General features: G+C 66.8%; 46 protein-coding genes. 29 read left to right on the top strand and 17 right to left on the bottom strand.

Features of this window, described 5'->3' with window-relative positions; all coding sequences use genetic code 11:
• Positions 1-154 precede the first annotated feature (154 nt).
• On the bottom strand, positions 155-985 hold the full coding sequence (locus DBV14_RS11855; protein WP_124459385.1) for a TorF family putative porin: 831 nt from the start codon (positions 983-985) through the stop codon (positions 155-157).
• A gap of 180 nt (positions 986-1,165) precedes the next feature.
• On the opposite strand from DBV14_RS11855, the gene DBV14_RS11850 reads away from it, so the two are divergent.
• From DBV14_RS11850 to DBV14_RS11840, 3 genes are all read left to right on the top strand, one after another.
• Complete coding sequence (locus DBV14_RS11850) at positions 1,166-2,113, top strand: LysR family transcriptional regulator (protein WP_124459384.1); 948 nt, start codon at positions 1,166-1,168, stop codon at positions 2,111-2,113.
• A gap of 95 nt (positions 2,114-2,208) precedes the next feature.
• Positions 2,209-3,273: an adenosine deaminase gene (gene add / locus DBV14_RS11845; RefSeq protein WP_124459383.1), complete on the top strand. Its 1,065-nt coding sequence runs from the start codon at positions 2,209-2,211 to the stop codon at positions 3,271-3,273.
• 46 nt (positions 3,274-3,319) lie between these two features.
• A complete protein-coding gene (locus DBV14_RS11840) occupies positions 3,320-4,327 on the top strand; it encodes a tripartite tricarboxylate transporter substrate binding protein (protein WP_124459382.1) in 1,008 nt (335 codons plus the stop codon).
• A 24-nt stretch (positions 4,328-4,351) separates the two neighbouring features.
• Here the strand turns inward: DBV14_RS11840 and DBV14_RS11835 are convergent, their stop codons facing one another.
• Positions 4,352-5,281: a DMT family transporter gene (locus DBV14_RS11835; protein ID WP_185546001.1), complete on the bottom strand. Its 930-nt coding sequence runs from the start codon at positions 5,279-5,281 to the stop codon at positions 4,352-4,354.
• A gap of 64 nt (positions 5,282-5,345) precedes the next feature.
• Positions 5,346-6,158: a GntR family transcriptional regulator gene (locus DBV14_RS11830; protein ID WP_124459381.1), complete on the bottom strand. Its 813-nt coding sequence runs from the start codon at positions 6,156-6,158 to the stop codon at positions 5,346-5,348.
• A gap of 230 nt (positions 6,159-6,388) precedes the next feature.
• On the opposite strand from DBV14_RS11830, the gene DBV14_RS11825 reads away from it, so the two are divergent.
• The 6 genes from DBV14_RS11825 to DBV14_RS11800 all read left to right on the top strand — a co-directional run bounded on the left by DBV14_RS11825 (position 6,389) and on the right by DBV14_RS11800 (position 11,557).
• Entirely contained in the window at positions 6,389-6,622 is a 234-nt protein-coding gene (locus DBV14_RS11825; protein ID WP_124459380.1) for a DUF3311 domain-containing protein, read from the top strand.
• Positions 6,619-8,094 carry a sodium:solute symporter gene (locus DBV14_RS11820; protein WP_124459379.1) on the top strand — a complete coding sequence of 492 codons (1,476 nt, stop codon included), beginning with the start codon at positions 6,619-6,621 and terminating at the stop codon, positions 8,092-8,094. The genes DBV14_RS11825 and DBV14_RS11820 overlap by 4 nt, the downstream gene beginning before the upstream one ends.
• Positions 8,095-8,128: 34 nt before the next feature.
• Complete coding sequence (locus DBV14_RS11815) at positions 8,129-9,331, top strand: amidohydrolase family protein (protein WP_124459378.1); 1,203 nt, start codon at positions 8,129-8,131, stop codon at positions 9,329-9,331.
• Between the two features lie 41 nt (positions 9,332-9,372).
• The gene (locus tag DBV14_RS11810; protein ID WP_260396997.1) at positions 9,373-10,635 is read left to right on the top strand and encodes a cyanate transporter; all 1,263 of its coding nucleotides are present in this window, start codon (positions 9,373-9,375) and stop codon (positions 10,633-10,635) included.
• Between the two features lie 4 nt (positions 10,636-10,639).
• Positions 10,640-11,140, top strand: a complete 501-nt coding sequence (locus DBV14_RS11805; RefSeq protein ID WP_124459376.1) for a nucleoside deaminase — start codon at positions 10,640-10,642, stop codon at positions 11,138-11,140.
• Positions 11,141-11,293: 153 nt separating this feature from the next.
• Positions 11,294-11,557 carry a hypothetical protein gene (locus DBV14_RS11800; RefSeq protein ID WP_124459375.1) on the top strand — a complete coding sequence of 88 codons (264 nt, stop codon included), beginning with the start codon at positions 11,294-11,296 and terminating at the stop codon, positions 11,555-11,557.
• Positions 11,558-11,564: 7 nt separating this feature from the next.
• On the opposite strand, the gene DBV14_RS11795 is transcribed toward DBV14_RS11800, so the two are convergent.
• From DBV14_RS11795 to DBV14_RS11785, 3 genes are read right to left on the bottom strand one after another with little or no spacing between them, the layout of a single operon-like run.
• Complete coding sequence (locus DBV14_RS11795; protein WP_185546000.1) at positions 11,565-12,068, bottom strand: GNAT family N-acetyltransferase; 504 nt, start codon at positions 12,066-12,068, stop codon at positions 11,565-11,567.
• Positions 12,068-12,631 (bottom strand): hypothetical protein, encoded by a 564-nt coding sequence (locus DBV14_RS11790; protein WP_124459374.1) that lies wholly within the window; start codon positions 12,629-12,631, stop codon positions 12,068-12,070. The genes DBV14_RS11795 and DBV14_RS11790 overlap by 1 nt, the downstream gene beginning before the upstream one ends.
• Before the next feature lie 36 nt (positions 12,632-12,667).
• On the bottom strand, positions 12,668-13,108 hold the full coding sequence (locus DBV14_RS11785) for a PaaI family thioesterase (protein WP_124459373.1): 441 nt from the start codon (positions 13,106-13,108) through the stop codon (positions 12,668-12,670).
• 120 nt (positions 13,109-13,228) lie between these two features.
• Here DBV14_RS11785 and DBV14_RS11780 point away from each other — a divergent pair, with 120 nt between their 5' ends.
• A complete protein-coding gene (locus tag DBV14_RS11780; protein WP_260396998.1) occupies positions 13,229-14,080 on the top strand; it encodes an amidohydrolase family protein in 852 nt (283 codons plus the stop codon).
• A gap of 7 nt (positions 14,081-14,087) precedes the next feature.
• Here the strand turns inward: DBV14_RS11780 and DBV14_RS11775 are convergent, their stop codons facing one another.
• The 3 genes from DBV14_RS11775 to DBV14_RS11765 all read right to left on the bottom strand — a co-directional run bounded on the left by DBV14_RS11775 (position 14,088) and on the right by DBV14_RS11765 (position 16,203).
• Entirely contained in the window at positions 14,088-14,315 is a 228-nt protein-coding gene (locus DBV14_RS11775) for a 4-oxalocrotonate tautomerase family protein (RefSeq protein WP_124459371.1), read from the bottom strand.
• 23 nt (positions 14,316-14,338) lie between these two features.
• Entirely contained in the window at positions 14,339-15,088 is a 750-nt protein-coding gene (locus tag DBV14_RS11770) for an SDR family NAD(P)-dependent oxidoreductase (protein WP_124459370.1), read from the bottom strand.
• A 125-nt stretch (positions 15,089-15,213) separates the two neighbouring features.
• Positions 15,214-16,203 carry a LysR family transcriptional regulator gene (locus DBV14_RS11765; RefSeq protein ID WP_124459369.1) on the bottom strand — a complete coding sequence of 330 codons (990 nt, stop codon included), beginning with the start codon at positions 16,201-16,203 and terminating at the stop codon, positions 15,214-15,216.
• A gap of 100 nt (positions 16,204-16,303) precedes the next feature.
• On the opposite strand from DBV14_RS11765, the gene DBV14_RS11760 reads away from it, so the two are divergent.
• Both DBV14_RS11760 and DBV14_RS11755 read left to right on the top strand, forming a co-directional pair.
• A complete protein-coding gene (locus tag DBV14_RS11760; RefSeq protein WP_124459368.1) occupies positions 16,304-17,524 on the top strand; it encodes a YbfB/YjiJ family MFS transporter in 1,221 nt (406 codons plus the stop codon).
• 28 nt (positions 17,525-17,552) lie between these two features.
• A complete protein-coding gene (locus DBV14_RS11755; RefSeq protein WP_260396996.1) occupies positions 17,553-17,963 on the top strand; it encodes a hypothetical protein in 411 nt (136 codons plus the stop codon).
• A 40-nt stretch (positions 17,964-18,003) separates the two neighbouring features.
• Here the strand turns inward: DBV14_RS11755 and DBV14_RS11750 are convergent, their stop codons facing one another.
• Genes DBV14_RS11750 through DBV14_RS11740 form a run of 3 tightly spaced genes read right to left on the bottom strand, consistent with a single transcriptional unit; the run spans position 18,004 to position 20,483 of the window.
• Positions 18,004-18,354, bottom strand: coding sequence for an adenylate cyclase (locus DBV14_RS11750; RefSeq protein ID WP_124459367.1), 351 nt, complete (start codon positions 18,352-18,354; stop codon positions 18,004-18,006).
• A 27-nt stretch (positions 18,355-18,381) separates the two neighbouring features.
• On the bottom strand, positions 18,382-19,221 hold the full coding sequence (gene dkgB / locus DBV14_RS11745) for a 2,5-didehydrogluconate reductase DkgB (RefSeq protein ID WP_124459366.1): 840 nt from the start codon (positions 19,219-19,221) through the stop codon (positions 18,382-18,384).
• Positions 19,222-19,280: 59 nt separating this feature from the next.
• Positions 19,281-20,483: an MFS transporter gene (locus tag DBV14_RS11740; protein WP_124459365.1), complete on the bottom strand. Its 1,203-nt coding sequence runs from the start codon at positions 20,481-20,483 to the stop codon at positions 19,281-19,283.
• Between the two features lie 390 nt (positions 20,484-20,873).
• Here DBV14_RS11740 and DBV14_RS11735 point away from each other — a divergent pair, with 390 nt between their 5' ends.
• Both DBV14_RS11735 and DBV14_RS11730 read left to right on the top strand, forming a co-directional pair.
• On the top strand, positions 20,874-22,100 hold the full coding sequence (locus DBV14_RS11735; RefSeq protein ID WP_124459364.1) for a hypothetical protein: 1,227 nt from the start codon (positions 20,874-20,876) through the stop codon (positions 22,098-22,100).
• A gap of 327 nt (positions 22,101-22,427) precedes the next feature.
• Positions 22,428-22,844: a hypothetical protein gene (locus tag DBV14_RS11730; protein WP_124459363.1), complete on the top strand. Its 417-nt coding sequence runs from the start codon at positions 22,428-22,430 to the stop codon at positions 22,842-22,844.
• 77 nt (positions 22,845-22,921) lie between these two features.
• On the opposite strand, the gene DBV14_RS11725 is transcribed toward DBV14_RS11730, so the two are convergent.
• Together DBV14_RS11725 and DBV14_RS11720 are read right to left on the bottom strand one after the other, a co-directional pair.
• Positions 22,922-23,371 (bottom strand): hypothetical protein, encoded by a 450-nt coding sequence (locus DBV14_RS11725; RefSeq protein ID WP_124459362.1) that lies wholly within the window; start codon positions 23,369-23,371, stop codon positions 22,922-22,924.
• The gene (locus tag DBV14_RS11720; protein ID WP_124459361.1) at positions 23,368-23,880 is read right to left on the bottom strand and encodes a hypothetical protein; all 513 of its coding nucleotides are present in this window, start codon (positions 23,878-23,880) and stop codon (positions 23,368-23,370) included. The genes DBV14_RS11725 and DBV14_RS11720 overlap by 4 nt, the downstream gene beginning before the upstream one ends.
• A gap of 244 nt (positions 23,881-24,124) precedes the next feature.
• On the opposite strand from DBV14_RS11720, the gene DBV14_RS11715 reads away from it, so the two are divergent.
• Genes DBV14_RS11715 through DBV14_RS11705 form a run of 3 tightly spaced genes read left to right on the top strand, consistent with a single transcriptional unit; the run spans position 24,125 to position 26,126 of the window.
• Positions 24,125-24,724 carry a DUF3455 domain-containing protein gene (locus DBV14_RS11715; RefSeq protein ID WP_124459360.1) on the top strand — a complete coding sequence of 200 codons (600 nt, stop codon included), beginning with the start codon at positions 24,125-24,127 and terminating at the stop codon, positions 24,722-24,724.
• A gap of 50 nt (positions 24,725-24,774) precedes the next feature.
• Positions 24,775-25,365 carry a sigma-70 family RNA polymerase sigma factor gene (locus tag DBV14_RS11710; protein ID WP_260396995.1) on the top strand — a complete coding sequence of 197 codons (591 nt, stop codon included), beginning with the start codon at positions 24,775-24,777 and terminating at the stop codon, positions 25,363-25,365.
• Positions 25,362-26,126 carry an anti-sigma factor gene (locus DBV14_RS11705; protein WP_124459359.1) on the top strand — a complete coding sequence of 255 codons (765 nt, stop codon included), beginning with the start codon at positions 25,362-25,364 and terminating at the stop codon, positions 26,124-26,126. Before DBV14_RS11710 ends, DBV14_RS11705 begins: the two co-directional genes overlap by 4 nt.
• Here the strand turns inward: DBV14_RS11705 and DBV14_RS11700 are convergent.
• Entirely contained in the window at positions 26,113-27,297 is a 1,185-nt protein-coding gene (locus DBV14_RS11700; RefSeq protein WP_124459358.1) for an MFS transporter, read from the bottom strand. The two genes, DBV14_RS11705 and DBV14_RS11700, sit on opposite strands and share 14 nt — an antisense overlap.
• 88 nt (positions 27,298-27,385) lie before the next feature.
• Between DBV14_RS11700 and DBV14_RS11695 the strand changes: the two genes are divergently transcribed.
• Positions 27,386-28,015: a 2-hydroxychromene-2-carboxylate isomerase gene (locus DBV14_RS11695; RefSeq protein WP_124459357.1), complete on the top strand. Its 630-nt coding sequence runs from the start codon at positions 27,386-27,388 to the stop codon at positions 28,013-28,015.
• Positions 28,016-28,030: 15 nt separating this feature from the next.
• Here the strand turns inward: DBV14_RS11695 and DBV14_RS11690 are convergent, their stop codons facing one another.
• Both DBV14_RS11690 and DBV14_RS11685 read right to left on the bottom strand, forming a co-directional pair.
• The gene (locus DBV14_RS11690) at positions 28,031-29,407 is read right to left on the bottom strand and encodes a DUF4303 domain-containing protein (protein ID WP_124459356.1); all 1,377 of its coding nucleotides are present in this window, start codon (positions 29,405-29,407) and stop codon (positions 28,031-28,033) included.
• Positions 29,408-29,456: 49 nt separating this feature from the next.
• Positions 29,457-30,365 carry a LysR family transcriptional regulator gene (locus tag DBV14_RS11685; protein ID WP_124459355.1) on the bottom strand — a complete coding sequence of 303 codons (909 nt, stop codon included), beginning with the start codon at positions 30,363-30,365 and terminating at the stop codon, positions 29,457-29,459.
• Between the two features lie 174 nt (positions 30,366-30,539).
• Between DBV14_RS11685 and DBV14_RS11680 the strand changes: the two genes are divergently transcribed.
• The 11 genes from DBV14_RS11680 (at position 30,540) to DBV14_RS11630 (ending at position 41,105) form a co-directional block, all read left to right on the top strand.
• On the top strand, positions 30,540-31,193 hold the full coding sequence (locus tag DBV14_RS11680) for a hydrolase (protein ID WP_124459354.1): 654 nt from the start codon (positions 30,540-30,542) through the stop codon (positions 31,191-31,193).
• Between the two features lie 32 nt (positions 31,194-31,225).
• Positions 31,226-31,528 carry a DUF1427 family protein gene (locus DBV14_RS11675; protein ID WP_124459353.1) on the top strand — a complete coding sequence of 101 codons (303 nt, stop codon included), beginning with the start codon at positions 31,226-31,228 and terminating at the stop codon, positions 31,526-31,528.
• Positions 31,521-33,422 (top strand): amidohydrolase, encoded by a 1,902-nt coding sequence (locus tag DBV14_RS11670; protein ID WP_124459352.1) that lies wholly within the window; start codon positions 31,521-31,523, stop codon positions 33,420-33,422. The genes DBV14_RS11675 and DBV14_RS11670 overlap by 8 nt, the downstream gene beginning before the upstream one ends.
• A gap of 17 nt (positions 33,423-33,439) precedes the next feature.
• Complete coding sequence (locus DBV14_RS11665) at positions 33,440-33,838, top strand: DoxX family protein (RefSeq protein WP_124459387.1); 399 nt, start codon at positions 33,440-33,442, stop codon at positions 33,836-33,838.
• Entirely contained in the window at positions 33,831-35,414 is a 1,584-nt protein-coding gene (locus DBV14_RS11660) for an MFS transporter (protein ID WP_124459351.1), read from the top strand. The genes DBV14_RS11665 and DBV14_RS11660 overlap by 8 nt, the downstream gene beginning before the upstream one ends.
• A gap of 56 nt (positions 35,415-35,470) precedes the next feature.
• The gene (gene dapF, locus DBV14_RS11655) at positions 35,471-36,355 is read left to right on the top strand and encodes a diaminopimelate epimerase (RefSeq protein ID WP_124459350.1); all 885 of its coding nucleotides are present in this window, start codon (positions 35,471-35,473) and stop codon (positions 36,353-36,355) included.
• On the top strand, positions 36,352-37,059 hold the full coding sequence (locus DBV14_RS11650; protein ID WP_124459349.1) for a DUF484 family protein: 708 nt from the start codon (positions 36,352-36,354) through the stop codon (positions 37,057-37,059). Before dapF ends, DBV14_RS11650 begins: the two co-directional genes overlap by 4 nt.
• A complete protein-coding gene (locus DBV14_RS11645; protein WP_260396994.1) occupies positions 37,056-37,706 on the top strand; it encodes a YdcF family protein in 651 nt (216 codons plus the stop codon). The genes DBV14_RS11650 and DBV14_RS11645 overlap by 4 nt, the downstream gene beginning before the upstream one ends.
• The gene (locus DBV14_RS11640; protein WP_124459348.1) at positions 37,690-38,682 is read left to right on the top strand and encodes a tyrosine recombinase XerC; all 993 of its coding nucleotides are present in this window, start codon (positions 37,690-37,692) and stop codon (positions 38,680-38,682) included. Before DBV14_RS11645 ends, DBV14_RS11640 begins: the two co-directional genes overlap by 17 nt.
• A 16-nt stretch (positions 38,683-38,698) precedes the next feature.
• Positions 38,699-39,919 (top strand): class I SAM-dependent rRNA methyltransferase, encoded by a 1,221-nt coding sequence (locus tag DBV14_RS11635; RefSeq protein ID WP_124459347.1) that lies wholly within the window; start codon positions 38,699-38,701, stop codon positions 39,917-39,919.
• 130 nt (positions 39,920-40,049) lie between these two features.
• Entirely contained in the window at positions 40,050-41,105 is a 1,056-nt protein-coding gene (locus tag DBV14_RS11630) for a GTP-binding protein (RefSeq protein WP_124459346.1), read from the top strand.
• The last annotated feature ends 166 nt before the right edge of the window (positions 41,106-41,271 follow it).

Raw genomic sequence — 41,271 nt, 5'->3', positions numbered from 1 at the left:
TGGTGTACCGCTGATCAACGACCACTCTGATGACGCTCACGCGGATGGTGTGCTCTGCGCAGCGAAATAAAGGAGGAGCGAAGCGGGGGACATTCGCGGAGCAGAGCACACCGTCGGCGTGGGCGTCGCCCTGAATGACCCGAACAGCAGCGCGTTACAGCGTCTTCGTCAACGTGACGATGAACCGGGCCTTGTTGGGCGAGTAGGTCTGCTTGCCAAACGTACCGAAGCCCAGGTCATACCCCGGGTTGCTCACCGACAGGTACGAACTCTGCTTGTTCGCCCCCTGCACCGAGCCCGCCAACGACAGGCCGTTGCCGAAGTCGTACGACGCGCCTACGTTGTAGTCCACATAGCTCTTGTAGCCCAGGCTGCGGATGTCGCTCGACATGTTCGTGTAGCCCACCGCTGCCTTCAGCGTCAGCTTCGGAACGATCTCCTTGCTGTAGGCCAGGTTCAGGTAGCCCGTGTTCGTGCCCTTCAGGCCCGAGCCGTTCTTGTTGCCTGCGTAGCCGAAATAGTCCTTCGACACCGTGTGCGAATACTTCAGCGTGAACGTGCCGATGGTCTCGTCGGTGTAGCCCGCGCTGCCGTACAGCTCCGTCGTGTTGCCCAGCGAATTGCCCGGGTAGATGTACGTCAGCGCACCCACGTCCATGTCGAGCGGACCGGCCTTGAACTTGTAGCCGCCGTAGATGTCGCTCTCGATGCTGTTGCCCTTGAGCCAGTTCACGCTGGAGTTCCAGTTGCCCACGTAGAAGCCGCTCTCGCCAAAGGCGTAGTCGAAGCCGCCCTGGATGGCGGGCTTGAAGCCCTTGGTCTTGGCGTAGTCGTTCTTGCCCAGCATGTCCTGGTCTTGCCCGCGGAACTTGTAGTTGCTGGTCAGTGCCACGTTGCCCGTGAGCTGCGCGCTCGCGAGCATCGGCACCGCGGCGAGGGTGGGAAGAACGAGCATCGGCAGGGCGATGCGAAGAAGGTGTTTCATCGAAAGAAATCGCTAACGAATGGAGGAGCCGGCAGCGTAGAAGGACGGGTCTAAAAGCCGCGTAAAAAATGAAGGCTGCGGCGCAAAAGTTTTGACTCGCCGCGCACCACGGCTTGAAGGCAGAATCGAACGCGCCCGCGCCATCGCACCGCGGATCACCCCTCTTTTCGCAAGAACACCGTGTCCCTCGAAATTGGTGAACATGACCGTCGGCTGGATGAATCGCTGCTGCGCTCGCTGCATGCGCTGTTGGCCGAGGCCAGCGTCTCGCAGGCGGCAGCGAAGCTGGGCGTGGCGCAGTCGGCGCTGAGCCGCCACCTCAAGGTGCTGCGCCAGTTGACTGGCGACGAGCTGCTCATCCGCATCGGCAATCGGATGGTGCTCACCGAAAGGGCGCAGGCCCTGGTTGCGCCCACCCGCCGGATCCTGGCCGACATGTCGCTGCTTACCTCGGAAGCCAAGCCCGTCGAGCCCGCCGAGCTTCGGCAGAGTTTTCGCATCGCGACTTACGACTTCCTGCCGCGGCGCTTCTTCGCGGACGTCGTCGAACGGGTGGCGCGGCAGGCGCCCGAGTGCGACGTGGTCGTGCGTGGCCTGGGCTCGCGCTTCGAACACTACCGCCAGCTCGCGGATGGCGAGGTCGACATGGTCATCACCATCTGGCCCGAACTGCCGGGCCACCTGCGCGCGGCCAGCCTGCTGACCGAGCCGATGGTGTGCCTGATGCGGCACGACCACCCGCTGGCGCGCGGACCGATGACGCTCGACGACTACCGGCGCGCGCGGCACCTGTCTTCGCTGGAGCACGTTCCCGGACAGGGCACGATCCTCGACGCGCAGCTCGCGGAGCTGGGCGTGTCGGTGCACACGACGATGCGTACCCAGTTCCTGGGCATGGCGCCCGCCATCCTGGCGCGCTCCGACCTCATCTTCTCCACCGGCCGGCTGCTGGCCGAAGACTTCGCCGAACAGTACCCGCTCGCGATCGTGCCGTTCCCCGCCAGGATCAAGCCGCACCGCTTCCGGCTGGTGTGGCACGAGCGCACGCACAAGAACCAGGCCATGAGCTGGATGCGTGGCGAGCTGATCGCCGCCGCGCGCGAACTGGCGCACCGTCCCAGGTCATGACAGCGGCGTCATAACCTGCTGCACATCGCAGCGCTGGGCGCCGGTGGCGGGCGTGGATAAGGTGGCGGCACACATTCCATCCGCCACTGTTGCCCATGTCCTACGCTGTTGCATCCGCCCCTGTCCCGCCGGACCTGCTGGCCCGCCTTCCCAAGGTCGACCTGCATTTCCACATGGCCGGCACCCTACGCCCGGCCACGCTCGCGCGGCTTGCGCGCAAGTACGACCTGCCCCTGCCCCGGCCCGTCGAGACGCTGTACACCTACCGCGACTTCTACGACTTCATCGACGTGCTGCGCATCGCCGCGCAGGCCGTGCGCACCAGCGCCGACTTCGAATGCGTGGCCTACGAAGCCGTGGAGGACGCGGCGCGCAGCAGCAACGCGCGCCATGTCGAGATGTCCTTCAACCCGCAGTACTTCATGCCCACCGCCGTTCCCTACCGGGTGCAGGTCGAGGGACTGACCGCAGGGCTGCGTGCCGCTCAACGCGACTTCGGCTGCTCCGGCCTGCTGATCGCTTCCTTCGACCGCGGCCTGCCGCTCGACAGTGCGGAGCGCGCCATGGACGACATCGTCGGCCTGCGCTCGGACCTCGTGGTCGGCGTGGGCCTGGACGGGCCCGAGCGCGAGGGCCCTCCCGCCAGTTTCGCGGCGCTCTTCCAGCGCGCCGGGCGCGCCGGCTTGCGCCGCACGGCCCATGTGTGCGAGGACAACCAGACGCTGGAAGAGGCACCGCCTTCCAATGTCGACGCGTGCATCGAGCACCTGGGCTGCGACCGGCTGGACCACGGCTACAACCTGCTCGCCAGCGAAGACGGGTTGCGCCGCGCGCGCGATCGCGGCGTGTACTTCTGCGTGTGCGGGGTCACGAGCGTGGTGAGGCGCCAGCGCCAGCGCATCGAAGGCGTGAAGCGCATGGTCGAAGCGGGCCTGCCCGTCACCCTCAACACCGACGACCCCGCGATGTTCCACACCGACCTCTCGCACTCCTACGCCACCGTGCTCGAAGGCTGCGGCTGGGGGTGGGCGCAGGCGCGTGCCTTCAGCCTGGCGGGCGTGGACGCGTGCTGGCTCGACGATTCGGCCAAGAAGGCCTTGCGCGCCCGGTTCGAGAGCGAGATTGCCCAGCTCGAAAGCACGCAGCCCGCGGCGCAATGACCTTCGCCTGAACCCCCACACCACCACCCGAAAGCAAGGAGCCGCAATGCAACCCGCAACTGCCGTACGAACCCACCGCCGCCAATGGCTCGCGGCACTCGCATTCGCCGCCCTCGCGGGAGTGGCGCCACCCGGCATGGCCGAAGGCGCATGGCCCGCCCGTGCCATCACGCTGATCGTGCCTTACGGCGCCGGTGGCAACGTGGACGTGATGGCGCGGTGGATCGGCCCCGAGCTGTCCACGCGGCTCGGGCAGCCGGTGGTCATCGAGAACGTCTCCGGCGCCGGCGGCGTCATCGGCACGGAGAAAGCGGTGCGCGCCAAGCCTGACGGCTACACGCTGCTGCTGTCGGTGGAAAGCACCATCGTCATCGCGAAGATGGTCACGCCGTCCACCGTTCGCTACGACGGGCTGGCCGACCTGATGCCCGTGACCTTGCTGGGTTCGCAGCCCCTGGCGCTGGTGGGCAAGCCGGCCATGCAGGCGAAGACCAGCGAGGCGCTCTATGCCGAGCTGAAGTCGGCGCCCGGCAAGTTCAGCTATGCGAGTTCCGGCGTGGGAACCTCGCTGCACCTGGGTGGCGAACTGCTCAAGCAGCAAGGCGGCATCGACATGGCCCACGTGCCCTATCGCACCGGCATGCAGATCGTGAACGATCTCAGCGGCAACCAGCTGGACCTGGCCGTGCTGCCCTTGTCCATGGTCATGCAACAGGCACGTGCCGGAAAGATGCGCGTGTACGGCGTGATGTCGGACAAGCCGTCCCCGGCCATGCCCGAGGCGCCACCGCTGGCCGGCGTGCCGGCCTGGCGCGGTGCGAACGTGTCGGTGTGGCAGGGCATCTTCGTGCCCAAGGGCACGCCGCCGCAGATCGTCGAGCAGCTCAATACCGCGCTGGGCCAGGTGCTGGCGAACCCCGGCGTGCGGAAGAACTTCGAGGACGGCGGCGTCACGCCGATCGGTGCCGGGCCGAAGGAGTTCGCGGCGTTCCTCAAGAACGAAGAAAGCAAGTTCGGCGCGATCGTCGCCAAGGGGAATATCAAGGCCGAATAGAGCCCGGAGTACGGCCCGAGCGGTTCAGCGTGGCGGACGCGCCGGCATCGTCATCGCGACCACCCCCGCCACCACGCACGCCAACCCCATCCACGCGGTCGGCGCCAGTGTCTCTCCCAGGAACACCACGCCGATCGTCACGCCGATGGGCACGCGCAGGTAGGCCTGCGCGGCGGTCGACATCGGCCCCAGCGTCTTGATGAGGCGAAAGTAGATGGTGAAGGCGAGGGCGGTCGACAGCACCGCCAGCGCCAACACCGCACCCATCGAAGCGGCCGAGGGCGCCAGCGTCCACGGCCTGTCGACCACGAGGCTCGCGGGCAGCAGCATCGCCGCGCCGCTCAGCAGCGAGCCGGCGGCCGGCACCATCGGGTCGAGCCCCTTGAACACGCGGCCGAACATCGCGGCGCAGCCGTAGCAGACGGCCGCTGCCACCAGCCCCAGTTGCGCGAGCAGCGAATGCCCGAGCCCGTTCAGCGCCTCGAAGCCGACGATCAGGCAGATGCCGGCCAGGCCCGCGCCCACGCCGAACAGGCGGCGCAGCGTGGGCTTCTCGGCACCGCCGAGCCCAAGCCCCAGGCCCAGCAGGAAGATGAAGATCGGCGAGGTCGAGTTGAGGATGGTCGCCAGCCCCGCGTCGACGCTGCGCTCGGCCCACGCGATGAGCGTGAACGGCAGCACGCTGTTCAGGCAGGCCTGCAGCAGGAAGCGGCGCCACATGGCGGGCTCGGTCGGCAGCTTCACGCCGCGCATGCGCAGCACGGCGAGCAGCAGCAGGCCGGCAACGAGCGTGCGCGCCGCGATCAGCGTGACCGGTGGAATGGTCGCGACGCCGATCTTGATGAAGGTGTACGAGGCGCCCCAGCAGGTGGCGAGCACCGCGAGCAGGGCCCATTCGAAAGCGGCGTGGGGAGCGGCCTTGCCTGCCGTGGCGAGCGGGGTGGGGGTGTGCATGGTGCGCCGATCATCGCGAGACCGGGCCCCTCACACTTCGGGCTGGAGCGAAGCGTGGATGCGCTCAGTGGTCGTGAGGATCGTGCGCGCCGTGCGGTCCGTGCGAGTGCCCACCCGCACGCGGCTTGCCGGCGCCGCCGTTCAGCAGGCTCGCCAGATCGACTTCCTGCTCGGCTGCCGCGCCCGCGATCACGCGCTGCTCCAGCTCGTCGAGATGCTCCAGCGCCACCGCCAGCGCGGTGGCCAGCGACTTGCCCACCAGCGCTTCGATGATCTGTTCGTGCTCGCGCGGCGCACAGCTCGCGGCCTCGGCCGAGTCGTAGAGCGCCTTGTACAGCTCGGTGTTCGAAATCAGCCGCCGGATGTACGACAGCAGTTCGTCGCTGCCCGCCATCTGCGCCAGCAGCAGGTGAAAGTCGCCGGCCAGGCGAATCGCATCTTCGCGGCGGCCTTCCTTGAACGCCTTCTGCTCCGCCTGCACGTGTTTGCGCAGCGCGGCCACCTGGTCGCGCGCGAGCTGGCCAAACAGCGTGGTGATGAGCCCGGCCTCGACGATGCGGCGCGCGCGGTAGATGCCGCGCATGTCGTCGATGGACGGGTTGGGCACGAAGGCGCCCCGGTTGTGTTCCAGGTCCAGCCGCTTTTCGGAGCCCAGCCGCGCCAGTGCCTTGCGCACCGCGCCGCGCGTGCAGCCCAGCGCCTCGGCCAGCGCGCGTTCGCGCAGCGGCGTGCCGGGGCGCAGCTTGCCGCTCAGCAGCGCCTTCGACACCGCCGCGTACACGCGCTCGTCCACGTTGGCGTCGTCCTGTTCCTCGACGGCGGCAGCGGGCTTGGCGGTGGGGGCGGTGGCGGTGGAGCGGCGTGTGGCGGAGGGCATGGGCGGGCAGTGCGAGCGATGCAGTAGGGCGCTTTCGGGGCCGTGGGGCGTCTGGATTATTGCCTGCGCCCCGTCGTGGCCTGTCGAGCCGTGGGGTCTAGGGGAAAGCCCCCGGATTGACGCAACCCGGCCGGCTCCGTACCATTCGCGCCGTTTGGTTAACCAAAATAAATGTGTATGGTTAACCAAAATTAACGTAATTTCAACCCAAACTGAAATCGAGGCTCCCGATGAAATCCGTCAAATGGCTGGCCGCGCTGCCGGTCGCCGCTTTCTTCAGTGGTGGGTGGCTCTCGGCCATTGCGCCCACTTTCGTGCTCGGCATGCCCTTCCTGATGGTGTGGAACGTCAGCTGGCTGGTGCTGACCTCGCTGATCATGGTGGTCATCGACCGCGCCGAAGGCGACCTCGATGCCGCCGACGCTGCAGCTGCTGCCGCCACCACCACCGGAGGCGCGCGATGAACGCCGCGCTGGGCGTGATCGCGCTGTTCGTCGTCGGCGCGCTGGGCCTCGCGGTGCTGGCGCGCCGCGGCCGCACCATGAGCCTGGAGCAATGGGCGCTCGGCGGGCGCGGGCTGGGCGCCATCATGGTGTTCCTGCTGATGGCGGGCGAATCGTTCTCCACCTTCACCTTCCTGGGCGCCAGCGGCTGGTCTTACAGCAAGGGCTCGCCAGCCTTCTACATCCTGGCCTACGGCGGGCTGGCGTACCTCATGGCCTTCTGGATGCTGCCGGCCATCTGGCGCTACGCCACCGCGCACAAGCTGGTGTCGTTCTCGGACTTCTTCGCCCACAAGTACAACAGCCGCCCGCTCGGCGTGCTGGTGTCGGTGGTCGCGCTCATGGGCATGGTGGCGCTGCTCACCATCCAGCTGCGCGGGCTCGGCATCATCGTGTCCGAAGCGTCGTACGGCTCCATCGCGCCGCCGGTCGCCATCTGGATCGGCACCGTGGTCATGGTGTCGTACATCCTGTTCTCGGGCATCCACGGCTCGGCCAGCATCGCCATCGTGAAAGACGTGCTGATCCTGGTGCTGGCCGTGTTCCTCGGCATCTACCTGCCGTGGCACTACTACGGCGGCGTCACGCCCATGTTCTCGGCCATCCACGCGGCCAACCCCACGTTCTTCGAGTTCCCGAAGGAAGGGCTCAACCTCACCTGGTACAACTCGACCATCCTGCTCACGGCGCTGGGCTACTACCTGTACCCGTTCAACCTCACGTCGGTGTATGCGGCCAAGAGCGCCAGCGCGGTGCGGCGCAACACCATCCTGATGCCGCTGTACCAGGTGGTCATCGCCTTCCTGTTCCTGGTCGGCTTCGCGGCCATCCTGCAGGTGCCGGGCCTGAAGGGCGCCGAGGTCGACCTGGCGCTGTTCGGGCTGGTCAAGCACACCTTCGATCCGTGGTTCGTCGGCGTCATCGGCGGCACGGGCGTGCTCACCGCGCTGGTGCCGGGCTCGATGATCCTGCTGACCGCCTCCACCGTGATCGGCAAGAACGTCTACAAGGAAGGCTTTGCCCACAACGCCACCGACAAGCAGGTGTCGCGCGTGGCGCGCGGCGTGCTGCCGGTGTTCGCGCTGGTGGCGGTGTACTTCGTGCTGCGCGGCGGCGCGACCATCGTGTCGGTCGCCATCTTCGCGTCGAGCCTGCTCACGCAACTGCTGCCTTCGCTGCTGTTCAGCCTCATGAGGAAGCCCTTCGGCAACAAGCATGCGGCCTTCGCGGGCATCCTCGCGGGCGGCGCGGTGCTGGCCTTCATGATGACCACCAGTTCCAACCTGGGTACGCTGTTCCCGGCCGCACCGATGGTCTTCAAGTCGCTCAACATCGGGCTGGTGGCGCTGGCGACCAATGCGCTGGTGTTCGTGGTGGTGGCGCTGTTCACGCCGCGCATCGTGCCGCGCGGTGTTTCGGCGCAGCCCGCCTGATGCGATGCCCCACTTCAACGAACGGATTTTCCCGATGCCTTCGCTCCTGATTCGCAACGTGCGCCCCATGGGCGCCTCCCCGGTCGACGTGCTCGTGCAAGACGGCCGCATCGCCGCCGTGGGCGCCGCGCTGCCGGCACCGGCCGATGCCGCGGTGGAAGACGGCCGCGGCGCCTTGCTGCTGCCCGGCCTGGTCGAAGGCCACACCCACCTCGACAAGACGATGTGGGGCATGGACTGGTACCGCAATGAAGTCGGTGTGAACCTCATCGACAAGATCGAGAACGAGCGCGCCTTCCGCCACACGAGCGGGCACGACGCCGCCGCGCAATCGCTGGTGCTGGCCAAGGCCTTCCTGGCGCTCGGCACCACGCGCCTGCGCACGCACGTCGATGTCGACACGCAGGCCGGCCTGCGCCACCTCGAAGGCACCGTGCGCACGCGCGAGGCGCTGCGCGACGTGCAGCAGATTCAGATCGTCGCGTTTCCCCAGTCGGGCTTGCTGGTGCGGCCGGGCACCTTCGACCTGCTGCACGATGCCATGGCGCAGGGCGCCGACGTGCTGGGCGGGCTCGACCCCTGCGCCATCGACGGCGACCCGGTGCGCTCGCTCGACATGCTGTTCGCCATTGCCGGCAAGTACGGCTGCCCCGTCGACATTCACCTGCACGAGCCCGGCGCCATGGGCGCGTTTTCGCTCGGCCTGATCCTGGAGCGCACCGAGGCGCTGGGGCTGCACGGCAAGGTCGCCATCAGCCACGGCTTCTGCTTGGGCGACGTGACCGAGCGCGAGCGCGACGCATTGCTCGCGCGCATGGCGAAGCTGGGCATGGTGCTCATCACCAGCGCGCCGCCTTCGCGCACCGTGCCGCCGCTCATGGCCTGCCGGCAGGCCGGCGTGACCGTGCTCGGCGGCAACGACGGCATCCGCGACACCTGGTCGCCGTACGGCAACCCCGACATGCTCGAGCGCGCCATGCTCATCGGCATGCGCTACAACCTGCGCCGCGACGACGAGATCGAAGTGGCGCTCGACACCGTCACGCATGCCGGCGCGCGCGGCTGCGGCTTCGAGGCCTACGGGCTCGACGTCGGCTGCCGCGCCGACCTGGTGCTGGTCGATGCGCAAACGCCCGCGCAGGCCGTGGTCTCGCGGCCCGTGCGCCAGTTGGTGGTGGCGGGCGGCCGCATCGTGGCGCGCCAGGGCCTGCTGCAGGCCGACGTGGCCGCCTTGTGACGGCGGCGGTGCGCGGCCACCCCCGCCGTGCTGAAGGCGGCGTGGCCTTCGCTTTCGTGATCGTGCTCGTCGCGCTGAACCTGCGCGCCTTTCTCACGTCGAGCAGCCCCTTGCTCGAGCCCATCCGGCAGGCGACGGGCATCGGCTTTCATGCGGTGGCGCTGCTCACCGTGCTGCCCATGTTCGCGATGGGCGCGATGTCCTTGTGCGGCGCGGCCGTGGGGCAACGCATCGGCGCGCGTGGCGGCATCGCGCTCGGCCTCGGCGCCATCGGCTTCGCTTGCGCCAGCCGCTATGTGGCGGGCGGCGCGGCGGCCTTGCTGTGGAGCGCCGCGCTCGCGGGCGCCGGCGTCGGGCTGGTGCAGGCGCTGATGCCGGGCGTCGTCAAGCAGGCCTACCCCGCGCGCATCGGCGTGATGACGGGGCTGTACTCGGCCGCCATCATGGGCGGCGGCGGACTCGGCGCCATGGCCAGCCCGTGGGTCGCGCACGCGCTGGGCGGCGCGCAGGCCGACTGGCATGCGGGCCTGGCGATGTGGGCCGTGCTGGCCGCGGTGGCGCTGCTGTCGTGGCTGGGTTTGCGGCGTGAAGTTCCAGACGGCAAGACATCGGCAGCAAACACCGCGCCGCGCCAGAACCTCTCGTGGCTGCGCTGCTTTCGCAGCCCGCGCGCATGGCTGCTGGCCGTGTGCTTCGGCCTCATCAATGGCGGCTACACCAGCCTCGTCGCGTGGCTGCCGCACTTCTACGCGCAGCAGGGGTGGACCGCGCAAGAAGGCGGCTCCGTGCTCGCACTGATGACGGCCGCGCAGGTCGTCGCCGCGCTCGCCATGCCCGCGTTGGCGCGCAGCTTTGGCCGCGACCTGCGGCCGTGGCTCGCTCTCACGCTGGTCGCGCAGCTTGCCGGCTTTGCGGCACTGATGTTCGCGCTGCCCGTGTCCGCCGCCGGCGTGGCGATCGTGCTCGGCTTCGGCCTTGGCGGCGCCTTCGCGCTGTGCATGGTGCTGGCGCTCGACCACCTGCCCGACCCGGCGCAGGCCGGCGCGCTGGCGGGCTTCATGCAAGGCTTCGGCTTCATGATCGCGGCGCTCGCGCCTTTCGTTACCGGTTGGGTGCGCGAGCAGACGGGCGGCTTCACGCACGCGTGGGCCTACCTTGCCGCCGTGGTCGTCGTGCTGTTGCCGCTGATGCTGCGCTTCGATCCGCGCCGCTACGCCGTGGTGACCGCCGGCCTGTTCGATTCGCCGCGCGCCGTGCCCTCAACCGCCGTGCCTTCCGTTCTAGACAACGCAAGAAAGGTTTGACCTCATGTCCACATACAAGCAGGAATTCATGCAGCGCGCGCTCGCGCTGTCCGCCCAGGCGCTGCGGGTGCCCGGCACCGAGCCCTTCGGCGCTGTCGTCGTCAAGGACGGCGTGATCGTCGGCGAAGGCTTCAACCATTCGGTGGCCCACCACGACCCGACCTCGCACGGCGAGGTCGAGGCCATTCGCGATGCCTGCCGCAAGCTGGGCACCGTCAATCTGTCGGGCTGCGAGCTCTACACGTCGTGCGAGCCCTGCGCCATGTGCGCGGCGGCCATGCACATCGCGGGCATCGCCAGGCTGTACTACGCGGCGTCGCTCGCGCAGTCGGGTGAAGCGTTCAAGGGCGTGACCGTGGCGGCGCGGCACCCCATCGACGTGGAGGCGCTGCGCATCGAGGCGGGCGCGCCGTTCGGGCAACGCAGCCTGCCCGCCGAGCAGAAGCTGGCCGGCGATGCCGTGCAGATTCTTTCGGACTGGGCCGCGACGCGCCGCGCTGCTTGATGAAATGAAGCGACTGGCGGCTGTTCAGCCGCCGCGCCCGCTTGTTCGCTGTCGGCGCCGGCACCCACGCTTTCTGCGGTCGCGGCTGACACGGGCATGACGCAAGCGGTGCAACCATCGGGGTCAACTTTTCAATACTTGGAGGAACACCCGATGAACAAGACCCTGATCGCACTCGCCACTTCGCTCACGCTGCTCGCAGCCGGCACTGGCACCGCCTACGCCCAGCTGGGCAAGGCCGCATCCGATGCGACCGATGCCGCGCAGCACAAGATCGACGAGAAGCAGGCCGACAGCAAGGCCAAGAAGAGCGGCCCGGTCGGCAAGGCGGTCAACAACGTCAAGTCGGGTTATCACAAGAACCGCGCGAAGAGCTCGGCGCAGAAGGCCAAGCAGGCATTGAAGGATGCGGGCTGAAACTGGCTTAGCGATCGAAAGCGAGCTGGCTGATCTGCGGCTCGCTGAGCCTGTAGCCGAGGCGCTCGACAACTCTCTTCGCACCAAGGCCTTCGTAGAAGGCGATGCCCCTGTCGTTCGATGCCTTCACGGGCCAGTCGATGCGGTGGCAACCGTGCTCGAGGGAATACCGTGCCACCCACGCCATGAGCGCCTTGCCGGCGCCATGGCTCCTGGCAGCCGAGCGCACATAGAGCTCCTTCAACTGGCAATGCCTGCGCGTGTCGGGCGCGAAATCGACCAGCGAATAGACCAGCGAGATGGCGGCCAGCCCGACCACCGCGCCGTCGTCGCCCGAAGCCACGACCAGCCGTTGCGACGACTCAGGCGCCAGGAGATTCAGGCGCAGGTGTTCGCGCACCGCATCGCGCGAGGCGACCGCGCCTTCGTTGTAGAACGCGTGCAGTTCGCACAGCAGTTCGGTCAGCGATTCGTGCTGTGTTTCATCGACCAGTTGAACGCGCAGCGTCATCAGAAAAACTCCCGCAAGACCGGGTTGGCTTGGTACAGCGGCGCTACCAGCTTCGCGTTTTCATCGATGACCGCCATGTCGTGCGCATGATGAAGCTTGTCGTGAACCTTGATGTGGGGAGGCAGCGTCCACGTCTTTCCCGCGAGCGTCTGCAACGTGGACGCCAGTGCCGCGGAGATCAACACCGTCAGCCCGTCGTAGCTCTCACCCTCCGCGATCTGTGAATGCAGATGCGGAAACTCCGGGCTCACCAACGAAAAGCCGCACCCGAATTTCGGCACGAGAAAGTGCTCCGTCAGAAGGTCCGGCTCGGCGTAGTGCGACCAAAGGCTTTTCGGCAGCACCACATAGAGCGTGTTCGACCAGTACGGCTCGAACTGCACCGTCGACAAATGCTCGACATAGAAACGCTTGCCTTGCAGATACACCCCTTTGAACGCCGCGTTCTGCGGCTGGGTGAACACTTTGCCGGTGCCGTAGCCGCGCCATGTTTCTTCGACAACATCGAGAAAGGCGTTGTTGAAGTAGACCGGGAACATGACGTGATCGAGTTGCAGCTGCATCGGCTTCGCCCTTGTTGATTGATCTGCGGGTTCGCGCTACCGCCGCACATTCACCACCGTGGCCTGCATCAACGCGACCACCTTGTAGTCCTCACCGCCTGCCAAGGAAAACGCCCGCACTTCCCCCGTGCACACCGCAAGCAGCTTGCCCGCGCTCTGCACCCGCCCGATGGCCAGAAAGCGTTCGCCGATGGCCGGCCGCACGAAGTTGATCTTGAATTCCGCCGTGACCACTTCGAAATCCGCCGGCGCTTTCGTCAGCGCCGCATAGCCGCATGCACTGTCGACCACGCTGGTGATCGCGCCTGCGTGCACGTACCCGAGCTGTTGCGACAGCGCTGTCGAAAACGGCAGCTCGATATGAACCTCGCCATCTGCCACCAGCGCGATCGTTGCGCCCAGGGTTTTCATCAGGCCCTGCGCATCGAAGCTGTTTGCGATGCGCGTGTGGGTGTCGTTCGTCGTCGGCGTTGGCATAAGAAGGATTGGCTGGCTCGTTGAGGCTCGGGATAATCAGGTTTCTACCACCCCGGGGACCCCATGAAAGCCTTCGCGCCGACCACCGCAGCCTTGCTCCTGGCCGCCTCGGCGCTGGTGATGCCGCTGGCGCATGGGCAGTCCACGCAGAAGCCCGCCTACGACGGCCCGCTGTTCGACACGCACCTGCACTACAACCAGGAAGCGTGGGACGGCAACACCGGGCCGTACCCGCCGGCCGAAGCGCTCGCGCGCATGCAGCGCAATGGCGTCAAGGCGATCGTTGCCAATTCACGGCCCAACGCGGGCACGCAGACGCTGGCCGCGTCACGCGAGACCCGCGCGGCGGGCGTGACGGTGGTGCCCTTCGTGCGCCTGTACCGCAACCGCGACGACTACAGCAACTGGTTCCGCGACGAGACCATCCACGACATGGTGCTGGCCGAACTGGCGCGCGGCACGCCGAGCGGGCCGTACCGCGGGCTGGGGGAATTTCACCTGTACGACAGCGCCAATGCCAACGGACCGGTGGCGAAGAAACTGATTGCGCTGGCCGAGCGGCAGAAGCTCGCGGTGCTGGCGCACGTCGACGACGTGGCCATCGACCTGCTGATGGCCAACGCGCCATCGAAGGGCCAAAGCCTGCGCCTCATCTGGGCCCACACCGGCATCGGCGGCGCGCCCATCGGGCGGGTGCAGGCGCTGCTGGAGCGCTACCCGCTGCTGATGGGCGAACTCTCTTACCGGCCGGGGCTGACCTGCGACGGCGGCTCGCTGTGCCCCGAGTGGCGCGCGCTCATCCTCAAGTACCCGGAGCGCTTCATGGTCGGCTCCGACACCTGGGTCAACCAGCGCTGGAGCGCCTACGACGACATCATGCGCGGCTACCGCACGTGGCTCGGCGACCTGCCGTCCGACGTGGCGCAGCGCATTGCCTGGGGCAATGCCGCTGCGCTGTTCGGCATGCGCTGAACGGGGGCTACCGGTCTGCGTCGTTCCGCCTCGCGCTTTCCCGTGCGCGGACCACGGTGGTCGTCTCGCCGGCAAAGCCCCAGTTGTCGGTGTCGATCTCGTCGATCACCACGTGCGTGAGCTCCGGCTTCTTGCCGAGCACGCGCTGCAGCGTGTCGGTGATCTCCGCGATGACGGTGGCTTTCTGCTCGCGCGTGACGCCGTCGCGGGTGATGCGAACGTTGACGTAAGGCATGGTGTTCTCCTTGCGCCTGGGGTTCAGAAGTTGCCGGCCGCCGCGGCGCCGTCGACCGCCAGCACCGCGCCGCTGGTGAAGCCCGCGTTCACCAGGTAGAGCACCGCATCGGCGATTTCATCGACCGTGCCCAGGCGGCCGGTGGGCTGCAACGTCTTCAGGAACGCATGCGATTCGGCAGGGTGCATCGGGCTGTCGATGATGCCGGGCGCCACCGCGTTCACGCGCACGCCGTGCGGCGCCAGTTCGAGCGCCAGCGCGCGCGTGGCCGCGTTGAGTCCGCCCTTGAGCAGCACCGCCATGAAGGCCGGCACATTGCTGCGCGGCTGCAGCGCGATCGACGCCGTGATGTTCACGATGGCGCCCGAGCCGCGCGCCACCATCTGACGCGCCGCTGCCTGCGACGCGAAGATGGTGCCCTTCACGTTGATCGCAATCTGCTCTTCGATTTCTTCGGGCGTGAACGCCACGAAGGGCTTGGGCAGGAACACGCCCGCGTTGTTGACCAGCGCATCGACGGCGCCGAAGCGCGCCACCGCATGGTCGACCAGCGCCTGCGCGGTGCGCGGGTCGGCAATGTCGCCGGCCACGCCGCTGAAGCGGTCGCCGGCGCCGAGCTGGCGCGCGGCGTCGAGCAGCCGCGCGTCGTTGCGCGCGTTGCCGACCACGTTCCAGCCTTCGGCCAGCAGGCGGCGCGCAATGGCAAAGCCGATGCCGCTGCTGGCGCCGGTCACGATGGCGGTCTTGCCGCCGATGGGTTTCTGCACAGTCATGGTCCATTTCCTTCCGGTTCATCGGGCCGCAACATGCGGCGCCGTCGTGGAAGGAAGTTTGGATTCGACCGGCCGAAGAGTGAATAGCCGCGATACGGCGAACACTCTTCCTCAGTTCGAGCGAATCAGCTTCTCTTGGGCTTGGGCGTTGCCTTGGATGCCGGCTTGCTCCGGGATGTGCACACCTCGCACCACTGCGCGAAACCCGCGCGCAACTTCGGCAGCGCAAAGTCGACGAAGGCCCGCACCTTCGGCACCGACAGCCGCCCATGCGGCACCACCAGGTGCACCGGCAGCGGCGCGATCTCGTCATCGGGCAGGATGATGCGCAGCCGCCCATCGGCCACCTCGTCCGCCACGTGGTACGAGAACGAACGCAGCACGCCGCGCCCTTCGACCGCCGACGCCACCGCCGCGCGCAGGCTGTTGACGATGAAGCGCGGCGCGAACTGCACCGTGCGCGGCATCGCCGAGCCCGAAGAACCCGCAGCAGCGCCGCTCTGTTGCGGAAAGCTCCACGAGTCGATGCCGAAATGCGTCATGGCCACCACCTGGTGCTCTGCAATGTCCGACGGCTGCGTGATGCGCGGGTGCCGCGCCAGGTAGCGCGGCGACGCCGTGGTCACGCGGCGCACCTCGCCCACGGGCAGCGCCACCAGCGTCGAGTCGGGCAGGTGGGCAATGCGCAACGCCACGTCGATGCCTTCGTCGATCAGGTTGGCCGGCCGGTCGAGCAGGTGCAGGCGCACCGACACCGTCGGGTGCGCGTTCATGAACTCGTCGAGGATCGGCCTCAGCAGGCTCTCGCCGACCGCGACCGCCGCCGTGACCGTCAGGCGGCCGCGCGGTGCCGAGCGTTCGCCCGCGGCCGCCATGTCGGCTTCTTCAAGGTCGGTGAGGATGCGACGGCACGCGACCGCATAGCGCTCGCCCGCCTCGCTCAGCCGTATGGAGCGCGTCGTGCGGTGCAGTAGCTCGGTGCCCACGTGCGTTTCGAGGAACGCGATGGCGCGGCTTACCGCGGCGGGCGACTTGCCCAGTTTGCGGCCCGCCCCGGCCAGGCTGCCTTCGGCCAGCGCCGCGACAAAGACCTTCATGGCGTCGATGCGGTCCACGATTCTTCCTTGTTCCGAAATACTGAATGCCCAAGCATAGGGATTCACTCGCAACGCGGCAATCCATAGCATCGGATCATCGATTCGCCGGAGACCCCCGATGTCCGCCGCCCCACGCATCGCCGCCGCCAGGGTGGCTGCCCCCGCGCCACCGTGGCGCGCGATTCTTGCGGGCTTCTGCGCCACGCTCGTCGGGCTCGGCCTGGCCCGCTTCGCCTACACGCCGCTGCTGCCGGCCATCATCGATGCGCACTGGTTCAGCGCCTCCGCCGCGACTTACCTCGGCGCGGCCAATCTCGTGGGCTACCTGATCGGCGCCTTGATCGGCGGGCCCATGTCGGCGCGCTGGCCGGGCCGCGCGGTGCTTCGCGCCATGATGCTGGCCACGGCCGTTTCGCTGCTCGCCTGCGCGTGGCCCATCGACTTTGCGTGGTTCTTCGGCTGGCGCATCGTCTCCGGCATTTCCGGCGGCGCGCTGATGGTGCTGGCCGCCCCTGCCGTGCTGGCGCACGTGCCGCCCCAGCAGCGCGGGCTTGCGAGCGGAATGATCTTCGCGGGCATCGGCCTCGGCATTGCGGCATCGGGCACGCTGGTGCCGCTGCTGCTGCGCCAGGGGTTGGCGGCCACGTGGATCGGGCTGGCCGCGCTCGCGTTGCTGCTCACCGTCGTGGCGTGGCACAACTGGCCCGCCTCGGCACCGGCCCAGCCTGCCAGCCAAGCGCACACCGCCGCAGCGCGCCCGCCCGTCGCCAGGGGCGCTTTGCGTGCGCTGACCCTCTCGTATGCGCTGAACGCGGTGTGCCTTGTGCCGCACATGATCTTTCTCGTCGACTTCGTGGCGCGCGGGCTCGGGCAGGGCCTTGCGGTCGGTGCGCAGTACTGGGTGGTGTTCGGCCTGGGCGCCATCGTCGGCCCCGTGCTCAGCGGCTACCTGGCCGACCGCGTCGGCTTCGGTGCCGCGCTGCGCATTGCCTTCGCCGTGCAGGCGGTGGCGCTGGCTTTGCCTGCTGTCGGCCTCATCGGGCATGGCGGGCTCATCGTTTCAAGCGCGGTGGTCGGCGCCTTCACGCCGGGCATCGTGCCGCTGGTGCTGGGCCGCGTGCAGGAGCTGCTGGCGCACCACCCGTCGATGCAGAAGGCCGCCTGGAGCCACGCGACCACCGGCTTCGCCGTGTTGCAGGCCAGTGCGGCCTACGGCATGTCGTGGCTGCTCGGGCATTCGGGTGGTAACTATGCGTTGCTCTTCGCACTGGGCGGTGGCGCCATCGTGTTGGCACTGCTTACAGACCTTGTTGCGAGCAGGCTGCATCGCACACAGTGAGCCGGTGTGTCGCACTTACACTGCGGCCATGAAAAGCACAGGGGAAGTCCAACGCAGCCTGCAGCCCGTGGTGGAGCTCCGGGCAGACGGCGCATCTTTTGCCTACTCCGTGCGCGCACCCCGCTCCAAGGGCGTGATACCGCCCAGCTCCTACCAGGACCGCGGCTTTGCCACGCTTCCTGATTGCCTGCGCGATGTGGCGAAGGCGCTGGGTGGCGATTTCAAGCGCGTCTACGTGCGGCTCGACGGCTACTGCGTCGGCGAGCGCGACATCGCCGAGTTGCGCGAGGCACCCGAGGCCGTCGCGATCGCGTTGCAGTCGGCATGCGATGCGCAGGTTCCCGCGCTGCAACCTGCCGCGGTTGAAGCCGCCGCCGCCGCAGCAGCAGCCGTTGTTGTCGCCCCCGTCGAGGCGGAACGTCAGATTGCTGCCGGCTGAGCGCTGCCCGACGCAGCGCACACCCGCGGGCGCGGCCGGCTCATCGCGCCACCACCTCGCGCAGCGTGCCGGCCATGCGCACGAACTCGTGCCCGGCCGTCGTGTAGTACGAGCGCGAGTGGCCGCCTTCGAAGTCGTCGACGTGCACCACCGTGCCCTTGTCGGCCTCTTGCCATGAGAGCGCATACAGCCCAGTGCCCAGCGCCTCCGCCTCGTAGTGCACCTCGGCCGTCGCGCCCTTGAAGGGGCCGGCCGTGACTTCGTAGCGCATCGTCTTGCCGTCGGCCGCGTAGATGTTCAGCGCGGTCATCGTCTCGCCATAGCGCACTTCGAAAGTGCGGCCGGCGAACGGCGGCAGTGGCTTGTTGTTGTCGTCGTCGTCATCGTTCATGGCTTGGCCCTCGCGTCGATGGCTCGCTCAGTCCCAGGCCGGCGACAGGCCGGCCGGGTCGGTGAGCCGCTCGTCGCGGTCGAGCGCGGCCATCTGCGCCATTTCGGCATCGCTCAGCTTCAGCTGCTGCGCTTTCAGGTTGCCTTCGAGGTTCGCGCGCTTCGTCGACGACGGAATCACCGCGTAGCCCAGTTGCATCGCCCAGGCCAGCGTGACCTGCGCCGTCGTTGCGTTGTGCGCCTTGGCAATCGCCTCGATCACCGGGTCGGCGATCACCTTGCCGTAGGCCAGCGTCATGTACGAAGTGATGTGGATGCCCTGGCTCTTTGCGAACTCCGCCACCTTGCGGTTCTGCAGGTACGGGTGCAGCTCGATCTGGTTGGTGGCGATGTTTTCCGCGCCCACCGCCGCGATGGCTTCCTTCATCAGTGCGATGTTGAAGTTCGACACGCCGATGTGCTTGGTCAGCCCCAGCGTCTTGGCCTCGGCCAGCGCGCCCATGAACTCGGCCACAGGCACTGCGTTGCCCGGCGAGGGCCAGTGGATCAGCGTCAGGTCGACATGGTCTGTGCGCAGCTTGGCGAGGCTGTCTTTCAGGCTCGGCACCAGCTTGTCTTTCGCGTAGTTGTCGGTCCAGATCTTGGTCGTGATGAACAGGTCTTTGCGCGCCACGCCGCTTTCGGCAATGGCCTGGCCCACCTCGGCTTCATTGCCGTAGATCTGCGCCGTGTCGATCACGCGGTAGCCCACGTCGAGGCCGTTCTTTACCGAGTCGATCACCACCTGGCCCTTGAGGCGGAAGGTGCCGAGGCCGAAGGCGGGGATGGTCGTGTCGTTGATGTCGTTGATGTCGTTGTTCGTTGCCATGATGTTGTTTGTCCTTGTGCGTTGAAATTGAATGAATGAGGAAATGAAGAAGGCTTCGATCAGTGGCTGACCGGCATCGGACCCGAGGCCCGCGCCGGGATGCCGGCACGGCGGTCCAGCGTGCCGCTCCAGTGCGTCAGGCCCAGCGACACCAGCACCACCAGTGCGCCGATCCATGGCGTGTGCATCAGGCCCAGGTGCGTCACGATCAGGCCGCCGGCCCAGGCTGCCAGCGCAATGCCCAGGTTGAAGGCCGCGATGTTCAGGCCCGAGGCCACGTCCACCGCCTGCGGCGTGAAGCGTTCGGCCTGCTTCACCACATACACCTGCAGGCCCGGCACGTTGCCGAATGCGACCGCGCCCCACATCAGCACCGCCACCAGCGCCAGCCACTTGTGCGGTGCCGCGAAGTTGAACACCAGCAGCACGGCGGCCAGCAGCGCGAAGATGATCTTCAGCGCGGGAATCGGCCCCATGCGGTCGGCCAGCTTGCCGCCCCAGATGTTGCCCACCGCCACCGACACGCCATACACCAGCATCACCCAGCCCACCGAGCCGGCGCTGAAGCCCGACACGTCCGTCAGGATCGGCGCAAGGAACGTGAACGGAATGAACGAGCCGCCGTAGCCGATGGCAGTCTTGGCATACACCAGCAACAGGCGCGGCTCGGCCAGCACCTTGGCTTGCTGCGCGAGCGAGGCGGGCGGCGTGTGGCGGATGTTGTTGGGAATGAAGATCCAGCTGCCGATGAAGGCGATGACGCCCAGCGCGGACACAGCCAGGAAGGTTTCGCGCCAGCCGAAGTGCTGGCCGATGAACGTGCCCAGCGGCACACCCGTGACCAGCGCCACCGTGAGCCCGGTGAACATGATCGCGATGGCGCTCGCGGCCTTTTCCTTCGGCACCAGGCCCGTGGCGATGGTCGAGCCGATAGAGAAGAACACGCCGTGCGCCAGGCCCGTGAGGATGCGGGCGGCCACCAGCGATTCATAGCTCGGTGCCTTCCACGCCAGCAGGTTGCCGAGCGTGAAGAGCGCCATCAGCCCGAGCAGCAGCGCCTTGCGCGGCAGCTTGCCCGTGAGGGCCGTGAGCACCGGCGCGCCGATGGCGACGCCCAGTGCGTAGAGGCTGACGAGAAGGCCGGCCGAGGGAAGGCCGATGCCCAGGTCAGCAGCGACCGTGGGGATGAGGCCAACGATGACGAATTCGGTCGTCCCGATGGCGAAGGCGCTGAGGGTCAGCGCGAGTAAGGCGATTGGCATGAAGCACTCCTGAGGGGATGGGAGGAGTGTCTTGCGGATACCTTTGCGGATAAATGGGGTTTTAGGAACAATATATTTGTCTGACAGTCAATAATTTGTGCGAGCCTATTCGGTGGGAAATCACAGGGAGTCTCCCGTTGTCCGGCTTGGAGTGCCTGGGAAAATAGACCGGCGGAGTGGTACCTCGTTTTCTCAACTGTCCCCTTTGTCCACAAGGAAAAACCGCTCTCTTTAGGCGCGATAATCCTGTATAAACTTGCACTGAAACCACTAAAGAAGTCGTCGTTTTCAAGTGAAAATGGATTGAGACGATTTGTGCAATCGGTTGTCGGTTTTTGCTGTCTGGAAATTGGAGGTTCTAGCTGTGCATAAAAATCCAGGGCTGCTCCCATGATTGACGTTTCCAATAGCGCACTTCTTAGCGTTGATGTGCTGATTGATGCCAACAGGGTTTTCTCTTCGCCGAAGATAATTACGCCGGGGGAGCTGCATGCCATCAATTCCTTGATCGAAGCAGCTGCGTTTCATGAGCGAATCTATATCTACGAGCTGCCAACCGGAGAGCAGATTGGGTTTGGGGATCTTTTCAATTGGGGGTTGATTCATCCGACGGGAGTGGCTCGCGAGTGCGAAGAGCTGCTGACGAGGATTGGGCTAGAGGACCTGTCTGTTGAAATTCTGATAGATAGAACCTGGCTCAACACGCATGTGAGCTACAACATTGATCGGTTGGCTGATGAACTTCAGACATTGATCGAATATGAGAAAACCTTCGGTTTTGCTCGCATGTCGCGCATCATGGATTCGAACAATTTGGATACGGCGTACTTGCTTGGCCGAAGTGCAGATTTTTCACGCTCCGATATGGATACCTTGGATGCCTCCTATCGTCGAATGCGCGCAATGGGTAATGTGGCAACGGAATTGGGGCTGCACTTGTACACCGGGCTGCTGAGCCGGCCATTTACCTTGGAATACATCGGCGAAAAACGCAAGGCCGCATTGAAGTTGTTCGAAAGCTTGTCGACTGAATTCGATGATTGGGATGACAGTGACATTCCTGAGTGGCGTCGTATAAAAATGCCGGCTTTGACTCAAACAGTTCTTAAGAACTGCAAGGACAGTCCGGGCGCGTTTTGCAATGAGCTCATGCGAATAAGAAAAGATCTAACTGGATTTCGTCAAACAATCACCGATCAAGCAATAGAGTTGCGTAACGCGAAAACCCGTGGCGCAAAAAGGAAAATCAGAATGGAGACCGATAAAGCGCTATCGGCGGCGATGGAAAAGATGGAGAGCACAGATCGTCTTTCGCACACGCTCTGGGATACCTTGAAAAATCCTGTAGCGGCTCACATCAAGGTCGGAGATCGGCTTGTCCAGAAGGACAAGTTGAATCAGGCGGTGGGAAAAGCTCATGGGCTTACGGACTTGTATGCAATGTTTCGAGACGCTCCAACGGTCGAACAGAATGCAATGCTCATAAAAAAGGTCTTCAATATCGAGTGTGACTATCAGCAATGGAACAGCGTGCATAAATTAGCCAGTGATCTCGAAACACTCATGCGACGAGATGTGGAGCCCGATCTCCCAACCCTGTCGCAACGATCTTCTTGATGATCGTCGGCGCAGGGAACTGGACCTTGCTCGCGTTTGAACGCCCCGCTCACAATGCGCTCGTTTTCTTCGCCTGCGGGCCTTGGCCAGGCTCGGTTGAGTCAGTACCAATGCCCTTGGGGATGTTTTTCCTTAAAAAATCCCTTGCGGGCACGGCGCGGCAGTGCTCGCGAACGAACTGCCGTGGCGTAGCTGCGCCGTGCGGGTATTTGGGCTACTGGTCAAATACCTCCGAGGGCGGCTTGGAGGCGCCCATGGCTCGACCACTCGCACTTTTGTCATTCACCGACACCAGAATCGAACTCCCAACCAGGAGGAGTTCCCCACATGAGTTACGACTTGATGGTGTTTGCAGTGGAGGCTGCGCCCAAGGACCGGGCCGCCTTTCTCGAATGGTTTGAAGGCCACACCGAGTGGGAAGAAGACCATTCCTACGACGACCCGGATGTGAGCGCGCCTGCATTGAAGGCGTGGTTCCTGGAAATGATCCAGTCATGGCCTGCCATGAACGGCCCGTTGTCGTCCGAGGATTTTCCGGAGGACGACTCGACGGTGACCGACTACAGCGTCGGGCGGGAAGTCATCTATGCGGCGTTCGCCTGGTCGAAGGCCGAGCCTGCGTATGACGCCGTTGTCGCGCTTGCCGCGAAGCACGGTGTCGGATTCTTCAATGCCAGTTCGGATGGGGCGGAGGTCTGGCAGCCCGATGGCAAAGGGGGCTTGCAGCTCGCGCACTCGGGGTGAGTGAGGGCTGCTGTTGATTGGGGCGGTTGCCATGTGCCGGTCGGTCGGCACATGGCATGCCCTGTTGCGCCACTGGCTCAGTACTTGAAGCCCGGAATCGGGACCGGGTTGCAGTCCGGCAGCTTCAGCCTTGCGGCATCGGGGTAGAGCTGGAGCGAAGCGAAGTCGTTGTTCTCTCCCAGGTCGCTCGTTGAAAAGCGGTATGCCCGAGAGAATTTCTCCACCGGAAGGTCAACGCGCAACAGCATGCGTAGCGCTTTCACCGTGTTGGTTGCACGCAGTGCGGCCAACGCTTTTGCATCCGCGTCAACGGGACCGGAAGCACCGGCCTCCACCGCTGCGCCCGTGTACATGGAGAAGTCCGTGTACGAGCGGTCCAGCCACTCGGCAAGCTTGATGACTTGCGACCGGTCCAGTTCCGCCGAGCCGCTTTCGAAGTGCACTTGGGTTTGCACGATGTAGCTGCACGCGGCCACTGGCCCTGCGGTCAGGGCGAGCGACAGCAGGGCAATGATTTGACCCTTCACCGCCGTTGATCCAGCGGGTTGTAGAGAGGGTCTCCCATTTGGCATGGGCACTCGTGCGGGCACGCCGGCAAGAAGTCGATATCAACGCGTTTCACCAAGTTGCTTCCCTCCGGCGCCGGCTTGGTGGCGACATAACCGATCGAGGGGAGGTGGATCCGCTGCACATCGAACTGCAAGTTCCCCGTGAGAACCTCTGCAACACTCCTCATGCGCCTCAGTCCGAGGTTGTTTGCATCGTCCTCGCCGAACGCTGCCTGCGTGGTCATGAAGATGGCTTCTCGATTGGGATATCTCGCGCGGAGTAGGGCGGTCCAGCTGGCAATCTTGAGAACCTGTTCAGCCGGAACCTTGGCGGAGTTCCGATCGAACACAACGCCGGTGCTCTTGATCGGGCTACACGCCGATGCGGCTGGTGTTAGCAGCACGGCAAGAGATGCCAATAGGTATCTCAGAACAGTTTGCCGGTGCTTGTTGACCTTGCCTCCGACCACCAGAATTCTTCGCATCATCTTGGAACCTCCCAGTTGTGTCTGGGAGTTGTAGGAGGATGCGGCCGATGACACTGTGGCCCAGTGTCAACCGCTTCGAAATTTGTCACGCTGTCCGGCGGTTTCAGCTTTCCGGTGGCCCGCTCGCCCGACCCAGCCAATCGCAAAAGAATATTTCGCCCCCGGTGCATCCAAACGCGCACCTGCCGTGTAGACCCTTCAGCAGCGAGGAGCTGCTGTCCTTCTACAACCCAGGAGCAATTCCATGCACACCTCCCGTTCTTCTTCTTCTTCTTCTTCTTCTTCTTCCACGTCCCGTTCGCTCGCCGTCCTCGGCGCCGTCTCCGCCGCTGCCGCCGTGCTCACCGCCTGCGGATCGATGTCGATGGCCCCCGCCTTCAACCAGTCGAGCCTGCCGCCGACCATCCAGGTGCCGGCCGGCAACAAGGTGGCGATGGAAACGGTGGGCGTGGGCGACATCACTTACGAATGCCGCGACAAGGCCAACGCCCCGGGCCAGACGGAGTGGGTGTTCGTCGGCCCCGACGCCAAGCTGAACGACCGCAGCGGCAAGCAGGTGGGCAAGTACTACGGCCCGCCGGCCACGTGGGAATCGAACGACGGCTCGAAGCTCACGGCAACGCAACTGGCGGTTGCGCCTTCGGGCCCGACCAGCCTGCCGTTCCAGCTGGTGAAGGCCAACCCGGCGACGGGCTCGGGCGCGATGACGGGCGTGACCTACATCCAGCGCGTGGCGCTGCAAGGCGGCGTGGCGCCGGCGGCCTCGCCGTGCACGCCGGCGACCAAGGGCCAGAAGCAGGTGGTGAAGTACCAGGCCGACTACATTTTCTGGAAGGCTTCCTGATCCGGGGGTGAATGCGCGGCGGGTGCGCCGGTGCCACTACCATCGCACCCGTGCACAACCCGCCGCCCGCATCCACCGCCGCTGCCGCCACCCCCTTCGACTACGACGCCGCCCTCATGGCTTGCGCCCGCGGCGACCGTACGGCGTTGCAGCAGCTCTACCAGCGTGAAAGCCGGTACCTGATGGGGGTGGCGCTGCGCATCGTGCGCCAGCGCCAGCAGGCCGAAGACGTGCTGCACGATGCCTTCCTGAGCATCTGGCAGCGCGCGGCGAGCTTCAACCCGGCGCTGGGCGAAGGCCGGGGCTGGGTGTACAGCGTGGTGCGCAATGCGGCGCTGAACATGGTGCGCAGCGGCGCGCGCCAAGTGAGCATGGACGAAGACGCCGTCGAAGCGGCCGACGACCAGGCCTCGCTGGCGGCGTACGCGGCCACGGGCGACCCGTTCGAATTGCGCGCCGACCTGGGCCGGCTGCACGGCTGCCTCGAGGGGCTGGAACCGGCGCGGCGCGATTGCATCCTCTATGCGTACGTCGAAGGCTGCTCGCATGGCGAAATCGCCGAGCGGCTGAAGACGCCGCTGGGCACGGTGAAGGCCTGGATCCAGCGCGGCATGCGCGCGCTGCGGGAGTGCATGGCATGAGCACCGCCGAACCAACAAATAACGAAGACATCAACGACAACATCGACGCACTGGCGGGCGAGTACGTGCTGGGCACGCTGTCGGCCGGCGCGCGTGCGGCGGTCGAAGCGCGCATGCCGAATGAAGCGGCGCTGCGCGAAGCGGTGCGGGGCTGGGAAGCGCGGCTGCTGCCGCTGACCTCGCTGGCACCGCCGGTCGAACCGTCCGTGGGGCTGTGGTCGCGTATCGAGCGCAGCGTCGATGGCCTGGGCCGCTTGAACAAGCCGGCTGCTGCTGCTGCGAAGGCATCGCCCGCGAGTGCCTCAGGCCTTTCGAACTGGTGGAACAACCTGAAGCTCTGGCGCGGCCTGACCGCGGGCGGATTCGCGACGGCGGCGCTGCTGCTGGCGGTGGTGGTCACACGCGACGCCACGCCGCCGGCCACGCAGTACGTGGTGGTGCTGGTGGCACCGCAAGACAAGGCGCCGGGCTGGGTGATCCAGACCAACTCGGCGCGCCAGCTGAACCTGGTGCCACTGGGCACGATGGTGGTGCCGCCGCAGAAGTCGCTGCAGTTCTGGACCAAGGCCGACCAGTGGCGCGGGCCGGTGTCGCTGGGGCTGGTGAAGCAGGGGCAGACGCTGCGCATTCCCATCGACAAGCTGCCGCCACTGGAGCCCAACCAGTTGTTCGAACTGACGCTGGAGCCCGAGAACGGCTCGCCGATCGACCGGCCGACGGGGCCGATTCAATACATCGGCCGCGCGGTCAAGGTGATGTAGCAGCGCCCCGCCGGTGGGCCAGGGCGGCAGCGATGCCGATGGCGCCCATGAGCAGGCACAGCGCCAGAATGACCATGCGGGTCTGGGCCGCGCTTGCGAATGCGCCGACCAGCAGGCCGGCCACGGGCTGGCTCAGGTTGTTCAGCAGCACGATCACGCCGGTGGTCTTGCCATAGTCCTTCGCCGGAATGATGCGTTGCCGGTGAATGCGGATGTAGATGCTGAACATCTTGTCGAACCCGATCACCAGCAGAAAGCCGAGCGCATAGCCCCAGTGGCTGGTGCTCACGGCGGTGAGCAGCCCGCCCACAAAGATCAGCGTGTACGCGGCCACGCCCATGCGCTTGAGCGGGAACGATCCGCGAATGATGCCCAGCAAGATGACGATGGTGGCCACGGCCCCGAGCGTCTGCAGCCACGCGTAATACGTGGCCGAGCGCTGGTGCAGCCCGGTGACCATGGCGGCGGACGAGGCCAGCGTGGTGCCGAGCATGAGGTTCACGCCGGCGGTCAGCACGGTCAGGCGAAGCAGCCCGGGCAGGCGCAGCACGTGGCCGAGCGCGGTTTTGACGGGCTGCAGAAAGTGGCCGGGCTCGCCCTGCGGTTCGTGCAGTTGCACGGGGTTGCCGCGCCGCCAGTAGGCGGTGGCCACGTCGGCCAGCAGGAACAGCGCTGCGGCGGCGCCCACCGCCGCCTGCCACGGCCACACGGCGAAGAGCGCCGCCGCCAGCAGCGGGCCGAGCACCATGCCGGTCTGGTCGGCGGTCTGCGCATAGGCCAGCACCTTGTCGAAGCCGTGGCCGGCGGCTATCTGCGGCAGCATCACTTCGCGGGCCATCATTCCCTGTGTGGTGAGCACGCCGCACACGGCCGACAAACCCACCAGCCAGCCGATGCCGCCCAGCGCCTCGTTGCCCAGCACGCCGAGCACGCAGACCATCGCGCGAAAAATCTGGCTGCCGCGCAGCAGCTTCAGCGGCGAGACGCGGTCGCACAGCGCGCCGCACACGGGAAACGACAGAAAGCGCGGAAAGGTCTCGGCCGCGAAGGCGTAGCCCGACCAGGCCACGTCTTGCGTCACCTGGAACACCACCAGCGGCACCAGGAACAGCAGGATCTGGTCGGCCAACTTGGAGAGGAACAGCGAGAAAAGAAAGGCCGGAAACTTCATGGCGCCCGCAGCTCCCGCGCGACAGACCCCGAGGGGAGAAGGGGGAGCGGCGCGGCGGCGTGAGGCATGTGCTGAAGATAATCGAAACATGATCGCGATCGACTGCTACTACAGCCTCTCTTCCCCCTGGGCCTACCTGGGCGGCCCGCAACTGCAAGACATCGTGCGCCGCCACCACGTGCGGCTCACGCTCAAGCCGTATGACTTCCAGGCGGTGGTGCCGCAGACCGGCGGCATTCCGCTGAAGACGCGTCCCGAGCCGCGCCGCACGTACCACGCGCTGGAGCTGGCGCGCTGGAGCGACTACCTCGGCATGCCGATGAACCTGGAGCCCGCGCACTACCCGAAGGGCGCGCCGAGCGATGCGAACTGGAACAAGTACCCGGGCTGGATGGTGATTGCCGCGCAGCTGAAGGGGCTCGACGCACAGCCGCTGTCGCATGCGCTGCTGCGCGCGCTGTGGGCCGAAGAGCGCGACACGTCGCAGGCGTCGGTACGCATCGCGGTGGCCGACGAAAACGGCTACGACGGCGCCTCGCTGCAGGCACTGGAGCAGTCGGCCGAAACGCTGGCGGTGTACCGCGCCAACAGCGCGGAAGCGGTGGAGGCGGGCGTGTTCGGCGCGCCGACTTTCATACTCAATGGCGAGCGCTTCTGGGGGCAGGACCGGTTGGCGTTTCTGGACCGGGCGCTGGACAAGCTGCGCGCGGCGGGCTGAACGGCGATCAGCCGATCAAGGGCCATGCGTGGCGAGGCATTCCCGGGCGGCTTCGCGAACCCTGTCGTCGGCATCGTGCAAGGCCGCTCGCTGCATCACCGCTTGCCAGGGCAGGGCTTCGCGCTTCCAGGCCAAAAGGCCGCGAGCGGCCTGCCATCGCACGTTGGCGTCTTCGTCATGGGCAAGGCGATCGGCCAGCGCCGGCAAGAGGCGTTCGCCGGCTGCCGCGCCCAGTCCCCTGTCGTCGGCCACGCTGGCCGCATGCCGGCGCACGAAGGCATGCGGTGACACCATGCCGCGCAGCGCTTCGTCGACTTCACCGGGCCGCAAGGTGCAATAGCTGGTGCCAGGCTTGAGTTTTTCGAGCACGACTTCGACGGTGGCGGTGGAGCCGGACAGCAGCGTTTCCAAGGGCCGGTAGTCGAGCGTCACGGGCGTCGGATCGCGAAAGGCGGAGTAGGGCGCGCAAAGACCGCGAACGGCGACGGCGGCGCGTTCCGGCTGGTCGCGCCACGCGGCGAGTTGCTCGAAGAGCCAGTCGCTGTTGCCCAGGTACGCCAGCGTTGCGGCGCACCAGGCGTGCGTGGACCTGTCGGCGGGGGCGAGTAGTTTCTTGCGCAGTGCGGCCAGCACGTCGGGCGTTGCGAGGCCAATGTGCCCAAGCATCCTGGCGGCCTCCAGGCTGAATTTGCCGCGTGGGCGGGCGAGCAGGTCGAGCAGCGCGGGCACGGCGGGCGCGCCGATGTCGACCAGCCATTTCTCCGCATCCGAGGCATCGATCGGTCGTCCATCGAAGCGGCCAAGGCGCCCGACCAGCCAGCTCACGCGCTCTTCGACGGGCATGGCCGCGACGCGCAGGCGCTCGTGCTCGCTCTCTGTTTCCTTGGGAAAGAGCTTTCGGAAAGCGGCGTCGCCGATGCTGCGGCGTGCCAGGTCGAGGCCGTTCTCGTCGTCATGCAGAAAGACGACGAAATCGGGCGCAAGCTGCGGCGCATTGCCCAGCGCCGCGCGGATCTTTTGCGCCGCGGACACGAGCATGTCGATGCATTCGCGCTCGGCCAGCAGCCAGGCTTCGCGGGTGTGGTTGCGGGTGGTCTCGCACGCGGCGTCGGCTGCCGCATTCTGGGCCGGGCTGGCGAACTGGATTTCGTCCCAGCGCCAGTCGGGCGGGTTCCACTCGGCCGTCCAGAAATCGCCTGAGGGCTCGCTTTCGCGGGCGCTCACGCTGTTGGCGGAAAGTGCGGGCAGGTAGATCGGGCCGTCGAGCTCGCGGTACATGCCCTGGAAGGCCACGGCGTAGAACTGCTCGCCGGGGTTGTCGGCCAGCAGTTGGTGTAGCGCGCGCAGGGCGTCTTCGACGATCAGCGGCTCCAGCGCTTTCCATTGGCTCATGCGCGCATTTCTCCTTGGGGATTTGGAATCGTAAGGGCGCGGTGGTGACTCAGAACGAGCGCGGCAGCAGCGCCGGCACCAGCGTGCGGTTCATGCGCTCGCGCCACCAGCGCAGCGCCTGCCCTTGCGCGCCGGTCTTCCATGCGAGCCAGAACGCTTCGGGTGCGCGCGGTTCTTCGGTCGGCAGCTCGACCAGCGTGCCGCGTTTCAGCTCGTTCGCGATGCACGCGCGCGGCAGGAATCCGTGGCCCAGCCCGGCCACCTGGCAGGCGACCTTGGCGGCCATCGAGGGCACGGTGATGCGCGGCTGCCCGGCGAGCAGGCCGACGGTGCGGTCCGACAGCGTGCGGGCCGAGTCGCCCACCACGATGGCGTTGCAGTCGAGCAGGTCGCCGCGCTGCAGCGGCCGGCCCAGCCGCGTGAGCGGGTGCGTGGGCGCAACGCAAAACGCGAATTCGAGGCTGCCCACGGTCGCGGCCTGGTAGCCCCCGCCGGCCGGGCCTTCGCCCGCGGCGATGACGATGTCGGCGCGCCCCTCGCGCAGCGCCTCCCAGCTGCCGGTGAGTGCCTCGCAGCCCACGCGCAGCCGCGTGCCGCAGCGCAGGTCTTCGAACGCGCGGATGTCGTCGATGAGCGCCTCGGTGGGAATGAGCGAGTCGTGCACCAGCCGCAACTCTGATTCGTAGCCGGTGGCAATCTGGCGCATGCGCGATTCGAGGTCGTTCGCGGCGCTCAGCAGCCAGCGGCCCTCCTTGAGCATTTCTTCGCCGACGGCGGTGAGCGTGACGCGCGGCCCGTTGCGCTCGAACAGCAGCATGCCGAGTTGCTCTTCGAGCTTGCCGACGGCATAGGAGATGGTCGAGGGCACCTTGTTCAGGCGCGTGGCGGCGGCGGCGAAGGAGCCGTGGCGCGCAATGGCGTCGACGACCTCGATGGCTTCCAGGCTGAGTTTGAGCACGCGACGGTTCTCCGTGAATGAAAAAGGAATGATCGAAAACTTCGATGATTGACGGTGAAAAGTTTCGTCGATGACAGGTGTTGGGGATCGGATGATTCAGCCCATGCCAAGGAGATTTCCTCCAAAAGCAATTGTGAATCCAATCGAACATCCATTCAACCGAAGGAGCCTTCCATGTCCATCAAAGCAACCCCCACCGCTGGCGCCAAGCTGCTCACCCCCACCGACCACACGCTGGTCATGATCGACTTCCAGTCGCAGATGGCCTTTGCCACGCACTCGATCGACGCGGTGAACCTGCGCAACAACGCCGCGCTGGTGGCGCAGGCGGCGGCCGGCTTCAAGGTGCCGACCATCCTGACGACGGTGGCTGAAAAGAGTTTTTCGGGCCCGATGTTCAGCGAGATCACCGAGGCCTTCGCGGGCCAGAAGATGCTCGACCGCACCTCGATGAACACCTGGGAAGACGCCGCCGTGATCGAGCGCGTGAACCAGATCGGCAAGCCGCGCATCGTGCTGGCGGGCCTGTGGACCAGCGTGTGCATCGTGGGCCCGGCGCTGTCGGCGCTGGACCAGGGCTTCGAGGTGTACGTGATTGCCGATGCCTGCGGCGACGTGTCCGCCGAGGCGCACAACCGCGCGATGGACCGCATGGTGCAGGCCGGCGCACGGCCGATGACCTCGCTGCAATACCTGCTGGAGCTGCAGCGCGACTGGGCCCGCGGCGACACCTACGAGCTGACCACGGGCATCGCGAAGAAGGTCGGCGGCGCCTACGGCCTGGGCGTGACGTACGCCAAGACCATGTTCGGCGCGCACGAAGGCTGATCGCTCTTCAGAAAAAGAAAGAGGCGCCGGCCATGAAGACCTATGTCGTTTCCCTCGCACTCGGCCTTCTGGTCGGCGTGATCTACGCGCTTTTCCAGGTGCGCTCGCCGGCGCCGCCGGTGATCGCCCTGGTGGGGCTGCTCGGCATCCTGCTCGGCGAGCAGATCCCGCCGCTGGTGAAGAGCTTCATCGGGCCGCAGGCCACGGCCACCTCGTCCACCTCGTGGCTTCACCACCAGGTCAAGCCGCACGTGTTCGGCGAGCTGCCGAAGTGCCTGCCGGCCGAGGCCGTCGCCGATGCCAACCCCTCCTCGAAAGAATCCCGCCATGGCTGAGACCGCCACCCCCGACCTGATCCTGCGCAACGGCCGCTTCACCACGCTGGACCGTTCCAACCCCACGGCCGATGCCGTCGCCATCAAGGACGGGCGCTTCACCCGCGTGGGCCGCGCCGAAGACGTGCTGCCGCTGGCCGGCCCCGCCACCCGCGTGATCGACCTGCAAGGCAAGCGCGTGCTGCCAGGCCTGATCGACAACCACCTGCACATCATTCGCGGCGGGCTCAACTACAACATGGAGCTGCGCTGGGACGGCGTGCGCAGCCTGGCCGACGCCATGGCCATGCTGCGGCGCCAGGTGGCCATCACGCCCGCACCGCAGTGGGTGCGCGTGGTGGGCGGCTTCACCGAGCACCAGTTCACCGAGAAGCGCCTGCCGACCATTGCCGAGCTGAATGCGGTGGCGCCCGACACGCCCGTCTTCATCCTGCACCTGTACGACCGCGCGCTGCTCAACGGTGCCGCATTGCGCGCCGTGGGCTACACCAAGGACACGCCCGCACCGCCCGGCGGCGAGATCGTGCGCGACAGCGCCGGCAACCCGACCGGCCTGCTGCTGGCCAAGCCCAACGCGGCCATCCTCTACGCCACGCTGGCCAAGGGCCCGAAGCTGCCGTTCGACTACCAGCTCAATTCCACGCGCCACTTCATGCGCGAGCTCAACCGCCTGGGCGTGACCGGCGCCATCGACGCGGGCGGCGGCAACCAGAACTACCCCGACGACTACGAAGTGATCCGCAAGCTGCACGACGACGGGCAGCTCACCATCCGCCTGGCCTACAACCTGTTCACGCAGAAGCCCAAGGCCGAGAAAGAAGACTTTTTGAACTGGACGGCCAGCTCGACCTATAAGCAGGGCGACGACTACTTCCGCCACAACGGCGCGGGCGAGATGCTGGTGTTCTCGGCGGCCGATTTCGAAGACTTCCGCCAGCCGCGCCCCGACCTGGCGCCCGAGATGGAAGGCGAGCTCGAAGGCGTGGTGCGCATCCTGGCGCAGAACCGCTGGCCGTGGCGCATGCACGCGACCTACGACGAAACCATCAGCCGTTCGCTCGACGTGTTCGAGCGGGTCAACAAAGACACGCCGCTCGCGGGCCTGAACTGGTTCTTCGACCATGCCGAGACCATTTCCGAAAAGTCGATGGACCGCATCGCCGCGCTGGGCGGCGGCGTGGCGGTGCAACACCGCATGGCCTACCAGGGCGAGTATTTCGTGGAGCGCTACGGCCCCGGCGCGGCCGAGGCCACGCCACCGGTCAAGCGCATGCTCGAGAAAGGCCTGAAGGTGTCGGCCGGCACCGATGCGACGCGCGTGGCCTCGTACAACCCGTGGGTGTCGCTGTCGTGGCTGGTCACGGGCAAGACGGTGGGCGGCATGCAGCTGTACCCGCAACGCAACTGCCTGGACCGCGAAGGCGCGCTGCGCATGTGGACCGAGAACGTCACCTGGTTCTCGAACGAAGAGGGCAAGAAGGGTCGCATCCAGGCCGGGCAACTGGCCGACCTGGTGGTGCCCGACCGCGACTTCTTCGCATGCGCCGAATCGGAAATTGCCGACACCACGGCGCTGCTCACCATGGTGGGCGGCAAGGTGGTCTACGGTGCCGGCCCGTTCGCCGCGCACGACGAAGGCACGCTGCCGCCGGCCATGCCCGACTGGTCGCCCGCGCGCACCTTCGGCGGCTATGCGGGCTGGGCCGATACGGCCGGCCCCGCTGAAGGTGCGCCGATGCAGAAGGTGCTGCGCAACGCGGCCATGTCCTGCGCCTGCGCCAACGACTGCAACGTGCACGGCCACAGCCACGCGACGGCCTGGAGCAGCAAGCTGCCCATTGCCGACCTGAAGAGCTTCTGGGGCGCGCTGGGTTGCGCCTGCTGGGCGGTGTGATGGCCAATACCAACACGATGCGCTGGACCATTTCACCCGCCGTGCGCTGGGTCGCCTTGCTGCTGCTGTGCGCGGCCTACCTGCAGGGCGGGCTGAACAAGGCGATGGATTTCAACGCGGCCATTGCCGAAATGAACCACTTCGGCCTGTCGCCCGCGGGGCCGCTGGCCGTGGCGGTGATCGTGCTGGAGCTGGGCGCGGCGGCGTTGATCCTCACCGGTTTTTATCGCTGGCTCGGCGCGCTGGCGCTGGCGGGCTTCACGCTCATGGCGACCTTCGTGGCGCTGCGTTTCTGGGAGATTCCGGTGGGGCAAGAGCGCTTCATGGCGGCAAACTCCTTCTTCGAACACCTGGGCCTGGTCGGCGGCTTCCTGCTCGTTGCCTGGCTCGACCTGAAAGAGCGTGCCCATGTCTGAATCCCCAAACAAAGCCGCCGGCGCCTTCGCGCCGCTGCGCCAGCCGGTCTTCGCGGTGCTGTGGGCCGCCACGGTGCTCGGCAACATCGGCAGCTTCATGCGCGACGTGGCCAGCTCGTGGCTGGTGACCGACCTGTCGGCCAGCCCGACGGCGGTGGCGCTGATCCAGACGGCGGCCACGCTGCCGATCTTCCTGCTGGCCATTCCGGCGGGGGTGCTGTCGGACATCCTCGACCGGCGGCGCTTTCTGATCTTCGTGCAGGTGTTGCTGGCGGGCGTGAGCGGCACGCTGCTGGTGCTGTCGCACACGGGCGCGCTGACGGTCGAGTACCTGGTCGCGCTGACATTCGTGGGTGGCATCGGCGCGGCGCTGATGGGGCCGACCTGGCAGTCGATCGTGCCGGAGCTGGTGCCGCGCAGCGACCTGAAGAGCGCGGTGGCGCTGAACTCGCTGGGCATCAACATCGCGCGCTCCATCGGGCCGGCGGCGGGCGGGCTGATTCTTGCCAGCTTCGGTGCGGCGGCCACCTACGGGCTCGACGTGCTGAGCTACGTGTTCGTGATCGCGGCGCTGCTGTGGTGGAAGCGGCCGGCGGCGGTGGACAGCGGGCTTTCGGAAAACTTTCTCGGCGCCTTCCGCGCCGGCATCCGCTACACGCGGGCCAGCAAGGAGCTGCACGTGGTGCTGCTGCGCGCGGCGGTGTTCTTTTTGTTCGCGAGTTCGGTGTGGGCGCTGCTGCCGCTGGTGGCGCGCCAGATGCTGGGCGGCAGCGCGGGCTTCTACGGCATCCTGCTCGGCGCGGTGGGCGCGGGCGCCATCGGCGGCGCGCTGGTGATGCCGCGGCTGCGCGCCCGGCTCGACGCCGACGGCATGCTGCTGCTGGCCTCGCTGCTGACGGCCGCGGTGATGGGCGGGCTGGTGTTCGCGCCGCCGCAGTGGCTCGCGGTGCTGATGCTGCTGGTATTGGGCCTGGGCTGGATCATCGCGCTCACCACGCTCAATGGGGTGGCGCAATCGATCTTGCCGAACTGGGTGCGCGGGCGCGGGCTGGCCGTGTACCTCACGGTGTTCAACGGCGCGATGGCCGCGGGCAGCCTGGGCTGGGGCCTGGTCGCGCAGCAGGTCGGCGTGCCGGCCACGCTGGTGGCGGGCGCGGTGGGGCTGGTGGTGATGGGGCTGGTTTTTCATCGCGTGCGCCTGCCCGCCGGCGAGGCCGACCTGCAGGCCTCGAACCACTGGCCCGAGCCGCTGCTGGCCGAGCCCGTGGCGCACGACCGCGGGCCCGTGATGGTCCAGGTCGAGTACCGCATCCGCAAGGAAGACCGGCCGGCCTTCCTGGAGGCGATGAAGCGCCTGTCGCTGGAGCGCCGCCGCGACGGCGCCTACGCCTGGGGCGTGCACGAGCACACGGCCGATGCCGAACGCGTGATGGAGTGGTTCCTCGTCGAGTCGTGGGCCGAGCACCTGCGCCAGCACCACCGCGTGTCGCACGCCGACGCCGACCTGCAGGCCGAGGCGCTGCGCTTTCACATCGGGCCGGACAAGCCGCAGGTGCATCACTTCCTGGCGCTGTAGCGGGCCGGGCTGTCCCCCCGGTCGTCAGGGGCGGCGCCGGTGGCGATAATCCCCCGATGCGAATCCGCTTTACCAAGATGCAGGGGGCCGGCAACGACTTCGTCGTGCTGGACGAAACACGCGGCACGCTCGGCCTCAGCGCCGCGCAGTACCGCTTTCTGGCCGACCGCCATTTCGGCGTCGGCGCCGACCAGATCCTTACCGTGCGGCCTCCCCCGAAGGACGCGGCGGAAGGCATCGATTTTCAATACGTGATCCACAACGCCGACGGCGGCGAAGTGGAGCAGTGCGGCAACGGCGCGCGCTGCTTCATGCGCTTCGTGAGCGAACACAAGCTGACCGAGAAGACCGAAGTGCGCGTGCAGACGCTGGCCGGCGTCATCGCGCCGCGCATGGGCGCCGACGGCCGCGTGACTGTCGACATGGGCGCGCCGGTGTTCGAGGCCGCGCGCGTGCCTTTCGACACCGCCGGGCTCGACCCGCAGCCCGATGGCTCGTGGGAAAAGTGGCACCTTGCCTTGGGCACGCGTGCGGGCAGCGCTATCGTTTCGGTAGCGGTGCTGTCGATGGGCAACCCGCACGCGGTGCAGGTGGTCGACAACGTCGATACGGCGCCGGTGGCCGAGCAGGGCCCGCAGATCGAGCACCACCCGCGCTTTCCGCAACGCGTGAACGCGGGTTTCATGCAGGTGGTCGACCGAACGAACGTCAGGCTGCGGGTGTTCGAGCGCGGCGCCGGCGAAACACTGGCCTGCGGCACGGGCGCCTGCGCGGCGGTGGTGGCGGGCATCCGGCTCGGGCTGCTGGAGCGCCGGGTCGACGTGCAGACGCACGGCGGCGTTCTGACCATCGAGTGGCAGGGCGAGGGCCAGCCGGTGCTGATGACCGGGCCGGCCACCACGGTCTTTGAAGGCGATATCGAGGTGCCGGAGCTGCCATGACTTCTTTCACGACGAACAACAACGACGCCAACAACGCCATGAACCCGATCACCGAAGACGACATCGCCAACTACCTGGCGAACACGCCCGACTTCTTCGAGCGCCATGCCCAGTTGCTGGCGCAGGTGCAACTGACCAGCCCGCACGGCAACCGCGCAGTGAGCCTGCAGGAGCGGCAGGCCGAGATGCTGCGCGAAAAAATCAAGGCGCTGGAGCACCGCCTGATGGACATGGTGCGCCACGGCACCGAAAACGTGGTCATTGCCGACCGCCTGCAACGCTGGACCAAAGGCCTGCTAACCACGCGCGATCCGCGCAGCCTGCCGTACCGCATTGCCGTCGACCTGCAGTCGCTGTTCCTGGTGCCGCAGACGGCCATCAAGGTGTGGGACTGCGGCAGCGAATACCTGAACGAGGCCTATGCCCAGTGGGTGAGCGACGACGTGAAGGCGCTGGCCACTTCGCTCACGTCTCCGTACTGCGGGCTCAACTCGGGCTTCGAGGCGGCCAACTGGCTGCCCGAGCCGACCGCCGCCATGTCGATCGCGCTGATTCCGCTGCGCCCCGACGCCGAGTCGCCGGCCTTCGGCCTGCTGGTGCTGGCGTCGCCCGACGCACAGCGCTTCAATGCCGAGATGGGCACCGACTTTCTCGAGCGCATCGCCGAGCTGGCTTCGGGCGGACTTTCGCGGCTGCGTCCTTGAGCCGCCCGCGCTCGCCGCGCCGCCCCTGGTTTCGCCGCCCCTGGCAGGTCGTGCTGTTCGGCGGCCTGCTGGCCGGGGCGTTGGCCTATGTGGCCATTGCCGCCATGGTCTGGCGGCACGCCGAGCAGGTGCTCGACAACCCGCCGCAGCGCCCGGCCGATGCGGCGCTCATCCTGGGCAACCGCGCGTACCTCGACGGCAAGCCGAACCCCTGCCTGACCGGGCGTGTCGACACCGGCATTGCACTGGCGCGGGCCGGGCTGGTCAGGCAGCTCGTGTACTCGGGCGGCGTCGATACCGAAGACGGCCGCATCGAGGCCGAGGTGATGCAGCAGCACGCCAATGCCATGGGCTACACCGGGCCGGCGCTGCTGGAGCCCGTGTCGTCGTCCACGCGGCTGAACCTGGCGCTGTCGACACCGCTTCTGCAGGCCGCCGGCGTGCGCAGCGTGGTCGTGGTGTCGGAGCCGTACCACCTGTGGCGCATCGAGCGGCTGGTGCGCAAGAGCGGTTTCGACAAGACCTTCGACGTGCAGTACGCCGCCGCGCCCACTTCGTGCTGGCGCACCTGGGGCATGTTGTTCAAGGGCGCATTGCGCGAGCCGGCAGCCATCGTGAACAATGCCGGCCATGGCTATCTCTTCTGAGCCTGCCGCGCCGGCTTCATCGGGCTGGATCGAAAAGTACCTCGAGCATGTGCGCGTCGAGCGCCGTCTCGCGGCGCGCACGGTCGAGCTGTATGCCTTCCACCTGCAGTCGCTCGCCGCGCATGCGGCCGACGCCAACCTGCCGCTCGACCGCGTGCAGACCGCCCACATCCGCCGCTGGACGGCGCAACTGCACAGCGCCGGCCGCGAGCCGCGCGGCATTGCGCTGGTGCTGTCGTGCTGGCGCAGCTTTTACCGCTGGCTCGGCAACGAAGGGCTGATCGGCTTCAACCCCGTGCAGGACGTGCATGCGCCCAAGGCCGGCCGGCCGCTGCCGAAAGCGCTGGGCGTGGACGATGCGGTGCGACTGGCCGAGCTGTACGACCCCGAAGCCGACCCCTGGACCGAAGCGCGCGACAGCGCCATCGTCGAAGTGCTCTATGGCTGCGGCCTGCGCGTGAGCGAGCTCACCGGCCTCGATGCGCAGGCAAGCAACACCGCGCGCGGCTGGGTCGACCTGGACGCGCTCGAAGCCAACGTGCTGGGCAAGGGCAGCAAGCGCCGCATCGTGCCGATGGGCGGCAAGGCGGCCGAGGCGGTGCGCGACTGGCTCGCGGTGCGCGGCGATTGCGCCGGCCTGGCGACCGCCCGGCTGCACGACGCCAACGCGGCAGCCGCGCTTTTCATCAGTGCCAAGGGCCTGCGCATGTCGTCGCAGGCGGTGTGGAAACTGCTGCGCGAGCGCAGCCTCAAGGCCGGGCTGGTGGCGCCGGTGCATCCGCACATGCTGCGCCATTCGTTCGCGAGCCACGTGCTGCAGTCGAGCAGCGACCTGCGCGCGGTGCAGGAACTGCTGGGCCACGCCAACATAGCGACCACGCAGGTCTACACGCGGCTGGATTTCCAGCACCTGGCCAAGGCCTACGACGCGGCGCATCCGCGCGCCAAGGCCAAGCCCGAAAACAACAACAAGTAAGAACACGCAGGAAAACATGAAAACCCTTCGACTCAAACCGGGCAAAGAACGCTCGATGCAGCGCCGCCATCCCTGGGTTTTCGAATCCGCCATCGCACGCGGCGGCGCCGATTCGGGCGAGACGGTGCGCGTGGAATCCCACGACGGCGCCTTCCTGGCATGGGCCGCCTTCAGCCCGATTTCCAAGATCCGCGCGCGGGCCTGGAGCTTTGTGGAAACGCAGCGCATCGACGCGGCGTTTTTCGAGGCGGTGTGCGCCCGTGCCGTTGCGGCGCGCGGCCTGTTCGACCTGCAGAGCGATGGCGTGCGGCTGGTGCACGGCGAGGCCGACGGCCTGCCGGGGCTGATCGTCGACCGCTACGGCGACACGCTGGTGGCGCAGTTCTTGTCGGCCGGTGTCGAGCGCTGGAAAGACGTGCTGGCCGATGCGCTGCTCAAGGCCACGGGCCTGACGAAGCTGTATGAGCGCTCCGACGCCAGCGGCCGCGAGCGCGAAGGCCTGAAGCCCGTCACGGGCTGGCTGCGCGGCGAAGGCCCCTCCGACATCACGATCCGCGAGCACGACTGGAAGCTGTCGCTCGACATCGCGACCGGCCACAAGACCGGCTTCTACCTGGACCAGCGCGACAGCCGCCAGCGCTTTGCCGAGTTGGCGAAGCACCGGCGCTTCCGTCGCGTGCTCAATTGCTTTTGCTACACCGGCGGCTTCACGGTGGCGGCGCTGGCGGGCCTGAAGGCCGCGGGCGCGCTCGAAGGCTCGGAAATGGTGTCGGTCGATTCGTCGCTGCCGGCACTCGACCGCGCACGCGCGCACCTGGCGCTGAACGGCTTCGGCGGCGAGGGTTCGGGCGTGAAGACGGAGTTTCTGGACGCCAACGTCAACACGGTGCTGCGCGAGTTCATCGACCAGGGCCGCACCTTCGACGCCATCGTGCTCGATCCGCCGAAGTTCGCGCCCACCGTGGCGCATGCCGAGCGTGCAGCGCGGGCCTACAAGGACATCAACCGGCTGGCGCTCAAGATCCTGGAGCCGGGCGGCGTGCTGCTGACGTTTTCGTGTTCGGGCGGCATCAGCGCCGATCTGTTCCACAAGATCGTGGCATCGGCCGGGCTGGACGCGAACGTCGACGGCTACATTGCCGAGCGCCTGGGCGCCGCGCCCGACCACCCGATGACCATCGAATTTCCCGAAGGGGAGTACCTGAAGGGGCTGGTGGTGGTCAGGAAGCCCGCATGAACCGGGCTCTTGACGCGGCTTGACCCCTTCGCCAACGCAACTGAGTGGCATTGGCTAAACTGCCGCCCAGTCCCCGTTTTTCTCCCCCAGTCCCCGTTTTTTCCGTTTTCCGCTTCCGGAGCACCTCTTCATGGCCCTCATTCCCGCGACCATCCTCACCGGCTTTCTCGGCTCGGGCAAAACCACCTTGCTCAAGCGCATCCTGACCGAGGCCCATGGCCAGAAGATCGCGGTCATCGAGAACGAGTTCGGTGAAGAGAACATCGACAGCGACATCCTGGTGACCGAGTCGAAAGAGCAGATCGTGCAGATGAGCAACGGCTGCGTCTGCTGCACCATCCGCGAAGACCTGCGCGAAGCGCTGCAATTGCTGGCTGCCAAGAAGCGCCAGGGCCTGCTGGACTTCGACCGCGTGGTGATCGAGACCACCGGCCTGGCCGACCCCGGCCCGGTGGCACAGACTTTCTTCATGGACGACGAGATTGCCGAGAGCTACCTGCTCGACTCGATCCTGACGCTGGTCGATGCCAAGCACGCGCCGCAGCAGCTGAACGACCGCCAGGAAGCGCGCCGCCAGGTGGGCTTTGCCGACCAGATCTTCATCAGCAAGAGCGAGCTGGTGTCGGCCGAGGAAACCGAGGCGCTGATCCACCGCCTGAAGCACATGAACCCGCGCGCGCCGCAGCAGAAGGCGCACTTTGGCGATGTGCCGCTGAAGGACATCTTCGACCTGCGCGGTTTCAACCTGAACGCCAAGCTCGACATCGACCCCGACTTCCTGAAGGAAGAAGAGGCGCACGACCACCACGACCATGACCACGCGCATGGCGAGCATTGCGACCACCCTTCGCACAAGCACGAGGGGCACGGCCACCATCACCACCATGACGACGATGTGAAGAGCTTCGTCTACAAGGCGGACCGCGCGTTCGACCCAGCCAAGCTGGAAGATTTCCTGGGCGCGATCGTCAACATCTACGGCCCGCGCATGCTGCGCTACAAGGGCGTGCTGAACATGAAGGGCACGGAGCGCAAGGTGATCTTCCAGGGCGTGCACCAGCTGATGGGCAGCGACCTGGGCCCGGAGTGGGGCAAGGACGAAGTGCGCCAGAGCCGCATGGTGTTCATCGGCATCGAGCTGCCGCGCGAGATTCTGGAGCAGGGGCTGGAGCAGTGCCTGGTGTGACGCCGGACTGCTGAGCGCATCAAAAAAGGCGCTGCTCCCGAAAGGGTGCAGCGCCTTTTTGCTTCTTTGTTGTTGCCGTTGTTGTTCGGGGCGCGTGCACAGGACACCGGGTACTCCCCTCCGCGAATGTCCCCCGCTTCGCTCCTCCTTTATTTCGCTGCGGGGA

This window comes from Variovorax sp. KBW07, from assembly GCF_003852515.1.
GTDB lineage: Bacteria > Pseudomonadota > Gammaproteobacteria > Burkholderiales > Burkholderiaceae_C > Variovorax.
The sequence above is the reverse complement of the archived record's forward strand: the minus strand, read 5'-3'. Positions and strand labels throughout refer to the sequence as shown.

What these genes read in the sequence shown, in the direction of transcription:
- DBV14_RS11855 (WP_124459385.1), bottom strand. Translation starts at nt 985, where the DNA reads ATGAAACACCTTCTTCGCATCGCCCTGCCGATGCTCGTTCTTCCCACC.
- add (WP_124459383.1), top strand. Translation starts at nt 2,209, where the DNA reads ATGTCCTACGCTGTTGCATCCGCCCCTGTCCCGCCGGACCTGCTGGCC.
- DBV14_RS11840 (WP_124459382.1), top strand. Translation starts at nt 3,320, where the DNA reads ATGCAACCCGCAACTGCCGTACGAACCCACCGCCGCCAATGGCTCGCG.
- DBV14_RS11835 (WP_185546001.1), bottom strand. Translation starts at nt 5,281, where the DNA reads ATGCACACCCCCACCCCGCTCGCCACGGCAGGCAAGGCCGCTCCCCAC.
- DBV14_RS11830 (WP_124459381.1), bottom strand. Translation starts at nt 6,158, where the DNA reads ATGCCCTCCGCCACACGCCGCTCCACCGCCACCGCCCCCACCGCCAAG.
- DBV14_RS11825 (WP_124459380.1), top strand. Translation starts at nt 6,389, where the DNA reads ATGAAATCCGTCAAATGGCTGGCCGCGCTGCCGGTCGCCGCTTTCTTC.
- DBV14_RS11820 (WP_124459379.1), top strand. Translation starts at nt 6,619, where the DNA reads ATGAACGCCGCGCTGGGCGTGATCGCGCTGTTCGTCGTCGGCGCGCTG.
- DBV14_RS11815 (WP_124459378.1), top strand. Translation starts at nt 8,129, where the DNA reads ATGCCTTCGCTCCTGATTCGCAACGTGCGCCCCATGGGCGCCTCCCCG.
- DBV14_RS11805 (WP_124459376.1), top strand. Translation starts at nt 10,640, where the DNA reads ATGTCCACATACAAGCAGGAATTCATGCAGCGCGCGCTCGCGCTGTCC.
- DBV14_RS11800 (WP_124459375.1), top strand. Translation starts at nt 11,294, where the DNA reads ATGAACAAGACCCTGATCGCACTCGCCACTTCGCTCACGCTGCTCGCA.
- DBV14_RS11795 (WP_185546000.1), bottom strand. Translation starts at nt 12,068, where the DNA reads ATGACGCTGCGCGTTCAACTGGTCGATGAAACACAGCACGAATCGCTG.
- DBV14_RS11790 (WP_124459374.1), bottom strand. Translation starts at nt 12,631, where the DNA reads ATGCAGCTGCAACTCGATCACGTCATGTTCCCGGTCTACTTCAACAAC.
- DBV14_RS11785 (WP_124459373.1), bottom strand. Translation starts at nt 13,108, where the DNA reads ATGCCAACGCCGACGACGAACGACACCCACACGCGCATCGCAAACAGC.
- DBV14_RS11780 (WP_260396998.1), top strand. Translation starts at nt 13,229, where the DNA reads ATGCCGCTGGCGCATGGGCAGTCCACGCAGAAGCCCGCCTACGACGGC.
- DBV14_RS11775 (WP_124459371.1), bottom strand. Translation starts at nt 14,315, where the DNA reads ATGCCTTACGTCAACGTTCGCATCACCCGCGACGGCGTCACGCGCGAG.
- DBV14_RS11770 (WP_124459370.1), bottom strand. Translation starts at nt 15,088, where the DNA reads ATGACTGTGCAGAAACCCATCGGCGGCAAGACCGCCATCGTGACCGGC.
- DBV14_RS11760 (WP_124459368.1), top strand. Translation starts at nt 16,304, where the DNA reads ATGTCCGCCGCCCCACGCATCGCCGCCGCCAGGGTGGCTGCCCCCGCG.
- DBV14_RS11755 (WP_260396996.1), top strand. Translation starts at nt 17,553, where the DNA reads ATGAAAAGCACAGGGGAAGTCCAACGCAGCCTGCAGCCCGTGGTGGAG.
- DBV14_RS11750 (WP_124459367.1), bottom strand. Translation starts at nt 18,354, where the DNA reads ATGAACGATGACGACGACGACAACAACAAGCCACTGCCGCCGTTCGCC.
- dkgB (WP_124459366.1), bottom strand. Translation starts at nt 19,221, where the DNA reads ATGGCAACGAACAACGACATCAACGACATCAACGACACGACCATCCCC.
- DBV14_RS11740 (WP_124459365.1), bottom strand. Translation starts at nt 20,483, where the DNA reads ATGCCAATCGCCTTACTCGCGCTGACCCTCAGCGCCTTCGCCATCGGG.
- DBV14_RS11735 (WP_124459364.1), top strand. Translation starts at nt 20,874, where the DNA reads ATGATTGACGTTTCCAATAGCGCACTTCTTAGCGTTGATGTGCTGATT.
- DBV14_RS11730 (WP_124459363.1), top strand. Translation starts at nt 22,428, where the DNA reads ATGAGTTACGACTTGATGGTGTTTGCAGTGGAGGCTGCGCCCAAGGAC.
- DBV14_RS11720 (WP_124459361.1), bottom strand. Translation starts at nt 23,880, where the DNA reads ATGATGCGAAGAATTCTGGTGGTCGGAGGCAAGGTCAACAAGCACCGG.
- DBV14_RS11715 (WP_124459360.1), top strand. Translation starts at nt 24,125, where the DNA reads ATGCACACCTCCCGTTCTTCTTCTTCTTCTTCTTCTTCTTCTTCCACG.
- DBV14_RS11705 (WP_124459359.1), top strand. Translation starts at nt 25,362, where the DNA reads ATGAGCACCGCCGAACCAACAAATAACGAAGACATCAACGACAACATC.
- DBV14_RS11700 (WP_124459358.1), bottom strand. Translation starts at nt 27,297, where the DNA reads ATGAAGTTTCCGGCCTTTCTTTTCTCGCTGTTCCTCTCCAAGTTGGCC.
- DBV14_RS11695 (WP_124459357.1), top strand. Translation starts at nt 27,386, where the DNA reads ATGATCGCGATCGACTGCTACTACAGCCTCTCTTCCCCCTGGGCCTAC.
- DBV14_RS11690 (WP_124459356.1), bottom strand. Translation starts at nt 29,407, where the DNA reads ATGAGCCAATGGAAAGCGCTGGAGCCGCTGATCGTCGAAGACGCCCTG.
- DBV14_RS11680 (WP_124459354.1), top strand. Translation starts at nt 30,540, where the DNA reads ATGTCCATCAAAGCAACCCCCACCGCTGGCGCCAAGCTGCTCACCCCC.
- DBV14_RS11675 (WP_124459353.1), top strand. Translation starts at nt 31,226, where the DNA reads ATGAAGACCTATGTCGTTTCCCTCGCACTCGGCCTTCTGGTCGGCGTG.
- DBV14_RS11670 (WP_124459352.1), top strand. Translation starts at nt 31,521, where the DNA reads ATGGCTGAGACCGCCACCCCCGACCTGATCCTGCGCAACGGCCGCTTC.
- DBV14_RS11665 (WP_124459387.1), top strand. Translation starts at nt 33,440, where the DNA reads ATGCGCTGGACCATTTCACCCGCCGTGCGCTGGGTCGCCTTGCTGCTG.
- DBV14_RS11660 (WP_124459351.1), top strand. Translation starts at nt 33,831, where the DNA reads ATGTCTGAATCCCCAAACAAAGCCGCCGGCGCCTTCGCGCCGCTGCGC.
- dapF (WP_124459350.1), top strand. Translation starts at nt 35,471, where the DNA reads ATGCGAATCCGCTTTACCAAGATGCAGGGGGCCGGCAACGACTTCGTC.
- DBV14_RS11650 (WP_124459349.1), top strand. Translation starts at nt 36,352, where the DNA reads ATGACTTCTTTCACGACGAACAACAACGACGCCAACAACGCCATGAAC.
- DBV14_RS11640 (WP_124459348.1), top strand. Translation starts at nt 37,690, where the DNA reads ATGGCTATCTCTTCTGAGCCTGCCGCGCCGGCTTCATCGGGCTGGATC.
- DBV14_RS11635 (WP_124459347.1), top strand. Translation starts at nt 38,699, where the DNA reads ATGAAAACCCTTCGACTCAAACCGGGCAAAGAACGCTCGATGCAGCGC.
- DBV14_RS11630 (WP_124459346.1), top strand. Translation starts at nt 40,050, where the DNA reads ATGGCCCTCATTCCCGCGACCATCCTCACCGGCTTTCTCGGCTCGGGC.